Raw genomic sequence first — 47,372 nt, 5'->3', positions numbered from 1 at the left:
TTGAGCGGCGGCGTTGAGCGTTCCGTCGATGGTGGTCTGAAGTTTGTTCTCGTCTCCTTTGATCAGGAAACCGTACATTTCCGCCTGATTGAGATGCATGGGCGTGTGTTGCAGCGGCGACCCGCCTTTGTAGATGTAGTTCGGGCGTTGCATGATGCTTTCCTCCGTTTTCGCATGGCGCGAATGCTGGAAATTGCACGAACGGCTGTATGTCGATTCATTCAGACGCTGCTGCGTAACCGCTTCGTTTTGATTGTTATGAAAGTCGGACACGCGCACGCGATGACAAACCGCGAGAGTGAATCACCGCGAACTATGGCGATGCAACCTGCTTGTTAAAGGCAATCTCACGGCCTTCGCATCAGAAGCGATATCCCACCCGTAAATACGTGACGATCGGATTGAGTTGCACTTTGGTTTCCGCGCGTCGGCTGATCGTGCCGACCGGCGTCTGGGCCTGTGTGGTGAAGGTGCTCGTGGTGCTGATCGGCGCGTAAAGCACGGTGAAGCCCGCAAACCAGTGTTGTGTGAAGGCGTAGTTGAAGCCGACGTTGAACACCGGCGCCCACTGCGCCTCCGCCTCGACCGTTGTCGGTCCGCCCAGCGCCTGATTTTCGAAATTCGTATTGGTGACGCGCGCATTCGTGAACCACGTGCGCGTCACGCCAATGCCGACATACGGTCTGAACTTCGCCTGTGCATCGCGGAAGTAATACTGAAACAACAGCAGCGGCCCCCATTCCCTGATCGTGCCGAGCTTGCCGTAGGGCGCAAGCGCGCCGGTGCCGCTGACATCGTATTTCGGCGGCAGGCCGAACTGAAATTCAGCGGCGATGTGATCGGTGATGAAATAGCCGCCCGACATGCCGAAGGTATCGGCATCCGACACGGCTACGCCCGTATTCGGCACGATGAAGTTCACGGGCGCTCCGCCCACCGAGGTGAACCTGAAGTTGTTGCTGCTGTCCTGCGGCGCGACGTGATACCAGCCGCCGGTGATAAAGATAGTGCCCGCGGTCTGAGCATGAGCCGTCGCGCACAGCGCCGCAGCCACGACGCACGAACCCGCCAGTCGGATCAGATTCATCATTGCGCTCCTCGAAGCGCATGCAACGGCCAGGCTTCCGGGTGTTTTAATTTGGATATCTAATCGATATGATCCGGATGCGATGCCGTGTTCCACGCGTAGGTGATGCGACATGGATTCTTTACCGCCGCGAACCGAGCGTTTCAGCGGTGCGCAGAGGTTCTCTTAACCTAGGTGTTGAGAAAGTGAAAGTCAAGAATGGGCGGCGGGTTGGCGGATGAGCGTGGCGGTGTGGCTGATGACGCGGGGTATGGGCGTTTGCAGCATGTACTGACACTTATCGAATTGACATGTGCATCATCCTGTTGCCACGCTACGTGGCAACAGGATTGTCAGATTTTTTTCCCAGCGAATGCCCGTCGGTCTTAACCTACGAAAACCCCGACGTATTTCAGGCCGTTGTAATTACTTTTGTATGGTTTCGGAACAACGAAATCCGGTTCTGAATAGCAGAAAATCGCATTTGCCCGTTCGATGCCTAATCCAGCACATTTTTCTTTTACCTTATTCATTTCTTCTTCGAGGATAGGAGCTTCTACCAAAATCGTATCTAAATCCACCGCTACATCAAGTCGCGGAATAATCGTTATGTAATCCTCGTCATACCAATCCAATCCTACATCGAGACAGAATTGGCACCTTTTGTAACCTGGCGCGCTGAAATCGCCTTGCACCGAAAAATCCAACTCAAAATATGCGAGATATTCTTCTTCACTGGTGAATGAAGTACCAATCCAAATGTGACACTCAAAAGCCAACTCGTCATTCATTTCGTCACCTCATTCAGATTACTTAATGTGAGCAGCATTCATTGCTGAGATAATGCCTAGAGCCTCTGCTTTACTCGACGCCTTCTGTAGCTTAGCGATCAGCTGGTTATGAAAATGTCGGCCTGCACGAGAACAATGGTGATCGCCATCCGGAATGATATTCCCTTTTTTATCCTTAACTCCTGTAAACTGAATATCCTCCGTTGGCTTTTTCATACTAAGAAGTTCATCGGCTGAAAAACCCAGCTCCTTCGCCTTCGGTGCCAACGATACGGGGAAAAATTCATGCATACCACCACTTCCCCTCAGCGCCGAAGATACGGACGTTTTATTATCTATAATATCTTGGACTGAGGCCTTGTCGAACCAGGCAGTAAATTTGCCGTTCTCCCAAGGCGCCAGACCAAGCGGATCAGCCCACGCAAAGCTGTTGCTTGCGAAACGATATGTGTTAAGTCCACCAATCAACCCTATTGGGTCTTGCGAGACAAAACTTTCCGTCCCCGGATCAAAATACCGATACCGATTGTAATGAAGCCCACTCTCCGCATCAAAATACTGCCCCTGCAATCGAATCGGCTGCTCCACGCCCTGCGCGTCGATATTCTTCGCCTCGCCCGTCACCCCATAACGCGCCGCCCATACCGCTGCCCCTTCTGCATCACGCAGGCGGACCGGTGCGCCATTCGGATCAGTCTCGTAAAAGAATAACGCCGTTTCCTTCAGCAACGCACGGTCAGCCGAAGCGTCCACCGACCGCTCAAGTTCTTGCATCGCAAGCGGCACAAAGGTGCGTAACCGATAAACGAACAATCGCGCCGACGCCGCAACGGTCTCATCGCCGCTCACTTCCGCAGCAAGCTTGTCGCCATCCCACGCGAACCACGTCCGCGCCGCATCGTCCTGTCTGGCTTTGCATACGCGCCGGTCCAGCGCGTCATAAGCGTATTCCCAACGCTCGCCTTTCTCATCGACAAGCCGACGCAAACGGCCGAACGCATCCCAGTGCAAATCCTGGACAGCGCCGCCGGGCGTTCTTTGCCGCACGACCTGACCCGCCCGATTCATCCGCAGCACCGTGCCATCGTGATGCAACAGCACGCGCTCGTCGCCATCGGCGCGCACGGCGGAGAAACGGTCGCCCGCGCGATCGTGCACGAAGCGATGCACCTCGCCCGCCGGGTCCATGTGCGCGACGATCCGCCCGAGCGGGTCATAGCGATACGCATCCGTCCCCAGCCGGCTGTCACGACGCTGCGTGAGATTGCCCGCCGCGTCATAGCGATACTCGATACTCTCGCCAGAGCCACCCGAAGCAGCCGAACCCCGCTCGGCCGCCTGCCGCACCAGCCGCCCCGCCGCGTCGTAGGCGAAGCGAAACGTCAGCCGGTCATTGACGCGTTGCGCATCGAGCCGCCCGAGTGCATCGACGCTAAGGCGCAATGGCTCGTGATCGCCAATCCGATGACGCGCCAGCCACCCGCGCACGTCGTACGTAAAGCGCTGCGTCTCCGACAACACTGCCGCTTCGCCGCCGGCGTTGCGCCACGACTGCGTCTGACTCGAAAGCCGTCCCGCCGCGTCGTACGCATAGTCGATCGCCGCCGCGCCGCCCGGCAGCCGCTGCGTCTCACGAATCAGATTGCCGTCCGCATCGAGCAGGCGTTCGACGGTGCTGCACGCATTGCGCGCTTCGATCAGATGCCCGCGCGCGTCATACGCGAAGCGCTCCTCTTCGCCGTCGTCGGCACGCCGCGCGACCACGCGCCCGAGCGGATCACAAGTCATCGCCAGCGTTTGCCCCAGCGCATCGACGGTACGCGTGAGATGTCCGGCAATGTCGTAGCTGTAACGCCGCGCCTGTTTCCAGTAATCCACCTCCGCGACCAGCCGTCCGCCCGCGTCGCGGATCAGTTGCCAGACCTCGCCGCGCTGATTGATCACGCCGGTCAGCTGCTCTTCCGTGTCGTATCGATACTGCACGCGGCTGCCGTCCGGGTCCGTGCGCGCGCACAGCCTGCCCTGGCCGAAATACTCGAAGCGCGTCTCGCGGCCCATCTCATCGACATACCGCGTGAGTTCGTCCTCGGCGTCGTATGCGCAGTTCACGGTGTCAGCGCCCCGCAGCCGGGCGGAGGTCAGCCGGTTCTTCGCATCGTGGCGAAACGCGCTGACGCCACCGTCCGCATCGATCCTGCGCACGACATTGCCGCGTGCATCGTGCTCGAAACGCGTTACGTTGCCCAGCGGATCGATCAGGCGGGCGACAAATCCGTACGCGTCGTATCCCAGCCGCGTGTCTTGTCCCGCGGAATCGATCACGCAGATCAGTTGACCGCGCGCGTCGTAGCGATAGCGCATGCGCACACCCAGCGGCGTGCTCTGGGCGAGCAGGTTGCCGCGCGCATCCCATTCCTGACGCCACGCGCCGCCGTCGGGATCGACGAAGCATACTGGCCTGGCCGCTTCGTCATAGGTGATCGCCACGACGCTCTGGTCGGGCCGCGTCAGCGCGAGCAGATTGCCGAGTTCGTCGTATGTCCAGGTCGTGACATGACCGGCCGGATCGATTTCCGCGCAGGTGCGGCCTCGTTCATCATATTGATAACTGTAGACATCGCCGAGCGGACCAATGCGCGCCACCGGCAAATCCCGCTCGTCGTATTGCAGAACGGTCGTATGTCCGAGCGAATTGGTGAGCCGCGTCTCCAGCCGTTCGGTGTCGTAGACGAAGCGGTAATCGAACAGCCCGTGGTCGCCCCACGCGTGATCGACGCGCCAGAGACCGTCCTCGTGCAGTCGATGGCTGTAATGAAACGACAGCCCGTTACGGTCCGTATGCCGCACCATGTTGCCGCTCGCCGCATAGTCGAAGCAATACGGCTTGTCCAGCGCGTCGAACACCGCGACGAGATTGCGCGCGGCGTCCACTTCGTAGCGCACCAGCGGATGACTCACGCCCTCGGCATCGTGAAGCGTGAAGCGACCTGCATCGCATGAAACGGCGCGGCCGGCCGGTGCATCGCCCGACCATTCCACCATGCGCCGCAGCGCGCCATCCGCCAGGCGTTCGAAGCGCCAGGCGTTGCCGTTGAGATCGCTCAGTTGCGAGACACGCAGCACCAGCCGCGCGTGCGGCGCAAGAAACGCGACTTCCTGCTCCCACGTCCGAGGCAAGGGATAGCGATATTCGCAGCTCTCGCGGGTGCGAAGCACGAAATCGTCGCCATCACGATACAGCGCGTGCCCGTTTTGCAAGTCATGAACGCGCGCCTCCCATCCGGTCCGACGGGGTAATTCGGCGAAGGCCGCGAGATGATCGCAAAAGGCCGCATATGCGACGTACTCGCCCTCAAAGAGCGTGAGTTCGAGCCGCGTATCGGCGAGCGTCTGCCAGCCCCGTCCGGCCGAACCGCAATACGCGTCGTGACTCGCGTAGAAGCGATTCCATACCAGCGGCAATCGTCCTGCCACCTTGAAATCGTTCTGTTGCACGACGACTTCGCCCGTGACCGAATTCACCGGCTCCGCATCGAAAATCACGCATTTCACGAAGCCCGACGGAAACTTCTCGAACAGGCGCTTGGCCAGCGCCGAGCCGCGAAACGCCAGGAACAGCCCCTTGAGCGTCGCAGCGATATTCAGCATTGGCGGGCCGCCGACCAGCACCGGCCGCCCGGCCGGAATCGGCAACATCACCGAGGTCGGCAGCGACAGATAGTCCCGCTTCATATGCGAGCCCTTCTTGTCCGAGGGCTTCATCCCGACGACCGAGCAGGACAGCGCGGGCAGCGCGCCAAACGACATCGGGTCGTTGTTGGCGAGCACGGTCTTGCTGCCCATGAACGCTTCGGAATCGTGTGACGGGATTTTCGCGTCCGGTCCGCCAAAACCCGCGCCCAGCGGAAAGTGCAGCCCCGGCACGTGATACGTGTGCGTGCCGAGAGTCGTACGCATCATGCCGTTGACGAGAATCGGCCGGCCGCCGCCGCCCGAACCGGCGCCCGCGCCCAGCATGTTCTTCAGTGCGTCGTACTTTTCGCGGGCCGCATCGGCGAGTTTTTTGGCTTTCAGCGCCGCGGCGACGGCCGGATTCTGCATCGCCCCGGCAACCGCCTTGCCGGCCAGCGCCGTTCCGGCGGCCATCGCTTTCTGCGCGAGTTCGCAGTTCTCCAGCACGGCCTCCAGCGCGGCATCCTTCAGCGCGCTCTCGATTGCGCCGATCGCCGCTTTCGCCGCGTTCGAATACTCGTCGAGATCGAGCACGAAGCCCACATGCGGATGCGGCAGCGGCACCGGTGCGGGCGACGGCGGAATATTGACCATATGGACATCGACGCCCACCACCGGATCGAAGTGTTTGACGGCGGGGACGCTCATTGCGGCTGCACCTCGGCGCTGTGCGCCGCCGGATCGCGCGGCTCGCCCGGCTCACGCATGGCAACGCGATCACGCCAGCGCGCACCGAACAGGGCGATCAGGCGCGCATGCAGCGCATCGCGCCTGCCGTGCAGCGGGCCGATGCGCTCCAGCATCCATTGAGCGACGACCGGCACGGTGCTTTGTTCACGCATGGCCGGCTCCATGCGCCCGGCGGTCGCCAGCGCGCGGAAACCCGACTCGATGGCCGACTCGCGCCAACGCGCCTCGTCGAGACACCACGCATGCATGCGCCATGCTTCGACCGCGAGCGTCAAGTCTTCCGCCCGCTCGCAATGCGCCGCCGCACGCTGATAGCACGGCGCGGCTTTGAGCGGCTGACGGCGCACCAGGTGCACGCTCGCCTCGCCGAACAGGGCGTTGGCGGCAAGCTTGTCGCCGGCGGGATGGCCCGCCTCGATCGTCTGTGCGCTGCTCGCCAGCGCCGCGCGATACGCGCCGATCGCCTGCGCGTGGTCCTGCCATTTCAGATAGGCCGAGCCCGCCAGCAGATCGACGACCACGCATTGGTCGAACCACTGCTCCCGCCGTGCGACGGCGAGCGCCGCCCCGCGCAGACGGTCCAGCCGCGCCGGGTCGCCGTGTTCCAGCGTCTCGATCAATTCGATGAACAGCCGCCTGAACTGGCCGCCCGGACCGCGCTCGCCCGACGCCGCAGCGAGTTCGCGCGGCACCGCCTGCATGTGATACTTGCCGCGCACAAGCCGCGCCGCCTTCGGCCATTGCCGAAGCAAGCCCGCGTACGGCGCTGCATCGAGGATCGGCGTGGCATGGCGCAGCCTGAGCGCCAGCGACGCGTGATCCTTCTGCTGCGCGAGCAGCGTGTTCAGCCACGCGGCGAACGCAGCGTCATCGCGGGCATCGCCCGGATCGAACACGAGCACCATCACGAAGAAAAACTCGGGGTGATGATCCATCAGGCTTTCCACCACGCGCAGCAGATATTGCACGCCGGTTTCGCGCCGCCGCTGCGGTGCATGCCAGTCCGCGACGATGCCGCTCTTCTCGCTGCCCGCGCGTCTTGATTCGTAAAACGAAATAATTTCGGCAGCGAGCGCGTCGGCGTAGCGCGCGGGTTGGACGAAGGGCGTGCGCAGACACAGCACCGCGCTCGACATCTGCTCGCCCGCGTTGCAGTAGGTTCTGACGAGTTCGCGGTCGGCTTCGCTGGTCTGCCACAGCAGCACGCGCGCGTCGCGGTCTTTCAGGAACGTGAGCCAGTCGGCGTGGGCATCGAGAAGGCGGCGCTCCACCGCGTTCGTGGGCGTAAAGGCTTGCATGGGATCGCTCCTCGCCGCTCACGGATTGAGCATGAGCACGGTGCCTTCCACCGTGTTTTTCGCAGTCGCCGACGAAGTCACCGACATCCCCTTGATCGTGTGTGACTTCGATCCCTTCGAGGTGATGTTCTCTCCGTTGATGGTGATGTTTCCCGCGCTGTCCATCTCGATCGCCGACTTGCCGCACACCAGCTTGAGCGACGTGCCCGCCGTCACGGTGATCGTCTGCGCCACGCCGATGGTCTGGTCGCCCGACACCTTCACGGTCTGCGCGCCACCGACCGTCACGCCGTGCGCACCGCTGACGGTCTCGATCCGGTCGCCCTTGACAGTGACGTGATGCGTTCCCTCCACATTGATGTCGTAGTCCGCGCCCACCTTGAGTTGCTTGCCTTGCGTGACGGTTTCTTCCTTCGACTTCGACACGGTTTCGCGCTTGAAACCGGTCACCGCCACGCTGCGGTCGCCCGAGACCGCGACAATATCGTTGCCGGTGATGGTCTCGTGATGATTGCCGCCGATGCTGGTGGTGTCGTCGTTGGTAATCGACTTGCTGCGGCTCGCCTGAAAGGTGAGCGACTCGTCTCCGGTGACGGTTTCGGTGCGCGTACCTTTTACGGTGGTGGTCTCGTTGCGGCCCACGGTGGCGGTGCGGTCGCGCTTCACACTGGCGGTTTCGTCGTTGCCGATGGTCTTGCTGCGGTCCGCGCCCACCGAATGTGTTTCGCTCGCCTCCACTTCGAGGCTGTGATCGCGCTCGGCGTGAATCACGAGGCGCTCATGTCCCTTCGCGTCCTCGAAGCTCAGTTCGTTGCAATGCCCGACAGCGCCGCCCGTGGTCGAGCGGCTTTTCACGCCCCACTGCGTCATGTTCGCGGGCAGCTCGAACGGCGGCATGTTGTCCGCGTTATAGAGCCGCCCGACGATCACCGGTTTGTCCGGATCGCCTTCAAGAAAATCGACGATCACTTCCTGACCGATACGCGGAATGGCGACCATGCCCCACTTCGCGCCCGCCCACGGATGACTCACGCGAATCCAGCACGAACTGTTCTCGTCGGACTGGCCCACGCGGTCCCAGAAAAACTGCACTTTCACGCGTCCGTACGGGTCGGTGTAGATCTCATCGGACTTCGGGCCGACCACCACGGCCGTCTGCGGCCCGCGCACCACCGCCTTGCGCGTGATTCGCGCGGGCGCGAACGCGCGCGTTGCGTCGATCGCCGAGATGCGCACTTCGAAACGCGTCTCGTGTGGCGCGTCGAAGCTTTCGTAATCGGCATAGTCGATCTCGAAGCAGGCCCGCGTGATCAGATACTGGCTGTTCAGATCGTCGCGCGGATGTTCAGCGAGCGTGAACAGCGCGCCAGTCTGCACGCCGCGCGCGTTCGTCAGCGCATCGATGCCATGCCAGTCGGGCGCGCCGCCGTCCGCCTCCGCATCGCTGTCGAATTCGTCGCCGCGAATCCGCGCCAGGCTTTCGCCATCGGCGGGCAAGACATAGCCGCCGGGGAAATCGAATTGTTCGAGATCGGCGAAGTCTGTGAAACCCGGCATCTCCTTGACGTTGCGGCTGAGCAGCGAAGCGGTCGGGTGCTCGAAGTCGTAGTCGGTCAGCACGAAGTTGCGCGTCTCGACTGCGTAATGCGTGCGCCACTGCGTCACGTACTCCATATACGGCACGCCGGTGGGCGACTCGCGGTAAGGCAGCCGTTCGTAACCCGGCACCGGTTCGTGCGCGGCGGGGCCGTCGCTGAAGATCAGCTTTTCGACGCCGTCGCGCTGAGCGAACCAGTAATAGATGCCCTCGTCCTCCAGCAGCCGGCTGATGAAGTGGAAGTCCGACTCGCGGTACTGCACGCAATATTCGCGCACCGGATGCGTTCGGGCGTCGGCCTGCCAGAGCACCTCGCCGCGTTCGAGCGACTGATACATCGGATCGGCGAAGATCGCCTTGACGATGTCCTGCACCGTCATGCTCTGAAAGATGCGGCAGTTGGTGCGCCGCGTGAGGAACCAGAGCCACGGGCGAATGCACGCGCGGTACTGATGCAGCCGCCCGCGCAGCCCTTCCTGCCGGAACGCGACGATATAGCCGGGCATCAGACGCTCACCGCCGCCCGACAGCGCGATATGCACCGTCACGTGTTTGCCGAGCACGTCGCGCAACTCGATATCGCCGCGTGGCGAAAGGAGTAACACGTCATAACGCGTGAGACGGCCCAGTTCCACCGTGCCGCGCAGAGTATGGAACAGCAGATCCTGTCCAAGCGGCGTGTCGATGCTCATCGCTGCGGGAGCCATGCGAGATCCTCCGTGACATGCGGTTATCGACGCCCGGCGGGCGGCTGAGCGCTCAGCGCGTTTCGGTGGTGGTGATGTTCCACCCCGCCGTCACCGCAGCGCCGGTGCTGCCGTCCTTTTCCTGCGGCTTGTAGTCGTGCTGAATGTCTTCGTAGGCGAGACGCACCGTGCCGATGGTCCCGTGCGGTCCGCAGTCGTGCGTGACATGAGAGACGAACGCGTTCTTCAGCGTGATCGTCAGATACTCCTTCTGCTCGCCGCCTGCCTTGCACACCACCAGCTTCGCGCTCGAAAAGTGCTTGCCCGCCGCGCAATGCTTCATCAGCAGCGGCGAAGCCTTGTCGTAGTGATGCGTGAATTCGAGGTGATGCGGCTCGGCCTTGCCGATGCCGTGACCGCCGCCGTCACCCGCGGTCGATGTGTTGGTCACGCCGCATTTCCAGCTGAGCACCTGGATATATTTTTCCGCACCCTTGTGAGTGCATTCGCCATCGACGCCGTCGAGCTTGAGATAGATATCGTTTGCCATTAAGAACTCCGCATGAAAGTCCGGGGATACTGCATGGCCAAGACGATCCAGCACGGCAGATTTTTGAAGACCGCCGATCGGCGGAGATGCGGCAACGCATCGGCGGCAAAGCAATGCGCAGGAAAACGAATTTGTTCAAAGCGCCAACGCATGGTTCGTTCTCTCGCTCAGAAGGCGTCGCGCAGCGGCGCGGCGGTTTTCATCGGCGAAACGAAAGATATGAGCGATTCCGGGCGCGGCGTGCGCCTTCTCCCCTCGCTGCTAGACCGCCTGACGGACGAGCATCCGCAACGCGCGAGCGAACCGCTCGACGCGCGCTTCATGTCGGGCGACGATCTGCGCGCCTCGGTGCTTCGCGAGCTGCGGTGGATCTTCAATAGCGTCGGGCAGGCCAGCGGAATCGATGCGAAACGGCATCCGCATGTCAGCGATTCCGTGCTGAACTACGGACTCCCAAGTATTGTCGGCCACTACGCGGCGAGCGTCGATTTCGACCGTCTGCAAAGCGCGATGCGCCGCGCCATCGTGCGCTTCGAGCCACGTATCCTGCCCGCGTCGATCGTGATCGAACCCGCGTCGGGACGCAGCAAGCCCGAATCGCTCAATCAGATCGCACTGGTGATCCGCGCGCTGCTGTGGTTTCGGCCCGCGCCGCTGGAAGTCGTGATGCGCACGCAGATCGACCTGGAAAACGGCGGCGTGACCGTCGATACACCCGGAGCCTGACGCAATGGACCCGAGACTCTTGCGCCACTACGAAACCGAGCTGCGTTATCTGCGCGAGATGGGCGCGGAATTCGCGCGAGATTTTCCGAAGATCGCCGGCCGGCTCGGCCTCCCGCGCGACGGCACCACCGATGTCGCCGACCCCTATGTCGAGCGTCTGCTGGAAGGCAGCGCGTTTCTCGCGGCGCGCGTGCAATTGCGCATCGACGAAGAGTTTCCGCGTTTCACGCAGCGCATGATGCAGACGCTGATGCCGCAAGCCATCGCGCCGACGCCGTCGATGCTCGTCGCGCAATTCCAGCCCGACCTGAGCAATCCGAATCTCGCCAAGGGTTTTGTGCTGGCGCGCGGCGCGGCGCTGACCTCGAAGGAAGCGATCGGCACCCGCACCGCGTGTCAGTTCCGCACCGGCGCGGCGCTCACGCTCTGGCCGCTCGAGCTGACCGAGGCCGCCTGGCTGCCGCGCGCCGCCGACCTGCCGCTCGCTGGCGTGCCGGCGCTCGCGCCGCTGGTCACGCGCGTGCGCGGCGTGCTGCGGCTGCGGCTCGCGGTTCCCGAAGGCCTGAGCATCGACGCCCTGAAGCTCGACACGCTTTCGCTGTTTTTCAGCGGCGACGAGACGCCCGCGTGGCGTCTGCATGAAGCCGTGTTGTCCCACGCGCTGGCGATCACCGTGAGCGCACCGTCGCGCCCGCTCAAGCACCTGTTCACGCTGCCCGCCAGCGCCCTCTCCCACCCCGGCTTCGACGACGACGAAGCGCTGCTGCCCGCCACCGCGCAAGGCCTGCGCGGCTACCGGCATGTGCGCGAGTACTTCGCGTTCCCACAGCGGTTTCGCTTCGTGCGGATCGACGGGCTCGGGCGCGCGCTGCCGCATATCGCGGGCCGCGAAGTCGAGCTGAATATCCTTCTTGGCCGAAGCGACGCGCTGCTCGAACACGCGGTGTCACGCGAGCACGTGCTGCTCAATTGCGTTACCGCCGTCAACCTGTTTGCCAGACAGGCGGATCGCGCGCTGGTGTCGGATCAATCGGTCGATTTTCATGTCGTGCCCGACCGCTCGCGGCCGCTCGACTTCGAGGTCCATTCGGTGACGGGCGTGCGTGGTTACAGCGGCGGCTCCGGCGAACAGGTTTTCTCACCGTTCTATGCAGCCTTCCACGACACGCGCGGCGAAGACACCGCGTGGTTCACCACCGAGCGCCTGCCGCGCGCGCCGCGCGGTCCGGACACCGTGCGGCGCGCGGGCGGCATCGACACCGGCTACGTGGCGAGTGAGGTGTACGTGTCGATCGTCGATGCGCGCCATGCGCCCTGGCCGCGCAGTTTGCGCCAGCTCGCCTTCGAAACGCTCTGCACCAACCGCGACCTGCCGATGTCGATTCCGCTCGGCGGCGCGCGCGGCGACTTCACGCTCGACGTCGCCGCCCCCGTGACCGCGATTCGCCGCATCAGCGGACCGTCGCAGCCGATTCCCGCCGTGCTGGAGGTGCAGGACGGCTGGCGGCTGATCGATCATCTGTCGCTCAACTATCTGTCGCTGCTCGACGCGAATCCCGAGCAGGGCGCGGCCGCGCTGCGCGCCATGCTGATGCTCTACGTCGCGCCCGCCGACAACGAGGCCGCCGCGCACGCGGGCGGCGTGCGCTCGGTGCGCGCGCAGCCGGTGGTGCGGCGGCTCGCGCTGCCGGGACCGATCACCTTCGCGCGGGGCCTGGCCATCGATCTGACTTTCGATGCGGCCGCCTTCGCCGGCGCGGGCGCACATGTCCTCGCGCGCGTGCTCGACTCGTTCTTCGCGCGCTACGTGTCGATCAACTCGTTCGTGCAGACCACCGTGCGCGATATCGACGGCCGCACCCTCCACGCAGGAGTTCCGCGATGCGGCGCCCGGGCGACGATCTGAGCGCGCCGCGCGCCGAACCGCTCCCTGCGTGCGAACGGGAGCTGGCCGACTATCTGCGCGAGGTGGCGCGCGAGCCGCATCGGCATCATTTTTTTCAGGTGCTGCGGCGCATCGAGGCGCTCACGCCGCACGCGCCGCCTTTGGGAACCGCGCTGCGGCCCGCGCAGGAAGTCGTGCGGATCGGCCAGATTCCGTCGCTCGCGTTTGCGCCCGCGCCGATCGCGGCGCTCGAATACGATGCCGCCAGCGATACCGCCGATGACACGAACGCGCGCCGGGCCAACCGTCCCGCGCGCCTCTCGCAGTACTTTTTCGGCTTTCTCGGTCCGAACGGGCCGTTGCCGCTGCATCTCACGGAGTTCGCGCGCGAGCGTCTGGTGCAGGAGCACGATCCGTCCTTCGCGCGGTTTCTCGATGTGCTGCTGCATCGCTACGCCTTGCTGTTTTATCGCGCGCAGGCGCAGGCGCAACCCGCCGCCAGCCTCGACCGCGGGGGCGACAGCCGCTTCGCCGCTTTTGTCGGCGCGCTGTTCGGGCTGGCGCATCCATCGTGCCGCAGCCGCGATGCCGCGCACGATCATCTGAAGCTGCGTCACGCCGTGCATTTCGGCCGTGAATCGCGGCCGCTCGAAGGACTGCATGCGATCCTCGTTGCGGCCTTGCGCGTGCCGCTGCATATCGAGCCGTTCGTCTGCGAGCGGCTGGCCATCGCGCCCGAAGAACGCTTCACGCTCGGCGCAGCGCAGGGCCTGGGCGCGGGCACCGTGCTCGGCGCGCACGCGCTGGCGCGGCAGTATCGCTTCCGCGTGATTGCGGGACCGCTCACGCTGACGGATGCCGAATCGCTGCTGCCCGGCGGAACGCGTCTGCCGGTGATGACGGCGCTGGTCCGCCAGTATCTGAACCGGGAACTCGCGTGGGATCTGCGCCTCGTTTTCAAGCCCGGCGAAGTGCCGCCGCTGTTGCTGGGACGCCGCGCGCGGCTGGGCTGGACCACGTTTCTGAATGCCGGTCCGGGCGCGCACGGCGAGGCGCGCGCCGCCGCAGTCTATGGCCCCTTGCTCGACGCCGACGCGCGCGTGCCGCTGCCCGGCGCGTCCTGAGCCGTGAGGCGCATCCGCATTCCAAACCCGGCGCGGCCGATTCGTCTTGAAAGCGCTCACCCCGTATCGAGGACAAGCCATGGCTGACATCAAGGTCAACACGCTGATCGACAAGCTCAATCCGCTCATGCGCCACGCGATGCACGAGGCGATGGTGTCCTGTGGCAAGCGGAAGAATCCCGCTGTCGTTCTGGATCATCTGTTCGCGGAATTGCTGTCCGATGCGCGCTGCGATCTGGCGCGCATCGTCGCCCATTTCGATATCGACATGGCGCGGCTGAGCGCCGATCTGACGCGCTCGCTCGAACAATTGCCGCGCGGCGCGACGTCCAGAGCGGAGATCTCGGACGAGCTGATCGACACACTCCAGAGCGCGTGGACCTACACCAGCCTGAGGTTCGGCGAAACGCAGGTGCGCAGCGGACATCTGCTGATCGCATTGCACGACACCCGGCATCAGCGCGCCATGCTCACGTCGATGTCGGCGCAATTCAGCCGCATCAAACGCGACGAACTGTGCGATGCCTTCGCCGCCATCACCGAGCGCAGCGCGGAAAACGGTCTCGCCGACGGGACCGCGAACGGCACGCCACCGGCTGCCACGGGCGCGAACGCAGCGTCACGCACGCCCGCCTCGACGGCCCTCGCGCGCTACGCCGTCGATCTGACCGCGAAGGCCGCACGCGGCGAACTCGATCCCGTCACCGGCCGCGACGACGAGATCCGGCAACTGGTCGATATCCTGATGCGCCGCCGTCAGAACAATCCCCTGCTGACGGGCGAAGCGGGCGTCGGCAAGACCGCGGTGGTGGAAGGCTTCGCGCAGCGGCTGGCGCGCGGCGACGTGCCGCCGCTTCTGCAAGGCATCACGCTCTATGCGCTCGATCTCGGCTTGCTGCAGGCGGGCGCGGCCGTCAAGGGCGAATTCGAAAAGCGCCTGCGCGAAGTGATCGACGAAGTGATCTGCAGTCCCGCGCCGATCGTGCTGTTCATCGACGAGATGCACATGCTGGTCGGCGCGGGCGGCGCGGCCGGCACCGGCGACGCCGCCAACCTGCTCAAGCCGGCGCTGGCGCGCGGCAACCTGCGCACCATCGGCGCGACGACCTGGGCCGAGTACAAGAAGTACGTCGAGAAAGATCCGGCGCTGACGCGGCGCTTTCAGGTGGTTCAGGTGAGCGAACCAGACGAAGCCCGCGCGCTCGGCATGCTGCGCGGCGTGGCGCCGATGCTGGAGGCGCACCACCGCGTGCAATTGCTTGACGAAGCGATGGAAGCGGCGGTGCGTCTGTCGCATCGCTACATTCCGGCGCGGCAGTTGCCGGACAAGGCCGTGAGTCTGATCGACACCGCCTGCGCGCGCGTCTCGGTGAGCCAGCATGCGACGCCCGCCGCCGTCGAGGATCGGCAGCGGCGCATCGAAGCCTTGCGCGCGGAGGCGGCGATTGTCGAACGCGAACGCAGCGTCGGCGTGGAACGCAGCGCGCGTGCGCAAGAACTGAGCGATGAGATTGCGCAGCAGCAAGCCGCGCTCGATACCCTCAGCGCACGCTGGAACGCCGAGCGCGCGCTGGTCGAAAAGCTGCTCGGCGTGCGCGCGCAACTGCGCGCTCCGCAAGCCGATGCGCCGCGCGCACCCGACGACGCAGCATCGAACCACGCACTCACGCGCGAGGCGCTGCTCGCCGAACTGCGCGACTGTCAGCGCGAACTCTCGCAATTGCAGGGCGAAACGCCGCTGGTGCTGTCGAGCGTGGATGAAGGCGCGGTGGCGAGCGTGGTCGCGGACTGGACCGGCATTCCGGTCGGACGCATGATGCGCGACGAAATCGACACCGTGCTCAGGCTCGCCGATATCCTCGACGAACGCGTGATCGGCCAGCGTCACGCGCTCGAAACCATCGCGCGGCGGATTCAGACTTCACGCGCGGGCCTCGACGATCCATGCAAGCCCATCGGCGTGTTTCTGCTGTGCGGCACCTCGGGCGTCGGCAAGACGGAAACCGCGCTGGCGCTCGCCGAGGCGCTCTACGGCGGCGAGCAGAACGTCATCACCGTGAACATGAGCGAGTTCCAGGAGGCGCACACGGTGTCCACGCTCAAGGGCGCGCCGCCGGGCTACGTCGGTTACGGCGAGGGCGGCGTGCTGACCGAGGCGGTGCGGCGGCGTCCCTACAGCGTCGTGCTGCTCGATGAAGTCGAAAAGGCCCATCCCGATGTGCACGAGCTGTTCATTCAGGTGTTCGACAAGGGCAGCATGGAGGACGGCGAAGGACGGCGCATCGACTTCCGAAACACCGTGATTCTGCTGACTTCGAACGTCGGTTCCGAACTGATCCGGCACGCCTGCGACGGACATGCCGCGCCGCCCTCGCCCGCCGAGATCGCCGCCGCGCTGCGCGCCCCGCTGCTGCAGGTGTTTCCCGCCGCGCTGCTCGGCCGCCTTGTCACCGTGCCGTATTACCCGCTCTCCGACGAGATGCTCGCGCGCATCGTGCGTCTGCAGTTCGGGCGGATTGCGCGGCGAATCGAATCGAATCATCGCGCGGCTTGCCTTTATGACGATGCCGCCATCGAACATGTCGTGGCCCGCTGCACGGATACCGACTCCGGCGGTCGCGTGATCGGCGCCTTGCTCACCCATACCGTGCTGCCGCGCATTTCGACGGAGTTTCTCACGCGACTTTCGCAGAGCGAGCCGCTCACGCGCATCACGCTGAGCGCGCGCGACGGCGAATTCGTATACGGCTTCGAATGAGGCCATCGACCAAGAGGACGCTTGCCCGATGCTCACGCTCACCGTCACCGCGTGCGGCGGCCTGCCGCTTGCCGAACCGCTCTCGACCTCGTTCGATCCGCACGGCGGCACGATCGGGCGCGCCGAGACCAGCCAGCTCGTGCTGGCCGACCCGGAGCGCCGCGTGTCGCGGCTGCAGGCGCGCGTCGAATGTCTCGAAGGCCGCTGGCGTCTCACGCAGCATGGCGCGAATCCCGTGCTGGTGAACGGCCATCCGGTCGAAACCGGCGAAGCGATCGGCCTGGCCGATGGCGACCGTCTCAGCATCGGCGCATACGACATGCGCGCGCGGATCGACGACTCCGCGCCGCGCGCGGACTTCGGCGACAGCGGCAATCATCCGCTCTCGCTGCATCGACCACCCGAAGCGCCGATGCAACCGCCGCTCGACGTGCCGGCGCTGCCATGCGCCGATCCGCTGTCGATCTTTCTCGACATGCGCCGGGCGCACCACGCGTCTGCGCACGCCGCCGCGACGCTCTCCGAGCCCGTGAGCGCGCCGAACACGTACCACGGCAACAACGCGCTCGACAGTCTGAGCGCCGCGCCGCAAGTGCCGCCGCACAGCCTGCCGGGCTGGGGCGCGGGCATCGACGGCGCATTTCCCGCCGCGGCCGACCCGCCGATGCCGGTTCACGCCGGACGCGACGAATCTGCCGGGCATATCGACTCCATCGAGCAGGCTGCGCACCCGCCGCCCGACGCATCGCTGCGCGCCGCATTCGCGCGCGGCGCGGGCATGAACGAAGCCGACGTGCCCGAATTCACGCCCGAATTCGCGGCGCGCGTGGGCGGGCTGTTGCGTGAATCGCTGCAGGGCACGGTCGATCTGCTGGTCGCGCGCCAGATGATCAAGCAGATGGTGCATGCACGCATGACGCTGATCGAGGCGCACGACAACAATCCGCTCAAGCACGCCGCCAACGCCGACGCGGCGCTCAAAAGCGTGCTCGGGCCGCCGATACGCGGATACCTGAATGGCGACGACGCACTGCGCGATGCCTGCAACGACCTTCGTGCGCATCAATTCGGCTTTCTGGCCGGCCTGCGCGGTTCGATCGGCGGGCTGTTCGCACGCTTTTCGCCGCAGCAGATCGGTGCATCCGCGCCGCCGGCTTCGGCGTGGCAGGCCCGTTCCCGCCTGCTGCGCGACGCGCAGCGCTGGCGTCACTACGAACGGCTGTACGCGCGTCTCGTCGTCGATTCCGAAGAGGACTTCTTCACGCTGTTCGGCAAGACCTTCTTGTCCGCGTACGAAGAAGCCGTCGCTCAACATAAACGCTGAAGGCTCACCGATGCGCTTCGACCTTGCCAGCATCACCGATCAGGGCGGACGCCGCCGCAATGAAGACCGTCTCGCGCTTATCGAGCACCGGCGGTTGTTCGCGGGTGTCGTCGCCGATGGCGCGGGCGGTCACGGCGGCGGCGACGTGGCGGCGCAGCTCGTGGTGGACACGGTATCGGCCGCCTTGCGCGAGTGCGCCGGGCGCGGCGACGGCATGCAATCCACGCTGCTCACCGATGCGCTGATCGCCGCTAATGAAGCTATCGTCAAGGCGCAGGCGGCGGGCGGCGCGCTTGCCCGCATGCGCTCCACGGCCGCCGTGCTGGCCATCGACCCGCTCAGCGGGCACGCTATCTGGGCGCATTGCGGCGACACGCGCATCTATTGTTTCCGGCGCGGCCACACTGCGTTTCAGACCATCGACCACAGCATGGTGCAGCAACTCGTCGATGCCAACCTGCTCGCGCCCCGCGAAATGCGCCGCCATCCGCTGCGCAACCTGTTGCTGGCGGCGCTCGGCACCGAAGATGCGCTGCCCGTGCAGGTCGCCGCCGCGCCGTTCGCCATTGCGGACGGCGACGTGTTCCTGGTGTGCAGCGACGGCCTGTGGGAGCATATCGACGAATCGGCGATGATCGACGCGATCGGCCACGCCGACGATGCCGAAAGCTGGCTGACGACGCTGGCGGCCCGCGTGAAGCGCGCCGCGCCGCCGCGCGCGGACAATCTCAGCGCCGTGGCGATATGGGCCGGCGCGCCGCGCGAAGCGACCGTGCTGGAGCGCGCGGCGCGCAAAAACACGCAGACGGCGAAGCAGTGACAGGCCACGCTGGCCGCGCTGGCCAAAACCATAGCACTCCGGATTAAAGCATCGGAAATACAAAAAGGCGGCCGGCTTACGCCGGGCCGCCAGCTTCTCCCTCGTATTTTCTGTCCGGCCTCAGCCTTGCACGGCCGGCAGTCTCGACACCAGCCGCAGCGACACGCCCAGTTGCTCCAACTGGTAATGCGGCCTCAGCCAGAAGGTCGCCTGGTAGTAGCCCGGCGATCCCTCCACTTCCTCGACCTTCACCTGGGCCGCCGCCAGCGGCTTCTGCGACTTCACCACCACCGACGAATGGGTCGGGTCTCCATCGACATAGTCCATGATCCAGTCGTTCAGCCAGCGCTGCATCTCGTCGCGCTCCTTGAACGAGCCGATCTTTTCGCGGCACAGCACCTTGAGATAGTGCGCGAAGCGGCTGCACGCGAAGATGTACGGCAGACGCGCGGACAACTCGGCGTTTTCGGTGGCGAAGGCGCGGTTGAACTTGGCCGGCTTTTGCAAGGTCTGTGCGCCGATGAACACCGCCTCGTCCGCATGCTTGCGATGCACCAGCGGACTCAGGCCGTTGCGCGACAGTTCGAACTCCCGCCGCTCGGAAATCGCTATTTCGGTCGGGCATTTGCTGTCTATGCCGCCGTCGTCGGTCGGGAAGGTATGGAGCGGCAGATTCGGCACGCTGCCGCCATCTTCCGCGCCGCGAATGCGCGTGCACCAGCCGTAGAGCTTGAACGAGCGGTTGATGTTGACCGCCATCGCGTAGGCCGCGTTGGCCCATGCGTAACGCTCGTGGTTGGTGCCATCCACGGCTTCCTCGAAGTGGAACGCCGACACCGGATCGGTCTTCGCGCCATACGGCAGGCGCGCGAGAAAGCGCGGCATGGTCAGCGCGATATAGCGCGAATCTTCCGATGAGCGCAGCGACCGCCATGCCGCGTAATCGTCCGTCGTGAAGGTCTTGGCGACGTCCCGCTTGTCGTCGAGTTGCTGCCACGAGTCGATTCCGAGCAACGAAGACGCGGCCGCCGAAATGAACGGCGCATGCGCGGCCGCCGCCGTCTTGGCGATCTCCGCCAGCAACTTGACGTCCTGCGGATGATGATCGAAGTAGTAGTCGCCGACCATCACGCCGTACGGCTCGCCACCCAGCTGCCCGAACTCTTGTTCGTAGATCTGTTTGAAGAACGGCGTCTGGTCCCACGACGCGCCGGTCGCGCGGCGCAGCATGTCACCCAGTTCATCCTTCTTGATGTTCATCACGCGGATCTTCAGTTGCGTGTCCGTTTCGGAATTGCGCACGAGATAGTCCAGGCCGCGCCACGCACCTTCCAGCTTCTGAAAATCCGGATGATGCAGGATCAGGTTGACCTGATCGGTGAGACGCTCGTCGATGGCGGCGATCATCTCGTCGATCGTGCGCAGGGTGTCGTCGGCGATCAGCGAATCCTCCTTCAACGCTTCGCGCGCGAGCGTCTGAATGGCATGCTGAACGGCGCGGCCGGCATCTTCGGAGCGCGGCCGGAACTCTTTTTGCAGCATCGCGGCGAATTCGTCGAAATTATCGGACGTCGCGCTTCCGGCGGATGGCGCGTCGGTCTCGGCGTGCTGAATGGGCAAGGTATCGGGCATGACGGAATCCTCGAAGAAAATGCGTTAAGCGTCATTGCGCTTCGGGCGCGCCGGCCGGGGCTGCGTCCCCCGGAGCGTCCCTATGCGCGTCGTTGGCTGCGTTGCCCCCGGCGGCGAGCGATTTCAATAACGCAGGATTCCTGAGCGCTTCGGTCAGCATTTTTTCCGCGCCGCCCCGGCCGTCGAGCATCAGTTTGAGTCGGTCGAGCTGATTGCGCACCTCCAGCAGCGCGTTCAGCTCGGGCACGTTGCGCGCGATCGCGCCGGGACCGAAATCGTCCATCGATTTGAAGGTGAGACTCACCATCAGATTGTCCTCGCCGGTCAGCGTGTTTTTGACCGGAAACGCCACGGACGGCTTCATCGCCGCCATGCGCTGGCCGAAATTGTCGATATCGAACTCCTGAAACGCGCGCTTCTCGACCGGCGGCACGGTGTCGGTGGTCTTGCCGCTCAGATCCGACAACACCGCCATCACGAACGGCAGTTCCTTGCGCTCCTCGGCATCGCCTTTTTCGACGTCATAGCCGATATGCACGCGCGGCTCGCGGTTGCGGCCAATAATCTTGGTTGAACTTTCCATGCTTGCTCTCCTGCGGTTGGCTGTGAAAAGACGATTCGCGACGCGCGTATTGAAAGCGCCTTCGGTACTTCATGAAGATTTCGTCTGTCCCGGCGGACAGATCCCGGCGACGGCGTAGATCTGTTTGAGCGACTCGGGCGCGAGTTCGCGAATCACGCCGATGAAGTCCATCGTCAGCAGTGCGATCGCCCGCCGGATCAGCAGCGGCGCGGGATGGGCCGGCTCGGCGCGCTCCAGAAACACGCTGACGGCTTCGAGCCAGGCGATCGCATCGGCGCGCGAGGTGAGCGCGCTGGGTGTGCTGAGTGTGCCGGGCGTGCTGGGCATGCCGGTCGGCCGAGGCGCAGCGGATACCGGCGCGGCGGCCGCGGGGGTATCTGCGGGGGCATCGGCGGGGGCGTTCGCGGGCCTGTCCGCCGATGCCCCGAGCGCCTTGCTCGCCACCGCCACGGCCTTGTCGGCCGCGCGCGCGAGGGCATCGCCGATATCTTTGGCGAGCATCTCGAACAACACGGCGAGCGGTTCCAGCCTGGGTGACGACTGCATGCCGAAGCGTTCGTCGAACGCCGCTTCGAGCGCACGCGCGAGTCCCGGCAGACGCAGCGGCACATCGAGGCCGGGCGTGGTCTCGGCGACGGCCTGATCCAGATGCTTGTGATGCAAGGCAAGCGCCGGCGGCGTCAGCTTGCCAAGCTGGGCACGCTCGATCTCGCGCAGGCTCGGCGTCTCGCCGCGCCGCCGCACCGCTGGCATGTCGCGCAACGTACGCATGAAGGCGGGCGCGGCAAGTTCCGAGAGCACGTTGCATCTGAAACTCAGATCGAAACCGTCCGGCGCGGCGGGATCCGGGTCGCGCGCGGGATGCAGGCTGTCCCAGTAGCGCAGACACAGTTCTCGCATCAGATGCAGTCCGGCTTCGCAGCCTGCTAGTCCATCGAGCGCGGTAACGGCGCGCAGCCAGATCATGCCGATGCGCAAGTCCTTGGTCTGCTCGAGCAGCGCTTCTGCGCGCGCCTTGACATCGACCCAGTTGGGCGTCACGGCCGGAATGGCGTCTTCCGGGCTGATGCGTTGCTCGGGCCGGCCTTCGGCGTCGGTCAGAAGCGCCATGAACGCGTGCGTGTCCTCCAGATTCGGGCCGCCGGGCGCATCGTCTGCATCGTCCGCGACGGGCGCGACGGGCGCGAGCAGCGGCTCGATCCATGCCTGCACGTGTGCGGGCGGAATCACATCGATTAATTCGGATACCTTCATGATTCGATACCACTCCGTTCGAGGTTGACGACCCGTCAGAAGTCACCGCAACCGTGCTGGCGGTTGACGATGATGCAGCTGTTCAGATTCGGCTGCGAACGCACGCGCCGCCATTCGACCGCCAGCGAATCGGCGGCGGCGTCGGCTGGCAGGTTGGACGCGAGCGGCTGATTCGAGCCGGTGCATACGCCTGTCGAGCCGCGCGTCATGACACCCGCGAGATTGCTGTCGTAGACGAAGGACCGCTGCGTGTACGAATAGAACGTCTGCAGCCCGCTCGCTCCGAACAGGCCACCGGGCGCAGCAGGCGGCGTTGATGGTGGCGGTGGCGGCGGCGGGGGCGGTTGCTGGCCTTGCGTGACCGTCAGCACGCCGCCGATCACGTTGACGCGATATCCCTCGGGCGACGTGAAAGCGCCGCCGATCGCATATTTGCCCGGCGCAGCATCGGCTCCTGCCGCGGTCCATGCGGTGCCGTTCAGCGCGTATTTCGGATCGTCGCCCGGGTGCAGGCCGGTGACCTGCCATGTAAAGGCTGGGTTGGCGCTGTTGGTATCGCGCGTGGTGTCGCCGATGACGACCGTCACGGTCGGCTGCGCCGCGTAGAGGAAGTGGTTGTTCTGCAGGTTCGGGTTGCAGGAACCGTAGGTGCAGCCGTACAGGTTCGGCATCGCCCCGCCGGGCGTCACCGGCCCGCGCACTTCACCGTTCCAGCTATCGGCCCAGATGCGCCAGGTGCCCGGCGTCGCCGTGATGTTGCCCGCGCCGGCATTGACGAAGGAGCCGCCCGCGCCATCGGCCACCAGATCCACCGCTGCGCTCGCCTGCAGATTCACATTCGGCGCGCCGGTCGCGCCCACGGCATCTGCGCCGAGACCCTGCAGGGCCGTCATGCCGCCGCCCAATCGGATCGCGCCGGTCAGCGCCTGCATGAACACCGGACCGTTGACGGTTGTATCGGGCGCGTCGATCACGGTGGATGGCGCGTTGAGCTTTGACACACCGAACACCGGCGCGCGCAACGCGCCGATGGTGAAGCCGAACGCATTGACGAATGACACGCCGCCCGCGCCGAGCGCGGCGATGGTGTTCACCCGGTTGGCCGGATTCAGCAATGAAAACGTGCCCGGACCATCGAGCAGCACGGCGTCGGCGATCACCGGACCGTTCAGCTTCACCGCGCCCGCCGAGGCGAACGTGAGAAGGTGCCCGCCACCGTCGATCGGCCCGTTCGATACGATGCCCGCGCTGCCCGCGCCGAGATTTTCCAGCGTCAGATTGCTGGAAAGCGCCGTAGGCAGGTTCACCGCGATGCCACCGGCGAAATCCGCGCCGCCGACGATCATCGTATTGCCGGCCCGCATCTGCGCGAGGTCGTTGCTCGTGAGCGAAAAGCCGCCCGCATCCTGTCCGATGGAAACGGGCGTGGCTCGGGCTGCGGCCAGCGTGAAATCCGTGTTCACGCCGCCCGGCAGCGCAATCAGGTTATTGCCCGTGCTGAAGGTGTTGCCGGCAGCGCCGAGGTCGAAAGCCTCGCCGCTCGCGCCGCCCTGTGCACGCAGAATCATGTCGCCCTGCGCGCCGCTCCCGGCGATGTGCGAGCCGCGCGCGTAGATTCCCGCGCCGCCGCCCGCGCCCTGTCCCGACACCGCGATTGGCGCAAGCGGACCGCCGGACGTACTTATCGACGTCGTGTCGAGCGCGACGCCCGCCACCGTGCCCGTCGCGTCCGCCAGCAGGCCGAGCCCGCGCACATCGACCGGACCTTGCGCGGTGATCGACGTATTCGACAAGGACACGCCCGCAGGCATCCGCGTGGATCCGTAGCCGGCGTAGGTCGTGTAGCCGGGGTAACTCGGCGGCGGCACGTAGGCGTTCGAGCCGTAGAGACGAATCGCGCCGCTGCCGGTTGTGAACGTGGACGGTCCCGGCGTGATGCGCGTATCGACGAAATAGTACGGGTCCGAGGAAATCGAGATGCCGCCACCCGATGCGCTCAGCTCGATCGCCCCGGCATTGGCCGAGAACGCACCGGCGTTGATCGCGATACTGCTTTGCGGATTGCCCGCAGCGGTCAGCGTGATATTGCCGCCCGGCGCAGCGCCGTTCGGCGTGCCGGCATTGACAGTCACGGCGTTCATGTTGATGAACGGCGCCAACACGGTGAAGTCGCCGCCGTTGGTGGTGAAGGTCGCGTTGTAGAAGTTCACCGTGCCGGATGGCGTGCCCGCAGCGCCATAGCCGGTCTGGAACAGCATGGACAGCGCGCCTGCGTTGGCGTCCGCCTGGATCGAGCCGATGCGGCCACTCGGCATGACGATGTCGCCGTATGCCTGCAAGGCGAGCTGCACGTTGTTGGGCCCGTTCGCGCCGAGGCTTTTTTCGATCGGCGCGTCGAGCGAAATCAGGCCGGTCGCCGCGCCCTCGCCGTCGCCCAATCCCACTGCATTGGCGGCGTTGGTGCGTACCGTCACCGATGTGCCGTCGGACAGCGCCCGGCCGATCGCGTTGGCGCTCACCTGCCCCACCGGCATTGCGCCGCCCCCGCCCGACGCGGTCTGCGGCGCATCCGCCGCAATGTGGATATCCACGCCCGGCGGATCGATCAGCCAATCGCCCGCGTTGCCGTGCGGCGCGCGCGCGGAAATCTGCGCATTGCTCACATCGAGCAATGGCGACGAGGTCTCGATGGTCCCGCCATCGCCAGCGAGCGCGCCGCCGCGCGCGGTGAGCGTGCCCGCGATGGCCGCCGAGCTGCCGTCAACGATCACGCTTCCGCCAGCGCCGGTCGAGACTGCATCGGCATGCACGGTGGCGCGCGGGTCGATCTTCACTGCAACGGCCCGCCACAAATCATTGGCGGACGTCGCACCCGGCCCGCCGATGCGCACCCGCCCGCCCGCCACGCCCTGCGCGGTGGCGGCGTTGCCGCTCGCATCGAGCGTCGCGGTGGAAAGAATGTTGACGGTGTCGGCGGTCACGTCGATATTGCCGCCGCGCACCAACTGGCCGGTGGCATCGACCTGACCGCCCACGTTCACCGAGCCGACCCCGCCATCGAGCACGATCCGGCTGCCCTTCGCGCTCACCGCCTGCGCGCGCACCATGCCCTGCTGATTCACCGCCGTGGCGATCAGGTTCGCCGCCGCGGCGGGCGCGAGCTTCACGTCGCCGTACGGATCGCGCACGCCGGCAGCGCTCAGGGCATCGCGCGACACGATCACATTGGTCAGGTTGTCGTTCGAAAAACTCAGCTCGACCTTGCTGGACGCGGCCAGCGCCGCCGTGCCGCCGTCCGCCTGAATCCTGCCGCCACGGTAATTGGTGACCTGAGCGCCGATCAGCGCGACCGTGCCGCCCACCGGAGCGCCCGCCGGACCGCCCTTCGCCACCGTGCCGTTGACCGGCTGGCCCACCGTCAGCGTGCCGTGATTATCGATATTGCCCGGCGTGGTATAGCCGTCGGCGGCGAACACGGTGCGCCCGGCCTTGAACTGCGTCTCGTCGAGAGGCAGTGTCGAAAGCACCAGCGAACCCGCGTTGATGACCCCGCTCTGATTCACGACGATGCCCGCCGGATTGATCAGGTACACGCTCGCATTGGCGCTCAGCGTGCCGTCGATGGTGGTGGCCGGCCCGCCGATATTGTTGACCAGCACGCCGCCATTGGGCTGCACGATTTTCACGGACGCATTCGAGCCGATGTCGAAGCTGTTCCAGCTCGTCACCACTTTCGGGTTGTTGCCCTGATTGATGGTCAGGGTCGTGGAGACCTGGTTATTGGTCGTCGTCGTGGTCTGCGAGGTGGTGACGCTCGTCGCCCCTGCGACCGGCTGCGGCACCGCAAGCGACGAAACCGCCTGCGCGCCCGACTGGAACAGAAACCACGCGGCGCTCGCAAGCGCGCTCCCGGCAAGCTGTGTCTTCATCTGAATCTCCCGCCGCTCGCGCGGCTTACCGTCGCCGACTTGCATCGCTCAGAACGCTTTGGTGAGTTGAACGTAGAAACGCGGCACTTTGTCGTCGCCGGTGCTGTCTTTGGTGCCGGTGCGCCACGCCAGCGTCGCGTTGGCGGTGATGCCGTACGGTCCGCTCCAGAACGCACCCATGCCCACGCCGCCGCGCGTCACGCGGTTATCCAGCTGGCCATTGACATGGCGCGCGTTGTACCAGCCGATGCCGAAGTCATAGAAGGCGGAGACGGTCAGGCGGGGCGTGACCGCAAAGCGCACTTCGGTGGTGGCGATCAGCGCGTTGTCCACCACGGCTTCCGAGGGCGAATAGGCGCGCACGGCGCGCGGCCCGCCAAGCGCGATGCGCGACGAACTGTCGAGATTGCGGCTCGCCCATTGGCCCGTGACGCCCGCGAACAGGCTCAGGCGGTCGGTGATCGCATTGAGGCGGTTGGCGAACAGGGTGGCGCGAAAGCTCGCGCCTTCGGAGTGGCGGCCGTACGGACCTTCATCGAACATGCGCTGCTCGCCCGAGTTGATGGCCAGATTGGCCGCCGTGAGCTGGACTTCCGCGCTCGAAAAGCCGCCGCCGAACAGCGCGTCGCGGCCTTCGTAGGTAAGCGCGCCGTTCGCGGCCCATAAGGACTGGCGGCTGTCCTGCCCGATCAGATTGATCTTGTCGTCCAGATGCCGGTATTCCACCGACCCGCGCAGCAGCAGGTTCTTCTGGCGTGAGCGCAGCAGCGGCTGAGTGGCCGACAGCGTCAGGATGTCGGCATAGCCGGTGGCGTCGAGCGGCGCGTATTCCTTGCCGAGGTAGTAATACAAATGCGATGCCGCGATCCCTACGCGCGTGCCGTTCGCGCCCACCGGCACGTCGTAGCCGACGCGTCCGTACACGGTATCGAAACGCTCGGCGGCCAGCAGATTGACGTCGAGGTTGTCGCCGATCATGAACGGCGAGTTCAGCCGCGCCACCGCGCCGATGCGCACCCGGCCCGCCGACGCCGCGCCGTAGTCGTCGCCCGTCAGCGCAAACTGCCAGGGGCGCGCCGCATCGACATTGACGGTCAGATCGACGGTGCCGGGCGTTTCGCCCGCTTCCAGCGCCGACGAAACGCGCACGCCCGGCAGGTCGGACAGCAGCAGCATGGTCCGCTCGAGCGCGTGCTGATCGAGCGGTTCACCTGGCCTGAGCGCGGCGAGCCGCGCCCGCACCACGCTTTCGCGGATTCGTGCGCCCGGCGCGAGATTGAGCCGCACGCGGCCGATACGCCCTTCGAGCACCTCCAGCCGCAGATCGCCGTCGGTCACGTCCTGCGGCGGCACGATCACCTGCGCGAGCAGATAGCCGCGATCACGGTACGACTGCGTGATGCGCGAGGCGAGCGCCTCGACATCGTCGATACCCACTTCTCTGCCGATAAACGGCGCGGCGAGCGGCAGCAGATCGGACTTGGACACGGTGTCGTTGCCGCTGATGGTGACGTGGCGCAGCGTGAAGCGCCGGTCGATTGCTTCGGCATGCTCATGATTACGTGCGGTCGCGCCGGGCGTCGAAGCCGATGTAGAAGCGGGCAGCGCAGGCGCGGCCGCCGAAGGCACGCCGTCGCTGCCAGCGCCGGACGGCGTGTCGGGCTGCGTCTGCTGAATGAGCGTGCCGGCGTCCGGTGCGCGCGGCACGCCGCCGGGAATGGCGGGCAGATTGACGCCGGGCGGCGTCTGCGCCGCAACCGGCGATACCCACGGCGCGATGCCGAGCGCCAGCGCCACGCGCGCGGCGGTTCGCCAGACCGGGAAGAGAGGAAAGAGGGCTTCACGCATGATGTCATCGGGCGACCGTGAGCCGCCAGCCTCCCGTGAGATCGAACGGCGCCCAGTAATACGGATGCTCGAAGCCGGGCTGCGCGAGCACGGCGAGTTGCGCGTCGCGCATCGCGTCGATGGCTTCGCGGCCTTTGCTGAGCGACTCGTAGAAGGTGCGCATGGTGAGCGCGGTGGAATCGTCATTGACCTTCCACATCGACACGATCACGCTCGATGCACCGGCGTAAAAGAACGCCCGCGGCAAACCCATGATCTCGTTGCCGCGATCCACGCGGCCCAGCGCCGTGTCGCAGGCGGACAGCGTGACGAGTGCGACGCCGTCGAGCTTCAGGTTGTAGATGTCGCGCGCATTGAGAAAGTCGGGGCCGTCGGCGGGCTGGCGCGCGGGCGCGAGCAGAATGCGCGAGTAGAGCGGATCGACGGAGTCGGCTTGCGCGTGGGTCGCCACGTGCAGTACGCGGCCGTCGGGCGCGCTGTCGCGGAACCGCGCGATGGTCGCATCGCTCAGCAGCCAGGCGGCGCTCTGCCGGAAATACGGTGTGATCGCGTTCACTTCACGCTCCGCGCCAGGCAAGTCCCAGTGCGGCGTGATCAGCGGATTGCCGAATGCGATCAGATGACTCGACACCGCGTGCTCGCGCGTGACCAGCTGCACCGCGACGCCCGCCGATGGTGCGAGCGCGAACGCATGCCGCTGGATCAGATAGCCGTCGCCGTTGCGCAGCGCCTGAAACGGCATGTAGTTCAGTACCCGGTGCGGAACGATGATCACCCGTTCGCCGTCCTTCAGCCCGAGCGGCTCGATCAGCAAGTGGTCGAGCCGCGCGCCGTACGGAGCCGCGTCGGCGCTGCGCGTGACGATGGCGACGCGGAACGCGTCGAGCGCGCCGCCGAGTTCGCGCCGCTCCACCGGCAGCACGCGCGTAGTCAGGCCGTCGCGGCGTACCACGAACACCACGGCGCGGTGCTCCAGCAGGTGATATTCGACGATCGCCTCGTTCTCGCGCAGCGTGGCGCGCACCTGATCGAGCGTGACCGGCGCGCCGTTGAGCTGGCGTGTATCGACGCCGGTGTCCACCCGGCTGCGCACCGTATCGAGCAGCGCTCGCGCGCGGCTCTGCTCAGCGAGCTGCCACGCGCGCGGATAGTCCTGCTCGTCGATGGCCAGCGAAATGGCCTGATCGAACACGTTCTGCACGTCCGCGAACAGGCCGGTCCTGAATTCGTCGCTGCGAAAGCGCGCGCGCATGGATTCGGAATCGGTCAGCGCGTCGGCGAGCGCGGCGCGGCCACGGGCGGTGTCGCCCATCGCCAGATAGGCGCGCGCCATGCCTTCGTGCGCCCACAAGCGGTTGTAGCTGCTGTCGGCGTTTGCATCGTCGCCGGCGTCGCCCGCATGACCGTCGAGGTCGGCGGCGAACACGTCCAGCGCTTTTTGCGGCGCGTGCTCGGCGAGCAGCAAATTACCTTCGATACGACGAAACAGCGGCGCGAGCGACGGCACCGGCGCGCCGCGCGACGCGTCCAGGCTCGCGCGCGCCCCGGCGGTATCGCCCGCGGCGATCTGCGCGCTGGCCAGCGACGCCAGCACCAGCGGCCGATAGCGCGCCGACGCCGTGTCCAGCGACGCCCGATACGATGCGATCGCCCCCTGCGGATCGCCTTCGCGCAGCGCGACGTCGCCAAGCACTTTGTTCGCGGGCGCGAGCACCTGCGCCTTGTCGCTTGCGTCGCCATCGAGGGCTTTCAGCGCGTAACGCTTGGCGTCGATCAGATCGCCCGCGTAGCTGTAGGCGACCGCCAGATCGCGGTCCGCGAGCGCACGCAGATTCGCGTTGCCGGTGTCCTCGGCGAGCACCAGCATGCGCGCGGCGGCTTCGATCGCCACGCGGAAATCGCCCCGTTCGGACGCCGCCACCGACATGCTGCAGTACGCGTAGCCGTCGAGTTTCACGCGGTCGCGGCCCATCAGCAGGCGGCCATCGGCGGTGAGGGCGCGGACCGATTCCTCATCGCTTGCGCGCGCCGAATCGAAACGGTCGCCGGGCGCGGCATCCGGCGCGGCGGCTGCCGGTGGCTGCACGGCGGGTGCGACCGGTGCGGCGGGCGCGGGCAGCGCAGCAGCAGCGTCGGCCAGCGCCCAGACCATCGACGCGGCCAGCGCGATCCCCGCCGCCCTCATGCGGCCATGCCGCGCATCACGGGGGACCGCTCGCGCCCCGCCCGCGCTTTCTTCGACATTCACTGCACTCATCACCGTGGTCTCCGCAAGGCTCGTCCGTGAAGCGCGGCCCGCGATGCGCACAGACGCATCGGGCCACGGCGGCAAGACGAATCGCGCGGGAGGTTTTTAAAGCGGCGGCGGGCGCTTCGTCTAACGGGAAATCGCGCGAATGGTCGCGCATCGACACCCTTGCGGAGATCACGCCGATGTTCATCACGTTCTTCGATGGCGCGCGGCGCGCATGGGCGCACGCCGTGTGTCTGGCCGGCCGGCTCGGCGGCGTGCCGGCGATCCTCGCCATCGCGCTGCTGGCGCTCTCGCTGCTCACCGGATGTAAATCCGCCGATACCCATCCGACCATCGTCAGGCTGACCATGCGCGCCTCCCCGACCATGAACCGCGATACCAGCGGCCGGCCCTCGCCGATCGCGGTGCGCATCTACGAGCTGAAGTCCGCCGGCACCATGGATCGCGCGGACTTTTTCTCGCTGCAGTCGAAGGAACAGGAAGCGCTCGGCGCGGACCTCAACACGCGGCACGACTACATGCTGCGTCCCGGCGACACCATGACGCTCGAACAGACCCTGCAGCCCGACACGCGCTATGTCGCGTTCGTCGCCGCGTATCGCGAGATCGAGCGCTCGCGCTGGCGCGCGGTGCATCCGGTGACGCCGCACAAGAAAACCGCGCTGGGCCTGCGCGTCGATGATCTCGATGTGACCATCGGGCCGCCTTGAGCCGATGCGCCATGAACGCACGCGCTGCGCCGCAAGCGGGTTCAATCGCGCGCCGCTGATTCGTTTATCGCTTGTTCGATTACCGCTTGTTCGATTACCGCTTGTCCCTTTATCGCCCGAGCCGCGCGCCACGCGGCAGCGGCAACCGCGCCGGTTCCGGCAACGAGGTGCGCACATGACCTGGCATCAACGCGTGATTTGGTCCGAAGGCTTGTTTTTGCAGCCACATCATTTTCAGCAGCACGACCGCTACGTCGAGCACCAGTTGCGCGCTCATGTGCTCGGCACCGAAAGCTGGGCATGGGGCACGCTGTCGCTCGCACTCGATCCGCTCGCGCTCGAACTGGGCAAGATCGCGTTGACGCGCGGCATCGGCCATCTGCCTGACGGCACGTACTTCTCCTTTCCCGACGATGCCCCCGCACCCGCGCCGCTTGAAATCCCCTCGGACGCGCGCGGTGAGACCGTGCTGCTGGCGCTGCCGCTGGCTCGCCACGGCGCCAAGGAATTCGATGTCGGCCTGCGTCTGGCGGACCGTCCCGCCGACGTTCATGCCGACGCATATGCCGACGTTCATGCCGACGCGCTCATCGATGTCCCGCACGACCTGCGCTATCGCATGAACGAAGTCGAAGTCGCCGACAACGTCGCTGGTTCGCAACAAAACGCACATTTGCAGACCGCCACGCCGAATCTGCGTCTGATGCTCGCGCGCGACGCCACCGACGCTTACGCGACCATCGGCGTGGCGCGCGTGCTGGCGCGCGGCGCGGACCGCCGCGTGACGCTCGACCCGGCGTATATCCCTCCTGCGCTCGATGTGAATCGCCAGCCCGCGCTCGATGCCCTGCTGCGCGATCTCTGCGGCCTGCTGCATCAGCACGGCGAGAACTTCGCGGCGCGCTTCACGCAGCGGCGCGGCGGCGGCGTCGCGGAAATCGCCGATGCGCTGCTGCTCATGCTGGTGAATCGCCATGAGCTGGTGTTCGAGCACATGAAGGACATGCCGGTGCTGCATCCGGCGCGTCTGTTCGAATCAATGCGCGCGCTGGCAGGCGAACTCGCCACCTTCGACACGCGGCGTCGTCCGGGGCAAAAAATTTCTTATCGGCACGATGCGCTCAACGAATGCTTCGGCATGCTGATGAAAGAGATCCGCGAAGCGCCCGGCTGGAATCTGCCGCAGACGGCGCAGCGCATCGAGATGACGGAGCCCGCGCCACGTCAGCGGCTCGCCACGCTGCACGAGCCCGACCTGCTCAAACGCGCGATGCTGGTATTCGCCGCGCGTGCGCAGATGCCCGCCGAAGCGCTGCGAGTGCGCTTTCCGACTCAGGTCAAGGCCGCGCCCGCCGAACGGATACAGGAAATCGTCACGCTCGCGCTGCCAGGCATCGCGCTGCGACCTTTGCCGACCGTGCCGCCGCAGATTCCGGTGCATGCGGGCTATGACTATTTCGCGCTCGAACCGGACGGCGATCTGTGGAAGCAGCTCGAAAAAAGCGGCCGCCTGGCCATGCACGTGCTCGGCGACTTTCCCGGCCTGGAACTCGAATGCTGGGCCGTGCGGCAGTGAGCCGCCGCGCGAGCACCGATCTTCTTTCAGAGAGTTGCCATGACGCACGACGAATCCGCTTATTCACCGGACCTGGAGCCGACCATCGTGAAGCCCGCGCCATCGACCCGGCTCGATACGCGCGCGGGCAGCGCGTACGCTTTCGATCCGCTCGAAAGCTTCGCCCAGCATCCCGGCGAACCGGCCACCGCCGATGGCAGCGGCTTCGGCGGCGGCGGCGGTGACCCGGCGCTGAACGCCTTCGGTGACCTGGGCGGCTCCGGCAAACGCGAGCCATCGTTCACCGAGCCGGCCGATCTGACCGAACTGCTGTCCGGCGGCGGCGCGCTCAATCCGCTCGTGCAGGCCTGCGCGCCGCTCCTGCACGCCGCTGCGCATTTGCGCGCGAGCACCCGCGCAACCCAGGCCGCCGCCCTGCGCGACACGCTCGCGCGGGCGGTGCGGCGCTTCGAGATCGATGCGCACCGCAACGGCGTGTCGCAGGAAGCGACGCTGGCGGCACGCTATATCCTGTGCACGCTGATCGACGAAGCCGCGTGCAGCACGCCGTGGGGCGCGGCGCTCTGGCCTCAGTACAGCCTGCTGGTGATGTTCCACAACGAGGCGCGCGGCGGCAGCAAAGTGTTCCAGTTGCTCACCTGTTTCGCCGAGGATCCGGCACGCCATATCGACTTGCTGGAACTGGTCGCGCTCACGCTCGCGCTCGGCTTCGAAGGCCAGTACCGCGTGCATGAAAACGGCCAGCACGCGCTCGATCTGTTGCGCCGCCGGCTCTCCGAAATCATCCGCGCGCAGCGTGGCGCGCCCTGCGCGGAATTGTCGCCGCACTGGCAACCGGCCAGCGCGCCGCCGCGCCGCGTGACGGACGTGGTGCCGTCGTGGCTGGTCGCCGCCGCGGCCGGTTTGATGCTCGCCGGCGTGTTCGTTGCGTTCAGCGTGTCGATCAATCGCGTCTCGGACCCGGTGTTCGCCGATATCGCCGCGATCCGCACACCCGCCGCCGTGGTTCCGTCCTCGGCCGCGCCGGATCTGGCCGTGCCCGACGCCGCCACGCGGCATCCGCGGCTCGCGAGCCTGCTTGCGCCCGATCTCGCCGCCGGGCGCATCGATCTGAAGGAGTTGCCGGACCGCACCGTGACCACGCTGGCGGGCGACGCCACCTTCGCACCCGGCAGCGCGCGCCTCGAAGCGCCCGCCGAAGCGCTGGTCGCACGCGTGGCGGCGGCGCTCAGCGATTTGCCGGGAAAGGTTCTGGTCGGCGGACATACGGACGGCATCGCCGTGCATTCGGCGCGCTATGCATCCAACTGGCAGCTCTCGCGCGAACGCGCGGAAGGCGTGCGCGCGCGGCTCGCCGACACGATCGGCGCGGCGCGCGTCGAAGCGCAAGGTTTCGCCGACACCGCGCCCGTCGCCTCCGACGACACCTATGCCGGGCGCGCGCGCAATCGCCGCGTCGAAATCACGCTGTTCGCCAAACCGGGCTGAACGCCGCCGCTCCCTGTTCTTCGACGTTGCGAGGAGATCCGTCGTGCTGAAGAAAATCCTGTCGATCCTGTTTCACCCGCTTCTGTTGCTCACGCTTGCGCTCGCCATGGCGGGCGTGCTGATCTGGTGGATCGGGCCGCTGGTCTCGGTCGGCCAGCATCGTCCGCTCGATACGCCGTTCGCGCGCGGCGCGGCGATCGGCGCGCTGGTGCTGTGCGTGGCGCTGCGCGGGCTGTGGCTGATCGGCCGCGCGATCTGGCGTAATCATGTGCTGGCGCACGGCCTGGTCGATCGCCGCGCCAGCGAAGCGCCGGATGCGCACGACACGCCCCCGCCGGGGGCCGACGAGGTCGCGGAACTCGCGCGGCGCTTCGACCGCGCTGTCGCCGCGCTGCGCGAAGCGCGCGTCAACGCAGCGGGCAGCCGGCCCGGATGGCGCGATTGGCTATCGCTCACAGGGCGTCAGTATTTGTATCGATTGCCGTGGTATGTGCTGATCGGCACATCGGGATCGGGCAAGACCACGGTGCTCGAGTATTCGGGCCTCAGCTTCCCGCTCGCCGACAAATTCGCGCCGGGGCCGCACGCGCAGGCGCAGGCGTCGCCGGGCGCGGGCTGGCATGCGAACCGGATCGGCGGAATCGGCGGCACGCGTCATTGCGACTGGTGGTTCACCGACCGCGCCGTGATGATCGACACCGCCGGGCGCTATACCACGCAGGAAAGCGATATCGCCGCCGACAGCGCCGCCTGGCACGGGTTTCTGTCACTGTTGCGCAAGACACGTCCGCGCGAGCCGATCAATGGCGCGCTGCTCGCCGTCAGCGTCGATGAACTGCTGCAGGCCGACGACGCCCGGCGCGCGCAGACCGCTGCGGCCCTGCGCGCGCGTCTGCATGAACTGAGCGAGCATCTGGGCACGCGCTTTCCGGTCTACGTGATGGTCACCAAGGCCGACCTGCTGCCGGGCTTCACTGAATTCTTTGCCGATCTCGACAGCGAAGCGCGCGCTCAGGTGTTCGGCTTCACGCTGCCAATGGACGACGCCGACCGTGCTTCACGGGCCGGCGCGCGCACGCTGTCCGACGATGCCTTCGCCCGGCGCATCGGCGAGGAACTCGACCTGATCGAAACGCGCCTGGTTTCGCGCGTGCTGATGCGCACGGACCAGGAATCGAGCGTCGCCACGCGCGCGGCGATCGTCGGTTTTCCTCAGCAATTCGCCGCGTTCCGGCCCGTGCTCGAAACCTTTCTGAGCGATGTGTTCGTGCAGTCGTCATCGCGCGATGCGCCCTTCATGCGCGGCGTCTACGTCACGAGCGGCACGCAGAGCGGCGCGCCGATCGACCGCGTGCTCGCCTCGCTCAAAAATGCGCTCCGGCTCGAACGCGCCGCACCGCGCGCGAACCGGGGCGCGGCGCGCAGCTTCTTTATCCGCCGCGCGCTGACCGACGTGGTATTCGCCGAGCAGGGCCTCGCGGTCGGCAATCTGCGCTGGATGCGCCGCCGTCATCTGCTGCGCTTCGCCTGCCATGCGGCGATCATGCTGGCGGCGGCGCTCGCCGTGAGCCTGTGGAGCGTGAGCTACCTGCGCAATCGCGCTTATGTCGCCGCCGTCGATCAGGCCGCGCGCGCGCTGGCCGTCAAGTCGTCGGCGCTCGCGGACCCTTCGCGCATGGCCGACGCGACGCTGCTCGCGCAGGCCACGCCCCTGCTCTCGGCGGCGCGCACGCTCGGCAACGCTGCGCCGATCGATGCCGCCGACGCCCCGCTGTCGATGCAATGGGGTCTCTGGCAAGGCGCGAAACTCGCCGATGCCGCCAGCCAGACCTACCAGCGCCTGCTCGACGCCTGGCTTCTGCCGTATCTGTCGGCACGCGCGGAAATGCAGTTGCGCAATGCCGCGGCTGGCACGCCCGCACAGGCCTACGAGGCGCTCAAGACGTATTTGTCGCTCTACGATTCGCGACATCAGGATATCCGCGCGCTCAAGGCCGCCACCCTCGCCGACTGGAATCGCGCGCTGCCCGCCGGTGTATCCGACAGCGAACGCGCCGGACTCGCCGCACATCTCGATGCGCTGTTCGCGCACGGCGCGATCCGCTCCAGCCGCCCGCTCGACGCCTCGCTGGTCGCTGCCACGCGCGCGCGGCTGTTGCGCGAACGGCTCGATCAGCAGGTCTACGAACGGGCCGCGCACGCCTCCGACGTGGCCCGCTGCGTGCCGTTTTCGGTGGCGCGCGCGGGCGGCGTGAACGCGCCGCTGGTATTCGAGCGCACCAGCGGCAAGCCCCTCACCGACGGCGTGCCGGGCCTCTTCACCGCCGAGTGCTACTACGGAAGCTTTCTCGCCGCGCTCGGGCGCAGTGCGCAGACCGTGCGCGACGAAGCGCCGTGGGTGCTGGGCGCGGGCGCATCGGGCGAGGCGAGTTCGGTCGAGCGTCTCACCGATGGCGCGCGCCGGCGCTACGCACACGACTATATCGACGCCTGGGAGGCATATCTCGCCGATCTGCGCCTGATTCCCGCCCAGGGGCTTACGCAGAGCGCAGAGACCGTGCGCGTGCTGTCCGCGCCGGATTCGCCGCTGGTCGCATTCGTGCGCGAAGCGGCGCGCGAAACCGCGTTGTCGGTGCGCGCGCCCGCCGCGCCGAGCATTCCCGAGCGCGCCAGCCAGACCTTCGATTCGATCGGCACCACCGTGCGTCAGTGGGCGGGCGCGAATCCACCCGCATCCGGGGCCGCCGCCAGCGTCACGGACAAGCCGGAGAAAGCCGTCGATGACCGTTTCGCGCGGCTGCGCGCCCTGGTCGAAGCGCCCGCTCCCGGCCAGCCCGCGCCGATCGCATCGACTGTCTCGCTGCTTTCGGAGCTTTACGTGTATCTGAGCGCGGTAGACGCGGCGATGCAGCAGAAGGTCGCGCCGCCCGCCTCCGACGTGCTCGCGCGGCTGCGCGCGCTGGCCGCGCAAATGCCCGATCCGCTGGGCGCGGCGCTGACGGATCTGGTCCAGACCAGCGCGGTGAATGTGCAGCACACCAGACGATCGATTTCAGCGAGCGATGTGCGTCCGCTCGCCTCATGGTGCCGTCAGGTGACCCGCGGCCGCTATCCGTTCGACCTCGCCGCGCAAGCCGATGTCACCACGCAGGACTTCGGCACGCTGTTCGCGCCGAACGGCAAGCTCGACGCGTTCTTCCAGAAAAGCCTCGCCGCCGATGTCGATACCTCCGCGCATCCGTGGGCCTACAAGAAGGTCGATGGCACGGCGGCCACGACCAGCGCCGCCGGTCTCGCCGACTTCGAACGCGCCGCCACCATTCGCGCGGTTTTCTTCGCGGCGGGCGGTCCGCAGCCTTCGCTCACGCTCACTTTCAGGCCCGTGGAAATGGACGCATCGATCCTGCAGTTCACGCTGGATATCGACGGCCAGATCGTCAGTTATGCGCACGGACCACAGCTTGCCGTGCCGGTGCAATGGCCGTCGGCGCACGGGGCATCGCGTGTGAGCGTGCAGCTCACGCCGCCGCCGACCAGCGACGCCGGACCGCTCGCCTACGACGGCGCGTGGGCGCTGTTCCGCATGTTCGACCGCATGAAGATCGAGCCGACCGAACAGCCGGAGCGTTTTTTTGCCACTTTCGATATCGAAGGTCGTCACGTGCGCTTCGAAGTCACCACGGGCAGCGTGCAGAACCCGTTCAGTCTTGCGGAGCTGCGTGCGTTCCAATGCCCGGAAATGCTGTGAGCACGCCCGCCTCGTCCGGCGAAATCCGCGCGGCCGGCTGGTACGGCAAGCTGCCCGCGCTCGGCGATTTCGCCTCGCGCCGGCTGCCCGCGAGCTTTGTCGCGCCGTGGGACCGCTGGCTCGCCGCAGGCCTGCAGGAAAGCCGCGCGCGGCTCGGCGAGGCGTGGCTGCCGGCCTATCTGTCAAGCCCGGTCTGGCGCTTCTTCGCCATGCCCGATGCGCTCGGCGCGCCGCCCGGCGACCCTGCGCGCGCGTGCTGGAGCGGTGTGGTGATGCCATCGGTGGATCGCGTCGGGCGCTACTTTCCGCTCACCATCGCCGCGCCCTTCGATGCCGCGCCCGCCAGCACCGACACCTTCACCTTGCTGTGGCGCTGGCTGCACGAGATCGAGCGGATCGCGCTGGCGGCGCTGCGCTTCGACCGGCCGGTTTCCTGGCTCGAAGCGCATCTGGCGGAACAGACGCCGCCGGGCATGCGTGCAGGCCGGCGCGCCTGGCCGAAAGCAGCATCGATCGATGCATGCAGCGTGTGGACCGCGCTCAAGTCGGACCGGGCCGAAGTCGCCGGCACCAGCGCCAACGCCAGCGCCGACGCCGTACCCCGCTACGCCCTGTGGATCGCGCCCGGACTGCCGGACGCTGAGCTTTTCGTAACCCTGCTCACTGGCGGAAGATCATGAGCGACGACGCCGAAGACAAGACCGTGATCGTCGCCGCGAGCGGAGGCGGCAAGGGCGCGCCGCCCACGACATCGGCCGCTCTCGCAGCGCCGTCGCCGATGCCGATGTCGCCTGGCCTCGGCAACGCGCTGCCGCCGGGCGCGCGGCTCGCGGAGTTCGAGATCGTCTCGCTGATCGGCGAGGGCGGCTTCGGCATCGTCTATCTCGCGCACGATACTTCGCTGGACCGGCACGTGGCCGTCAAGGAGTACATGCCCGCGATGCTCGCGTCGCGCATTCACGGCACGCACGTCGAAGTGAAGTCGGACAAGCACGCCGAGGCCTTTGGCATGGGCCTGAAGAGCTTTATCAACGAGGCGCGGATTCTCGCGCGCTTCGATCATCCGGCGCTCGTCAAGGTGTTCCGCTTCTGGGAAGGCAACGGCACCGCCTATATGGCGATGCCGTATTTCAAGGGCGCGACGCTGCGCGACACGCTGCGCGCCATGCCCGCGCCGCCCGACGAAGCCTGGCTGCGCGCGTTGCTCGCGCCGCTGATCGAGGCGATCGGCGTGCTGCATCGGGAGCATTGCTGGCATCGGGATATCGCGCCGGACAACATCATGCTGCTCGAAGACGGCGGGCGGCCCGTGCTGCTCGACTTCGGCTCGGCGCGCCGCGTCATCGGCGACATGACGCAGGCGCTCACCGCTTTCCTCAAACCGGGCTATGCGCCGATTGAACAGTACGCCGAAATACCCGCGCTCAAACAAGGCCCGTGGAGCGACATCTACGCGCTCGGCGCGCTGGTGTATTTCGCGATTCTCGGCAAGACGCCGCCGCCTGCGGTCGGGCGTATCGTCGAGGATGATTTCGTGCCGCTCTCGGTGGCCGCGCCGCCCGGTTACTCGCCCGCTCTGATGCGCGCCGTCGATCACGCGCTCGCGTTATGGCCGGACGCGCGCACGCGCTGCATCAAGGCCTTCGAGACCACGCTGAATGCCGCGGGCGAGACGGATCGGCTGACGCAAACTGCGCAGAGCGCGCCGGCAACGAAGCCGAAGCAGCGTATCAGGCCGAAGGTGACGCCGCGGATGCCACCGATCACGCCTGCGCAGAGCGCGCACACGCAGCCCTCCGTTACGCCACGTCCCGCCGCACGCGCGTGGCGAGCCGGCCTGCTGGTGAGTGCTGCGCTGGCGGCGGCCCTGCTGATCGGACCGGAACCGATGGAACGGCGCGCGCCAGCCAGCCGCGCCAGCGGTCTGGAAAACGCGCCGGAGCGCAGGAGCGACGCCGTGCCGCCGCCGCTCGCCGGATCGCAGATTGCGGCTGAGATTGCGGCGGGGATTGCGCCTGAGATCGCGCCGCCCGCACACGCACCGCTCCCGCCGACGATCGCGCCGCCGGCAGCCGAGCCGCCCGCTCTTCCTGCGCCCTCCGTGCCGTGGACGCCGGTCGCGGAACTGGACCGGATCGCCGCGCATGCCGATCCGGCACGGCACGTGGAGGCCAGGGTTCCCTCGGTGCGCGCCGTTGCCGAAAAGGACAAGCTCAAGATCACGCTGAGCAGCGCGCAGAACGGTTACCTCTATCTGTTCATGGTCGACGCAGACGGCCAATACTCCCTGCTGTTCCCCAATCTGCTCGATCACGACAACGCCATCACGGCGGGCCACGCGCTCACGCTGCCCGGTCCGAAATGGCCGATGGTGGTCGGCAAGCCGCTCGGCGACATGCAGTTTCTCGCACTGGTGTCGTCCGCGCCGCGCGTCTTCCGCGCCCCGGCACTGACGCCGGTGTCGGTGTTCGGCGAATTCGGCAAGGACGCCGCCCCCGCTACGCTCGATCCGAACGCGCCGTCGCCGTTCGCCGGGCAGCCGGATTGCGCCGGGCCGGTGCCGGAATGCCCGCCGGATTACGGCGCGGCGCGCTTCAAAATCGAAGTGGTCCGCTCGTCCAAGTGAAGGCGCGGCGATTCGTGCGCCCGGCTCATGCATCGAAATCATGCATCGAATTCATGTGCCGAAATCATGCGCCGACTCCACCCGCCGGACACCAAGCAGCGAGGACACGATGAACACCCTGCACTTATGCAACGCGCCCATCCGGACCATGGCGCTGCGCAGATCCGCGATCACCGGCGCCGCGATGGCGCTGTTCGCCGCACTCGGCGGCTGCACCTGCGGACCCTTCGCCAGCGATACCGCGCGTGCGTCGCCGACACCGCCTGCCGCCGTGGCAAGCGCGACCGACTTCCCACACAGCGATGCCGCCGCGCCCTCCGCGACGTTCACCACCTCCGCCGCGCAAAACACCGCACAAAACACCGCGCGGGCGCGCACCGCTGCGGCATCGACGCGCGCGCATCCGGGCGTGGCCTACACCACGCGCCACGCGGTCTACACGCCCGTCGGTTTCGCGGAGCTGCCGGGCTGGTCGAGCGACCGTTTCGACGAATCGTGGGCCGCGTTCCTGCAAAGCTGCCGCGTGCTCGCCACGCACGCGCCGTGGTCGTCGGCCTGCGCAGACGCAGCACGCGTCGATGGCCGCGATCCGATTGCCATCCGCGCGTTCTTCGAGCAACGCTTCATCGCCTATCGCATTCAGCCGTTCGGGCGGCCGAACGCTGCCGTCACCGGACTGCTGACCGGTTATTACGAGCCAGTGGTGCGCGGCAGCCGGGGCTACGGCGGCCGCTTCATCTATCCCGTCTACGGCGTGCCGCGCGACATGCTCTATCTCGACGCCCGCCGCGTGCCGGCGAACGCGCGTGGCACGCTGACTGCCGCGCGCATCGACGGCCGCGACGTGATTCCGTTGCCGGCCGTATCGACCAGCACACTGCGCGGGGTCTACGTGCTCGATCTGACCGATGCCGTGCCGGATGTGCGCGACAAGCGAATCCGCATGCGCGTGTCCGGGCACAGCATCGTGCCTTACTACACGCGCGCGGAGATCGAGCGGCGCGGCTTGCAGGCCGAGGTGATCGCCTGGGTGGACGACCCCGGCCTGATCTATTCGATGCAGATGCAAGGCTCGGCCAAGATCGTGATGCCCGACAGCACCGTCGTGCGCGTCGCGTATGCCGATCAGAACGGCCACCCGTTCCTGCCCGCTGCGCTGATCGCCAAAGGCGGCCCGCGCTCGGTGACACGAGGCGGGGGCGATGACGACGACACCGGTTACGACGCCTGGCCTTCGACGTCCGCCGCCGCCGACGAGCCAAGCGCAAGCGCCATGGCGGACGGCGTCGCTGCCGCGTCTGCCGGCGGAGTTCCGTCGCTGCTGCGCGGCGCGGCCGAGGAATACGGCAGCTCGGACGCCGGTGCGCCCGCCGCGACGCTGGCTGCGGCAACGCCAATCAGCGACCAGGACCGTGGCGTGCACTTCGCCAACAATCTGGTCTCGGCGAACGCCGCCCAGGCCGCCGGGCGGGCAGGATCAACGGCCTCGCTGGCGAAGTCCGCAGCCATGAGCGGCGTCGAAGCCCGGCCCGTCAGCACCCATCCGGGCGGCGCGTTGCAAGGCGCGGCGGGGTTCGCAGGCGCGCCGCCTGCGCTGAAGGCCGAGCCGATTACGGCCGCCGCGGTGCATCAGCCTGATGACAAGTCCGATCCGAGCTATGTGTTTTTCCGCTCGGTGCATGACGACAGCAACGGCCCGCTCGGCGCGCTGGGCGTCCCGCTCTCGGCAGGGCGCTCGATCGCCGTCGATCCGCGCACCACGCCGCTCGGCGCGCCCGTTTATCTTTCGGCGCGCACGGGGGCATCGGGCAATCTGAACCGTTTGATGGTCGCGCAGGACACCGGCGGCGCGATCCACGGCGCGCAGCGTGCCGACCTCTACTGGGGCTCGGGCGCGGATGCCCAGCGCCTCGCCAGCACGCTCAAAGCGCCCGCGCAAATGTGGGTGCTGCTGCCCGCGACGCTGAACCTGTCCGCACGCGACAGCGGCCTGCGCAATCGCAGCGGCCCGGCGTCCGGCCCGCACGACTGCCTGATCGGCGACTCCACATTCTGCGTTGACGACGACACGCCCTGATTCGCCCTCCAGCCTCCTCGTCCCAGCCGGCCGCCGTCGCGCGCCGGCTCCGCATCGCCGGCATCTCCGACGAAACCAGCGTCTACGACTTTCGATGTAGACCATCCGGCCGATGTTGCAGCGCATCGCTTCTCACTACCTTGAATACGCCGGCTCACGACCGCGAACGACCCGCTTCCGGGGCGCGGTCCGGCAGCCGTTCGATGCCCGGTCCCGATCGCGTACTCAAACTCTGTGTGAGGCAGACCATGAACCTGACGACCCATCCCGACTCACTCATGTCCGCGCCCGACATCTCCGCGCTGGTCGATCTCTGGCATCGACGGGCCGCGTTGAGCGATATCGAAATGGCGCAGATCTACCGCATGGTGCTTCACGCGCTGCGTCCGTATTACCCTCCCGAACTGCGCGGACTGCCGGAAGACAAGGAAGAACTCGTCGCCCAGTTCATCTACAGCCGTGTGCTGCGGCTCGAACTCGATCAGCGCGCCTCGCACGCCTCGGACCAGAGCGCGCCCTCCACCGCTTATGCGCTGTGCGCGTACTTCCGGCGCTTTCTGATCGACTGCCTGCGCAGCGCCGCCGTGCAACGCAATTTATCGATCGAAGCGGACGGTGTGCAGGCCGAAATCGACTCACGTCCGCACGCCAGCGACGACCCTGTCACCACCGTGCTCGCCGAGTACGGTCTGGACGAGGCGCGGGTGCGCGCGCGGGCACGTGCTTTTATCGCGGAGCTGGATCAGGCCGACCGGATCATCCTCGCGGGGAGCCTCGGCGCTTCGCATGAGCGCAAGGGCGGACTCAAGGGCGCGGCGCAAGCCAACCATGTGCCCTCGTATCACTATCGTGCGCGCAAGCTCGGCGTAACGATGAAAAAGGCCGCCACGCCGGCGTGTTTCGCCGAAACGAAAATCGGCCGCTGGGTCAGGGACGACCTGCGTCTTGCCATCACGCTGGAAAATCGTCAAGTCATCCTGATCGTTTTGAATCTGCTCGCGGTGGAGGCTCACGCGTGAGCCGCGTGAGCATCGCGCTAAGCGCCCCGCTGCTGGTCCGCCTGCAAACGTTCGACGATAAGCCGCAGCAGATGAAACGCGAATTCCGGTTCCTGATAGTAGAGACGAACGGCATCGGCGGCGGAAACCGTGCGCATCTCGCACGCTGTCTTGCACACCACCGTGGAGGTGCGCCGATGCTCAGGCGAGAACAGCCCGATCTCTCCCAGCACGCTGCCCGCGCCCAGTTCAATACCCAGCCCGGCCAGTTTCACGGTGCCTTTTTCTACGTAGAAAAGCGCGCCGCTCGCATCGCCTTTTCGAAACAGTACTTCGCCCGCGCGAAAGTGCTGGCTTTCCATGTTCGCCAGCAAGCGGCCAAGATAGATGTGTCCATTCATCGCGCTATTCACCTGCGAGCCGCGAATCTTTTCGATACGGGCGGCCGCCGCGCTTGCCTCGCCACGACTCGCCACGTTGAGCACCTTGAAAATGGTCGTGAGATGCGTCTTGACAGTTGCTTCGGACACCTTGAGTTCACGCGCGATCATTTTGTTCGAGCGGCCGCGCGCCAGCAAGGCGAGCACTTCGATCTGGCGCGGCGTGAGATGCGCGTGAGGATCGGCCTGACCGATGCGGCGTTTTATATTCTCGCGGGTGCGGCCGTCGCCATCGGACGGGCTTTGGGCTTGTGCGGCGAGCACGGCGCGCGGCAGATAAACGCCGCCCGCCAGCACGACGTGCAACGCGCCGAACAGCATCTCTGCCGACGCGGACTTTTCCACGCAGCCGGCGAAACCGTCGGCGATCAGTTGATCGACCTCCTGTCGCCGCGCCTCGTCCAACAGCACGATCGCGGGTATCGCGCGGGCCATCTCACATGCCGCTTCATGCCTGGCGCGGCCCGGCGCGTCGCCGTCCATGATCATGCACGCGGCCCCGGATGCGCCCGTCTTCGCCTGCGCGATTTCCTCATGCGCCTGCACCGATACGTCCGCAGCGAATGCTCGCAGCAAGGCTGCGAGACCGTCGCGGAAAAGTCCTGCCGGCGCGATAAGCTGCACGTCCATGCCAGGGGCTCCGGAAGCGTTCCGGCGATTGTACGCGCTGTATGTGCGGCACGTTCGTCACACGCCGCCGCACGCCCCACTCACTGACTGCACTCACTTACCGCTTCAGGCGGAGGATCCAGATGAGCCAGCTCGCCTTCCATAGCTTCAGTTCCCTGCGCGCACAGGCCGAGAAATGGCTCGCAGCAGGCAGCGATACCCCGTTGCACGTGCGCCTGAGCGGCCGCACAGCGAATGGCGGACTCCGCTTTGTGTGCATCGAGGCGCAGCATCCAGCCGGTACGCGCACGCTGTTTTTCTTTCGTCACGAGGACGGCACATGGCGCGTGTTTCCGCATCGTCCAATACGACCGATGATGACCATCATGTCGCCGACGCTGCGCGAGCTTCCCTGTCGATAATGGCTTTTCAAGCGGCATGTTTTATCTCCACGCGCGATGTCACGCCTGACCCGGCTCGGTTCTCGCGGCGTTCCAGCCGAGCGCGTTGAAGATGTCGTAGCGGATCAGGCCCGCGTACTCGTGAAGCGCGAGGTCTGCGACGGCGAAGTTGTACGCCAGCGGCAGTATCGATGGCATGGCAGCAAGATAATCGGCGCTTACCGACGTTGCATCGACACCGAAATGCGCGAAGTAGCGTTCGCCGCGTTTCAGATGAATGCCCGATGACACCAACACCACCTGGCCCGCGTCCAGCTTCTTCAGCAGTGCGCTCGTCAACGCCAAGCCGTTCGAGCGTGTCACGATAAACCGATGCTTCGGATAACACATGATCTCGCGAGCATCCAAGATGGAACGAGACCGCAGCCCACCGCGATGAACAGGACTATCGACACATCACGCAGCGCTTGCCCCGTGCGACGCCACTTGTGCATCACGCACAGCGCGCCTGCGACAGCGATGAAGCGGAGTACGCGGATTACGCGGATGCGTCGCCTCGCAACTGATATCTCCGATCAGACGGATCTTCGTGCGCGCGTTGATCATTGCATCGTTCAGGGAGATCGGTGTATCGGCGTATGGTCGCGCCGTGGAGCGACGCTCCGCGTGCGCCTGAGTGACTACTGAGATCAGGCTGGAATATCGCACACGACTTCGATCAACTCGCCCTTGTTCATCTCATAGAAAAATCCGTAAAGCTCGACGGCTTCAGGCACCGCCGGACTCGCGCGCAATAGTCCGATATCGTGCTTCAGCGATTCCTCGTAGTTCGAAATAGCCAGGCTTTCCCGATCGAACATGTTTGTGATATCCGCGTGATGGCAGTCGTGGTATCGGCCGATAAGCTGATCGGGTCTGAAGCCGGTTGCGCCGCAAAACGAGTGATGCACGACCACCACCTTGCGCACGTTGAACAGATAGTCCATCGTCGCCACGGATTGCAATGCCGACGCCGCGCGTCCGCCCGCGCAGTACACGGCAAACAGCGTGCGCGTGTGACCGACTTTATTGCCTTGTTCGTCCAACACGTTCTGACCAGGATAGACCTCGTCTCCGAAGTGCTCGGCGACAATCTGCGGAGCTTCGGTCGCACGCGGGTCGAAGCAGCAGATCACCATCGTTTTCATGGGGATCGCATCATTGAAACCTTTGAAGTTATCCTGATCGAACCACGGTTGCGACCGGAACTCGTATTCACTGTATTTCGCCGTCATTTCGCGCTCCAAAATAGTGATAAGCCTTGGCCGATTCGCCTAACTTTCGAATGGCGCATGATCGATCAGGTCGCAGACATCGGGACACTCGAATCCGTGGATATGTCGCCGCGCGACATCGGCCACGCCGGTGCCGATCGCGGTATGAGGCTTCTTTCGCGCGACTTCGGCAATCGCCAACTGAAACGCCTGCTTGAAGCCATCGCGCGGATAAATTTGCAGGACATCGTCGATGAACGAAGGCGTGATCTCATCCAGAAACATGCCGAATACATCGACATGTGCGCCCAGATACACGAGCGCGATTTCCGGCTCCTTGCGCTCCGCGATGCCGCCGCTCGAATGCAGCGCAATCGCGTCCCAGACTTGCTCCGCCTTTTCGGCTGGATAATCAGTCGAAAGCAGAATGCGACGTGCGGCATCCGCGCCATCGACTTCGAATCGGCCGTCTGCGCCATAGGATTCGGTAAGGCCGAGATCGTGATACAGCGAGGCGAGATAAACGACTTCCCGGTCGTATTTCAAACCGCGACGCTGGCCGAGAAATTCGGCAAACCACCAGGTCCGGTGAACGTGTGCCATCATCGCCTTCGAATGGACGCGCTCGACGAGCGAAACGGCATTTCGTGTGTACTTCGAATCAGGAGCGATATAGGCTCCGATGGCAAGCGGGCTGGTCATGAGATCCTCCGCGACAATCCTGCCGCGACAACATGACCGGATTGTCGGGCCTTGCGCGCAGCGGCCCAATTACCCGCCGGGTAATCGAATCGAGTTAAGTCCGGCGTCTAATCTTGCGCGTCAACCCGGAGAGCGATCCTTATGGTCGAAGCGAATCCCGCATCACGAAAGACCCGGCTGGGCGCGGGCGCGCTCTT

The 47,372-nt window shown here is 66.1% G+C and carries 30 protein-coding genes and 1 pseudogene; 15 read left to right on the top strand and 16 right to left on the bottom strand.

From position 1 onward, the window contains the following. Positions 1-361: 361 nt before the first annotated feature. The 6 genes from P7F28_RS26735 to P7F28_RS26710 all read right to left on the bottom strand — a co-directional run bounded on the left by P7F28_RS26735 (position 362) and on the right by P7F28_RS26710 (position 10,410). Positions 362-1,090 carry an OmpW family protein gene (locus P7F28_RS26735; RefSeq protein WP_277187851.1) on the bottom strand — a complete coding sequence of 243 codons (729 nt, stop codon included), beginning with the start codon at positions 1,088-1,090 and terminating at the stop codon, positions 362-364. 362 nt (positions 1,091-1,452) lie between these two features. Then, positions 1,453-1,857, bottom strand: coding sequence for an immunity 22 family protein (locus P7F28_RS26730; protein WP_277187850.1), 405 nt, complete (start codon positions 1,855-1,857; stop codon positions 1,453-1,455). A gap of 18 nt (positions 1,858-1,875) precedes the next feature. After that, entirely contained in the window at positions 1,876-6,237 is a 4,362-nt protein-coding gene (locus tag P7F28_RS26725) for an RHS repeat-associated core domain-containing protein (RefSeq protein WP_277187848.1), read from the bottom strand. Further along, the gene (locus tag P7F28_RS26720; protein WP_277187846.1) at positions 6,234-7,577 is read right to left on the bottom strand and encodes a hypothetical protein; all 1,344 of its coding nucleotides are present in this window, start codon (positions 7,575-7,577) and stop codon (positions 6,234-6,236) included. Before P7F28_RS26720 ends, P7F28_RS26725 begins: the two co-directional genes overlap by 4 nt. An 18-nt stretch (positions 7,578-7,595) precedes the next feature. Then, positions 7,596-9,881, bottom strand: coding sequence for a type VI secretion system Vgr family protein (locus P7F28_RS26715; RefSeq protein ID WP_277187844.1), 2,286 nt, complete (start codon positions 9,879-9,881; stop codon positions 7,596-7,598). 52 nt (positions 9,882-9,933) lie between these two features. Continuing rightward, positions 9,934-10,410 carry a type VI secretion system tube protein TssD gene (locus tag P7F28_RS26710; RefSeq protein WP_277187841.1) on the bottom strand — a complete coding sequence of 159 codons (477 nt, stop codon included), beginning with the start codon at positions 10,408-10,410 and terminating at the stop codon, positions 9,934-9,936. A 150-nt stretch (positions 10,411-10,560) separates the two neighbouring features. On the opposite strand from P7F28_RS26710, the gene tssE reads away from it, so the two are divergent. The 6 genes from tssE (at position 10,561) to P7F28_RS26680 (ending at position 19,047) form a co-directional block, all read left to right on the top strand. Then, positions 10,561-11,136, top strand: coding sequence for a type VI secretion system baseplate subunit TssE (gene tssE, locus P7F28_RS26705; RefSeq protein ID WP_277187839.1), 576 nt, complete (start codon positions 10,561-10,563; stop codon positions 11,134-11,136). A gap of 4 nt (positions 11,137-11,140) precedes the next feature. Next, a complete protein-coding gene (tssF, locus tag P7F28_RS26700) occupies positions 11,141-13,042 on the top strand; it encodes a type VI secretion system baseplate subunit TssF (protein ID WP_277187838.1) in 1,902 nt (633 codons plus the stop codon). Beyond that, positions 13,018-14,145: a type VI secretion system baseplate subunit TssG gene (gene tssG / locus P7F28_RS26695; RefSeq protein WP_277187836.1), complete on the top strand. Its 1,128-nt coding sequence runs from the start codon at positions 13,018-13,020 to the stop codon at positions 14,143-14,145. Before tssF ends, tssG begins: the two co-directional genes overlap by 25 nt. Positions 14,146-14,224: 79 nt before the next feature. Continuing rightward, positions 14,225-16,903: a type VI secretion system ATPase TssH gene (gene tssH / locus P7F28_RS26690; protein ID WP_277187834.1), complete on the top strand. Its 2,679-nt coding sequence runs from the start codon at positions 14,225-14,227 to the stop codon at positions 16,901-16,903. Between the two features lie 28 nt (positions 16,904-16,931). Then, positions 16,932-18,227 (top strand): type VI secretion system-associated FHA domain protein TagH, encoded by a 1,296-nt coding sequence (gene tagH, locus P7F28_RS26685; protein WP_277187832.1) that lies wholly within the window; start codon positions 16,932-16,934, stop codon positions 18,225-18,227. 10 nt (positions 18,228-18,237) lie between these two features. Beyond that, complete coding sequence (locus P7F28_RS26680) at positions 18,238-19,047, top strand: PP2C family serine/threonine-protein phosphatase (RefSeq protein WP_277187830.1); 810 nt, start codon at positions 18,238-18,240, stop codon at positions 19,045-19,047. Positions 19,048-19,167: 120 nt separating this feature from the next. Here P7F28_RS26680 and tssC read toward each other — a convergent pair whose 3' ends face one another. From tssC to P7F28_RS26650, 6 genes are all read right to left on the bottom strand, one after another. Next, positions 19,168-20,679 (bottom strand): type VI secretion system contractile sheath large subunit, encoded by a 1,512-nt coding sequence (tssC, locus tag P7F28_RS26675; RefSeq protein ID WP_277187828.1) that lies wholly within the window; start codon positions 20,677-20,679, stop codon positions 19,168-19,170. 31 nt (positions 20,680-20,710) lie between these two features. Then, positions 20,711-21,262, bottom strand: a complete 552-nt coding sequence (gene tssB / locus P7F28_RS26670; protein ID WP_277187826.1) for a type VI secretion system contractile sheath small subunit — start codon at positions 21,260-21,262, stop codon at positions 20,711-20,713. Between the two features lie 69 nt (positions 21,263-21,331). Beyond that, positions 21,332-22,516, bottom strand: coding sequence for an ImpA family type VI secretion system protein (locus P7F28_RS26665; protein ID WP_277187824.1), 1,185 nt, complete (start codon positions 22,514-22,516; stop codon positions 21,332-21,334). A gap of 35 nt (positions 22,517-22,551) precedes the next feature. Continuing rightward, the gene (locus P7F28_RS26660) at positions 22,552-26,445 is read right to left on the bottom strand and encodes an S-layer family protein (RefSeq protein ID WP_277187822.1); all 3,894 of its coding nucleotides are present in this window, start codon (positions 26,443-26,445) and stop codon (positions 22,552-22,554) included. Between the two features lie 48 nt (positions 26,446-26,493). Continuing rightward, complete coding sequence (locus tag P7F28_RS26655; RefSeq protein ID WP_277187821.1) at positions 26,494-28,293, bottom strand: ShlB/FhaC/HecB family hemolysin secretion/activation protein; 1,800 nt, start codon at positions 28,291-28,293, stop codon at positions 26,494-26,496. Between the two features lie 4 nt (positions 28,294-28,297). Beyond that, positions 28,298-30,550, bottom strand: coding sequence for a CHAT domain-containing protein (locus P7F28_RS26650; RefSeq protein ID WP_277187819.1), 2,253 nt, complete (start codon positions 30,548-30,550; stop codon positions 28,298-28,300). Positions 30,551-30,726: 176 nt separating this feature from the next. Here P7F28_RS26650 and tssJ point away from each other — a divergent pair, with 176 nt between their 5' ends. From tssJ to P7F28_RS26610, 8 genes are all read left to right on the top strand, one after another. Then, on the top strand, positions 30,727-31,257 hold the full coding sequence (gene tssJ / locus P7F28_RS26645) for a type VI secretion system lipoprotein TssJ (RefSeq protein ID WP_277187818.1): 531 nt from the start codon (positions 30,727-30,729) through the stop codon (positions 31,255-31,257). 175 nt (positions 31,258-31,432) lie between these two features. Beyond that, positions 31,433-32,833: a type VI secretion system baseplate subunit TssK gene (tssK, locus tag P7F28_RS26640; protein ID WP_277187815.1), complete on the top strand. Its 1,401-nt coding sequence runs from the start codon at positions 31,433-31,435 to the stop codon at positions 32,831-32,833. Between the two features lie 39 nt (positions 32,834-32,872). Beyond that, positions 32,873-34,321, top strand: a complete 1,449-nt coding sequence (icmH, locus tag P7F28_RS26635; RefSeq protein WP_277187813.1) for a type IVB secretion system protein IcmH/DotU — start codon at positions 32,873-32,875, stop codon at positions 34,319-34,321. A 43-nt stretch (positions 34,322-34,364) separates the two neighbouring features. After that, positions 34,365-38,069, top strand: coding sequence for a type VI secretion system membrane subunit TssM (gene tssM, locus P7F28_RS26630; RefSeq protein ID WP_277187811.1), 3,705 nt, complete (start codon positions 34,365-34,367; stop codon positions 38,067-38,069). After that, a complete protein-coding gene (gene tagF, locus P7F28_RS26625; RefSeq protein ID WP_277187809.1) occupies positions 38,066-38,749 on the top strand; it encodes a type VI secretion system-associated protein TagF in 684 nt (227 codons plus the stop codon). The genes tssM and tagF overlap by 4 nt, the downstream gene beginning before the upstream one ends. After that, a complete protein-coding gene (locus P7F28_RS26620) occupies positions 38,746-40,695 on the top strand; it encodes a serine/threonine-protein kinase (RefSeq protein ID WP_277187807.1) in 1,950 nt (649 codons plus the stop codon). Before tagF ends, P7F28_RS26620 begins: the two co-directional genes overlap by 4 nt. Before the next feature lie 109 nt (positions 40,696-40,804). Next, positions 40,805-42,772, top strand: coding sequence for an MltA domain-containing protein (locus P7F28_RS26615; RefSeq protein ID WP_277187805.1), 1,968 nt, complete (start codon positions 40,805-40,807; stop codon positions 42,770-42,772). Positions 42,773-43,020: 248 nt separating this feature from the next. After that, positions 43,021-43,791: a hypothetical protein gene (locus P7F28_RS26610; protein ID WP_277187803.1), complete on the top strand. Its 771-nt coding sequence runs from the start codon at positions 43,021-43,023 to the stop codon at positions 43,789-43,791. A 17-nt stretch (positions 43,792-43,808) separates the two neighbouring features. On the opposite strand, the gene P7F28_RS26605 is transcribed toward P7F28_RS26610, so the two are convergent. After that, positions 43,809-44,840, bottom strand: coding sequence for a LuxR C-terminal-related transcriptional regulator (locus tag P7F28_RS26605; RefSeq protein WP_277187801.1), 1,032 nt, complete (start codon positions 44,838-44,840; stop codon positions 43,809-43,811). 122 nt (positions 44,841-44,962) lie between these two features. On the opposite strand from P7F28_RS26605, the gene P7F28_RS26600 reads away from it, so the two are divergent. Further along, positions 44,963-45,241, top strand: coding sequence for a hypothetical protein (locus P7F28_RS26600; RefSeq protein ID WP_277187799.1), 279 nt, complete (start codon positions 44,963-44,965; stop codon positions 45,239-45,241). 39 nt (positions 45,242-45,280) lie between these two features. Here the strand turns inward: P7F28_RS26600 and P7F28_RS26595 are convergent. From P7F28_RS26595 to P7F28_RS26585, 3 genes and pseudogenes are all read right to left on the bottom strand, one after another. Then, positions 45,281-45,523: pseudogene (locus P7F28_RS26595) on the bottom strand (YdcF family protein); the annotation flags it as partial. A 386-nt stretch (positions 45,524-45,909) separates the two neighbouring features. Continuing rightward, positions 45,910-46,494, bottom strand: coding sequence for a carbonic anhydrase (locus P7F28_RS26590; protein ID WP_277187796.1), 585 nt, complete (start codon positions 46,492-46,494; stop codon positions 45,910-45,912). Between the two features lie 39 nt (positions 46,495-46,533). Beyond that, entirely contained in the window at positions 46,534-47,175 is a 642-nt protein-coding gene (locus P7F28_RS26585; RefSeq protein WP_277187794.1) for an HD domain-containing protein, read from the bottom strand. Positions 47,176-47,372 lie beyond the last annotated feature (197 nt).

It is taken from the genome of Caballeronia sp. BR00000012568055, assembly GCF_029439455.1.
Classification (GTDB): domain Bacteria; phylum Pseudomonadota; class Gammaproteobacteria; order Burkholderiales; family Burkholderiaceae; genus Caballeronia.
This window is presented reverse-complemented; position numbering and strand designations above follow the sequence as displayed.

Coding starts and splice junctions, on each gene's coding strand:
- P7F28_RS26735 (WP_277187851.1), bottom strand. CDS start 1,090: ATGATGAATCTGATCCGACTGGCGGGTTCGTGCGTCGTGGCTGCGGCG.
- P7F28_RS26730 (WP_277187850.1), bottom strand. CDS start 1,857: ATGAATGACGAGTTGGCTTTTGAGTGTCACATTTGGATTGGTACTTCA.
- P7F28_RS26725 (WP_277187848.1), bottom strand. CDS start 6,237: ATGAGCGTCCCCGCCGTCAAACACTTCGATCCGGTGGTGGGCGTCGAT.
- P7F28_RS26720 (WP_277187846.1), bottom strand. CDS start 7,577: ATGCAAGCCTTTACGCCCACGAACGCGGTGGAGCGCCGCCTTCTCGAT.
- P7F28_RS26715 (WP_277187844.1), bottom strand. CDS start 9,881: ATGGCTCCCGCAGCGATGAGCATCGACACGCCGCTTGGACAGGATCTG.
- P7F28_RS26710 (WP_277187841.1), bottom strand. CDS start 10,410: ATGGCAAACGATATCTATCTCAAGCTCGACGGCGTCGATGGCGAATGC.
- tssE (WP_277187839.1), top strand. CDS start 10,561: ATGGTTCGTTCTCTCGCTCAGAAGGCGTCGCGCAGCGGCGCGGCGGTT.
- tssF (WP_277187838.1), top strand. CDS start 11,141: ATGGACCCGAGACTCTTGCGCCACTACGAAACCGAGCTGCGTTATCTG.
- tssG (WP_277187836.1), top strand. CDS start 13,018: ATGCGGCGCCCGGGCGACGATCTGAGCGCGCCGCGCGCCGAACCGCTC.
- tssH (WP_277187834.1), top strand. CDS start 14,225: ATGGCTGACATCAAGGTCAACACGCTGATCGACAAGCTCAATCCGCTC.
- tagH (WP_277187832.1), top strand. CDS start 16,932: ATGCTCACGCTCACCGTCACCGCGTGCGGCGGCCTGCCGCTTGCCGAA.
- P7F28_RS26680 (WP_277187830.1), top strand. CDS start 18,238: ATGCGCTTCGACCTTGCCAGCATCACCGATCAGGGCGGACGCCGCCGC.
- tssC (WP_277187828.1), bottom strand. CDS start 20,679: ATGCCCGATACCTTGCCCATTCAGCACGCCGAGACCGACGCGCCATCC.
- tssB (WP_277187826.1), bottom strand. CDS start 21,262: ATGGAAAGTTCAACCAAGATTATTGGCCGCAACCGCGAGCCGCGCGTG.
- P7F28_RS26665 (WP_277187824.1), bottom strand. CDS start 22,516: ATGAAGGTATCCGAATTAATCGATGTGATTCCGCCCGCACACGTGCAG.
- P7F28_RS26660 (WP_277187822.1), bottom strand. CDS start 26,445: ATGAAGACACAGCTTGCCGGGAGCGCGCTTGCGAGCGCCGCGTGGTTT.
- P7F28_RS26655 (WP_277187821.1), bottom strand. CDS start 28,293: ATGCGTGAAGCCCTCTTTCCTCTCTTCCCGGTCTGGCGAACCGCCGCG.
- P7F28_RS26650 (WP_277187819.1), bottom strand. CDS start 30,550: ATGAGTGCAGTGAATGTCGAAGAAAGCGCGGGCGGGGCGCGAGCGGTC.
- tssJ (WP_277187818.1), top strand. CDS start 30,727: ATGTTCATCACGTTCTTCGATGGCGCGCGGCGCGCATGGGCGCACGCC.
- tssK (WP_277187815.1), top strand. CDS start 31,433: ATGACCTGGCATCAACGCGTGATTTGGTCCGAAGGCTTGTTTTTGCAG.
- icmH (WP_277187813.1), top strand. CDS start 32,873: ATGACGCACGACGAATCCGCTTATTCACCGGACCTGGAGCCGACCATC.
- P7F28_RS26620 (WP_277187807.1), top strand. CDS start 38,746: ATGAGCGACGACGCCGAAGACAAGACCGTGATCGTCGCCGCGAGCGGA.
- P7F28_RS26615 (WP_277187805.1), top strand. CDS start 40,805: ATGAACACCCTGCACTTATGCAACGCGCCCATCCGGACCATGGCGCTG.
- P7F28_RS26610 (WP_277187803.1), top strand. CDS start 43,021: ATGAACCTGACGACCCATCCCGACTCACTCATGTCCGCGCCCGACATC.
- P7F28_RS26605 (WP_277187801.1), bottom strand. CDS start 44,840: ATGGACGTGCAGCTTATCGCGCCGGCAGGACTTTTCCGCGACGGTCTC.
- P7F28_RS26600 (WP_277187799.1), top strand. CDS start 44,963: ATGAGCCAGCTCGCCTTCCATAGCTTCAGTTCCCTGCGCGCACAGGCC.
- P7F28_RS26590 (WP_277187796.1), bottom strand. CDS start 46,494: ATGACGGCGAAATACAGTGAATACGAGTTCCGGTCGCAACCGTGGTTC.
- P7F28_RS26585 (WP_277187794.1), bottom strand. CDS start 47,175: ATGACCAGCCCGCTTGCCATCGGAGCCTATATCGCTCCTGATTCGAAG.